Origin of the sequence: Oceanobacillus piezotolerans (assembly GCF_003665065.1) — a bacterium.
Classification (GTDB): Bacteria; Bacillota; Bacilli; order Bacillales; family Amphibacillaceae; genus Oceanobacillus; species Oceanobacillus piezotolerans.
In genome coordinates, this window is the sequence record NZ_RCHR01000001.1 from 230685 (window position 1) to 288355 (window position 57671).

Below are 57671 nucleotides of genomic sequence, written 5' to 3' on the forward strand. Positions count from 1 at the left end.
ATCACTGTATAAGCAGCCTTTGAACGCCCAGTATCCTCTTGGACTAAAGAGATGATAGTTTGACTCACAGGAGTATAGGCGAAAGACAGGTCCGATTTATAGCTTGTTATGATTTGATTTCTTGAACCTTTTTTTACATTTTCTTCATAGCCTTCCTCAATCACAAATGCACTGTCCAATTTATGACTAAGCACTTTTCTCCTTGCTTCTTCTTCTGTAACATCATACACACGAATTAATGGATTCTCTTTAATAGCCAGATATAAATTCATAGCCAGCTCTGTATCCTCTTCTAAAACGATTCCCACAGGGACCTTACTATCCTCTTGAATAGCACTAGTAAAATACTGAATAGCAAGCGTTGCGAGAATTGGCAGGATAAGCCAAAAAAGTAGGGAGAAGGGCTGCTTTTTCCAATGGATAAGTCGTGTTCTAATAATTGAAATCATGCTTTTACACGCTCCTTCCACCCTGAAATGCTTATAAGAATAAATAACTCTGCCACACTAATTGTGAGTATTGGAATAAAGTCAGTAAAGTATCGATTGTTTAATAGAATTTCAGTTAACCAGTAAAAACTTTCATAAGAAAAGCTTAATGGAGCTATCTCTTGAATCCAAAGTGGTAAATAGATAATTGGCAGTATTGCCCCGCTTAAAAACAATAGAATAACAGTAACCAGACATTGGGCGAAGAGCATGAGTCGTATTGACGGGAAAATAGCTTCAATTATGGCCAGGCAGAATAGCAAAGCAAGTATGTACAGCACCATTAAGATGGCTATCCGTATATTATTCTCTGTATTCAACTCGAATGCCAGACCTCTCTGTAAGATAAAAAATGCAGTCAATGAAAATACAAATGAAACGCATAGTGTTACGATCACCTTGGCAATTTGCTGCTTAAGTTCTGTTATTCCATATAATTTCAGTCTTTCTTGTAAACGTGTCGTGTTGTGTCTTGTTAAGAATAAGTAAATAACAAGGACCCATATCGTCATAATGACAAACCAGCCAGAAATTCCATAGTAATGAATAGGGGAGGAGGTAGCATGATTAATGAGCTCCTGATCATCTACTATCTGCGAAGAACCCAGTGTATAAAATACAAATTCCTTAAATTGCTCAAAGACTAAATCCATTCTCTCTTCATCATTCATGTTTAGTTCTTTTGCATATTCATTAATTGTTAGTATATTTGCTTGTGAAGAACGTATATGTCTTGCAACACTATTAATAATCTCATTGATTACCATACTCTCTGTACGATAATTAGCATTACCTATGATAGGCAATACTACTGAATTACCTCGGTATAGATCATTCGTAAAATTCTCCGGGAAAATCAAATAGGTATGTATTTGATTTGACTGCAATCCTTGTTTAGCCTCTTTCTCTGACATATGTTCAATTACAATATAATGGCCAAATTGAGTGGACTCCTCCATCAATTGGATAACTAATTCCGTTTCTGTTGATTGGTCTAAATCAACCAAACCAACGCGTATCGGGTCCGTTTCATCTGGTATTAAAAAAGAAATAATAAGATATGTAATGATTCCAACGATTAAAATCGGGAAAATGAAAAGAAGAGGAAGTGAAAGCCACTTCCTCTTTAAAAGCATTATATTATTCTTCATAAATAATACAATGTGTTTTATAAACTCCATGCGTGCACTTCCATTTCTTTAAGAGATTAAAAATTATAAAATTTGAACGGTTTCAATTTCTTTTCAGGAAAGGCCGCGTCCAGCTCCAGCGCCCAGCAACTAGCAAACTTCACACTCCTCCACTACGATAAGTCAACATCGACTCACTACGTTCGTCGTGTTTCCTTTATCTCATTGCGGTAGAAGAAGTTCGATTAAGAACGCCACATCACGTGGCAACATCGAACCACCCCACGTCCTGTGGGGTGCAGTTTCTACGTTGCTAAACGGGCGCTTGCGCTTTTGTTCGGAGGAATTAGAATCCAGCACCACTGCCGGCCATGATTCCGAATAACCATTGCTCGAAACCTGGTGTTAATTCAGTTTCCATGTATTCAGTAAGTTCTTCTGCGCTCATACTTCCTAGATCTGTTATATTCTCTTCAGAAGGCATTTCAATACTATCAATACGTTGACCTTCAAGTGCTAGATTAATTGCAAGCATGTCAGGGCCAAGTTCTGGGCTTTCAACAGAGAATTGATGCTCTGCATTCATACGGTCCTTTTCAAATGTGGAGGAGCCATCCCATAAAAGGCTGCCTTTTGTAACTGAATCATCAAAAGAGAAGACGCGGTCAAACGTTCTTTTGCCATCTTTTAAAGTTTCAGAACCATCATATGATAGAGCCATCCCGTCTACAGAGAGTTTAATAGAATCGGTTGCTTGATTGTCTTCCCAAGCTAAGTCCCCAGTCAGATTCATTGTACCCTCTGATGAGGAATCTTTCATGGAGAAATCATAGTTAAAATGTTGATTTGTATCATCAAGTAACTGAGTTCCTTGAACACTTAATAAAGCTAACTCTGATTCGTTTGGACCCAGTTCAAACTGTAAATCTCGTTTAACAATTTTATCTTCATAGACCCAAATGGTGGATGTAAATCCATTAGGAATTTGAAATTCTTGAATTCCTTCTTTTGCATCAGCCATAGCTGTTTCGAAATCACTAATCATTTGATCAGCTTCCACATCGATAGTTGATCCACCTAGCTGGGCAGTCATTTGTGAGCGTAGTAATTCTTTTACTTTCTCGTCATTTTCCAATTTATCAAAGACTTTTGTTAGAATGTCTTTTAGTTGCTCTTCTGTCAGGTGGAACTCAATTTTTTCCGCATTTAATGATTCTTCTTTTACATCAGCTGATTCATCAGATTGAGTAAAGGCTTCATCCGGAAGATCTTTATAAACCATTTCAAAATATTCTTTCTTGAAATACTCTAAATCTTCCTCTGTGATAACTCCATTACCCTCGAAGATAGTATCTAATTCTAGTGTTTCTTCACCCGTAAAGCTTTGAGGATCCAATTCGTACATTAATGGGCCAAAATCTTCATCTTTTACTTGCAGGTAATCTTCTGTAAAAGGTAAGCCTACGAGCAGTTTTTCATCTGTAATATAAGCTTCTAAACCTTCAACGGTTACTCCAGCCAGGCTAGCGCCAATGGTAGCTGCTATTTGTTTGTTTTCCATGTCGGTTTGTGCAGAAAGATTTACGCTTAAATTATTTATGATTTGCGAAATATCAAATCCACCATAATTCCCTCCGCTAGCAGGGTCATTATATTCTGCTGTAAGTTCAATAGTTTGTTCTGTTGGATTTTCTTTAGATGCCTCATTCCAGTCCAATTCTTCTTGATAGCGTTCTTGAAAACGTTCAGATATGTATTCAAGCGTTTCTTTTTCTGCTAAAAAATAGGTTTGCTTTGGTGATAGGTTGTTTAACATAAATGCAGCGGCACTACCACCTGCGATTAATAAAACGGTAATAACAATAGCAATAATTCCTTTTTTCTTTTTTCCATTTTTTTGAGAATTTTCCACAATACTTCCCCTTTCCATTTTGAGTTAGAAATAAAATATGAAACTATGACCCTTACTTTATATAGCACTAGGTCAAACATAAAGTCAAATACATCTTTATGCTCAATAATGCCATTTTATACTTTATCTGTGTAATTGATAAGCCCTTTTAATCAAAAATGTAACAAAAAATAAAAAAATTCTACATTTTTTTCAAGAATGAAACTAAGTAGTCGTTTTGGATTTCATTTAACTGGCTGTAAAATTCCAATTCAAGAGTTCGAGGCGAATAGAAAAATTGTAATTGTGATAATGTTTCTTATCAAACGGTCAATTTAGTTATTTCCACTATCATCTAGTGGAGGATGAAAGAAAATCCCAATGGGTGAAGTTTCATTTGTACAAAAAAATAGATGCCAAAAAGGCATCTATTTCGTAGCATGTTGTACTCCTTGTTCAAGGGCATTAACCATTTCCTGCTTGTCCTCTTCAGATGATTGGTTCCAGATTAATTCAAACAATACACCCAGCCCTGGTAACATCATTTCCTCACCTTTGTTAATAGCGTCTACAATTGTTGCTTCTAACTGTTCTTGGCTATTGTTAGAAATATTATGCAGGATTGCTTTTCTGATATTTAGATCCACTTGTTCAGCCTCCTATAATAATTTTAAACTAACGATAGTTTGACCAATTGTACTAAAAGTATGTATGATGGTAGAAGATTAGTGGTGAAGGATGAACAGAATGATTACGTCAATAAAAAATGACAAAGTTAAAGAATGGAAAAAACTACATAAACGTAAAGGACGTATCCAGACGGGGACATTTTTAATAGAAGGGTTTCATCTGATGGAAGAAGCTCGGAAAAGCAGCTGGAAAATAAGAGAAATTATCGTTGAAGAAGACATAGATCTGCCAATATCGTATGAAGCCTTTCCCGTAGAAAGAGTAACACGAGCTGTATTCAAGGAGATATCCCAAACGGAGTCGCCTCAAGGAATTGCGGCCGTTGTAGAAATGAACAGACAAAGCAAGGTTATTGGAGAACATATCCTGCTGATTGATTCTGTACAAGATCCTGGAAACCTAGGGACTATTATACGCACTGCAGACGCAGCAGGGATAGACAGTGTGATTCTTGGAAGGGGAACCGTAGATCTTTATAATGATAAAGTTATACGGGCATCTCAGGGTTCTATATTCCATATTCCAATCAACGTGGAAGACCTATTGGAAACGATCCCCCGTTTGAAGGAAGATAACTACGAAATCTGGGTGTCTGCCTTGAAGAACGCTCAAAAGTACAATGAAGTTCCTCTTTCTAATAAGATCGCACTTGTTCTTGGAAATGAAGGCAGTGGCGTTAATCCAGCGATAATTAACTCAGCAGATAAAATAGTAAAGATACCTATTTATGGAAAAGCTGAGTCTTTAAATGTAAGTATAGCGGCTGGTATCCTGATGTATTACCTAAAAGGATAGTTGCAACTCCGTTCTAAAATCACTATAATATAGTAATATATGAACAAATGAATGAATTATTCGTAAAGCGTCGAAAGAGCAGGGTAGCATTGCATGAGCGATAAAGGGAGGAGAAGTCCTGGATTGAAAGCTTCTCCATCGTATAGAATGTTATCATTTCACTCTGGAGCAGACACTTGGACCTTATACTATAAAAAGCGAAAGCGTTCGTATAAGTAAAGGTGGGCCGGAATATTTTCCGTTATCAAATTGGAGTTGGATGCGTACTGCTTGCGTATCAACAAGGGTGGTACCGCGAATCAAAAACCTCGTCCCTTTTTTGGGAGGAGGTTTTTTTACGTTTGTTTTTAAGGGTACTAAGCATAAGAAAAACTACCAATTCTCTAAACGCCAAGCGAATTTAGTTTTCTCTATAATCATTCAAACATTAAAGGAGGATGTAAGATGAAAGAGCAATTAGAAGCAATTCGAGTTGAAGCATTGGAAAGAATCGCTGAAGTAGAGGATATCAAAACGCTTCAAGATATCCGTATCACTTATTTAGGCAAAAAAGGTTCGCTTACAAGTGTTCTAAAAGGGATGGGTAAGTTATCCAAAGAGGAACGTCCGGTTGTAGGTGAAATTGCAAACAAGGTACGTGATGCTATTACGACATCATTGGAAGCAAAAATCGAAGTATTGGAAAATGCTGCTTTAGAGAAACAGCTGGAAGCGGAAAGCATTGATGTTACGTTACCTGGTCGTCCAGTTAAGGTCGGAGGGCCGCATCTTTTAACAAGTATTGTGGAAGAGATTGAGGATTTATTTATTGGAATGGGATATGAAATAAAAGAAGGACCTGAAGTAGAAACAGACTATTTCAATTTCGAAGCATTAAACCTTCCTAAAAATCATCCCGCAAGAGATATGCAGGACACATTCTATATTACGAATGAATTATTATTACGTACCCACACATCCCCTGTTCAAGCTCGTACGATGAGAGAATACAAAGGGATAAAGCCATTTAAAATGATATGTCCGGGTAAAGTCTACCGCCGTGATAACGATGATGCGACACATTCACATCAATTCACACAAATAGAAGGACTTTATGTAGATAAAAATGTCAGAATGAGTGATTTAAAAGGCACACTAGATACATTTGCTAAGAAAATGTTTGGGGAAGATCGAAGCATTCGTCTGCGACCTAGCTTTTTCCCATTCACTGAACCGTCTGTAGAAATGGATATTTCCTGTAAAGTTTGTAATGGAGAAGGATGCAGCGTATGTAAAGGAACGGGCTGGATAGAGATTCTTGGGGGCGGAATGGTGCACCCGAATGTTCTTGAAATGGCTGGATATGACCCGCAGGTTTACTCTGGTTTTGCGTTTGGTATGGGACCAGAACGGATTGCAATGTTGAAATATGGTGTAAATGATATTCGTACTTTCTACACCAATGATGTACGTTTCTTGAAACAATATCATCAGGCTTAAGGAGGAGTAAGGTAAATGTTAGTATCTTATAATTGGTTAAAAAACTATGTGGATTTAGGTGAAATCACACCAGAAGAATTAGCAGAGAAAATAACAAAATCTGGTATTGAAGTAGAAGGTGTCGAATATGTTGCTGAAGAAAGTGCTGATGTTGTTATCGGCTACGTAGCATCATGTGAGAAGCACCCTGACGCAGACAAGTTAAATCTTTGTCAGGTGAATGTTGGAGAAGAAACGTTACAAATTGTGTGTGGTGCACCGAACGTTGAACAAGGTCAAAAGGTGGCCGTTGCAAAACCTGGTGCGAAGCTGCCAGGTGGTATAAAGATTAAAAGAGTAAAGCTTCGTGGAGTTGAATCAAATGGAATGATTTGTTCATTACAAGAATTAGGAATGGATGAAAAATATATCCCATCCCAATTCGCCGATGGAATTTTCGTTTTTCCTGAAGATGCCCCTGTTGGAGAAAGTGTCAATACCTATTTAAACTTAGATGACGCAGTTTTAGAACTTGATGTATTAGCAAACCGTGCAGATGCAATGAGTATGCTTGGTGTTGCTTATGAGGTAGCAGCAATCTTAGGGGAAGATGTGAATTTGCCAGAGGAGTCGGTGACATTCTCTGAGGATGAATCGGCAGAAGATTATATATCCGTTAATGTAGATGCAAAGGATCTCAATCCTTATTATGGTGCTTTTTTAATTAAAGACGTAGAAATAAAGCCATCACCTTTATGGATGCGTAACTATCTAATGGCAGCAGGTATACGTCCGATAAATAATGTTGTTGATATTACCAATTATGTATTAATGGAATACGGTCAACCACTTCATGCCTTCGATTACGACCGTTTTAATTCCAAAGAAATTCTTGTCCGCCGTGCGGTTGAGGGCGAAAAAATCGTTACACTTGATGACCAAGAACGGACTCTAACAAGTGATATGCTCGTTATAACAAATGGAAGTGTTCCAACAGCGATTGCAGGTGTGATGGGTGGTGCCAATACAGAGGTGGTCGAAGGAACAAAGACAGTGCTCTTGGAGGCGGCATATTTTGAAGGGTCCTCTATTCGTAAAACGGTAAAAGAGACTGGATTGCGCAGTGAATCAAGTTCCCGATTCGAAAAAGGTGTTGACCCTAATCGGGTGAAAAAAGCTGGATTACGTGCATGTCAATTATTGCAACAGTATGCAAATGGTAAGGTACTTACTGGTGTTGCAGAACATGATGATTTAGATAAAGCAGAGAAAGTAGTGTCTGTAATAACAGATGCGATTAATGAACGTTTGGGGACAGAGATCACTGATAGTGAGTTAGGAGATATTTTCCAACGATTGCAATTCTCATTTGATCAGAACGAAAACTCATTCACTATTCATGTTCCAACGAGACGAAAGGATATAACGATCTTTGAAGATATGGTAGAAGAAGTTGCCCGTATATATGGCTATGATAAGCTTCCCTATACTTTACCACAAGGATCTAATCAAGCTGGGGCACTAACGGGACGTCAACTAGTAAAACGAAGAATAAAGAGGTTTATGCAAGGTGCTGGTTTAATGGAGACTTTAACTTATTCCTTAACAAATGAAAAATCAGTGAAGCAATTAATGAGTCCAGAAGTCAAGGCGCAAAATCCTGTTCCAGTTTCACTTTCTTTACCTATGAGTGAGGATCGTAAATATCTGCGCTTGAGCATCCTGCCAGAATTACTAAAAACATTATCTTATAATGAAGCGAGAAACCAATCTGACTTGGCTTATTATGAGCTTGGCAGTGTGTTTATTTCTGATGAGACATTATTAACAAAGCAACCTAAAGAGCAATTGCGCTTAGCAGCTGCTTTAACAGGTAAATGGACGGAGCAGCCATGGCAGCAAGAGAAGAAGGAAGTAGACTTCTTTGTTGCTAAAGGGATTATAGAGGGGTTATTTAACTTCTTAAATCTCGAGGTAACCTTTAAACCTGCCAAACTTGATAATATGCATCATGGAAGGACCGCGGTTATCGAATTAAACGAGAATACAGTTGGATTTGTAGGTCAAATTCATCCAACACTTGCAAAAGAGTTGGACTTAAGGGAAACCTATGTAATGGAAGTTAATATTGATTCATTATTATCTGCATTTAATAATGTGCCTTCTTATGAGGATATTCCAAGATATCCAGCCGTTACTAGAGATATTGCCTTTATCCTCGATAAAGAAACACTTGCTGGTGAAGTGAAGCAAAAGATTAAGGAAGCAGGTGCTCCATTAGTAAATAGTGTACAGATTTTTGATTTATATGAGGGAGCCAATTTACCAGAAGGAAAGAAATCCATCGCCTATCGCTTGTTATATCAAGACCCGAACAAGACGCTTAAAGATGAAGAAGTAGATGCCTCCTATGAGAGAATAATCGAAACAATTAATAGTGAATTTGGAGCATATGTACGTTCCTAATTAAAAATGGGTGTATTAAAGGGTAATAAAGTTACTCTTTGAGTACACCTTTTTTTAACACATATTTATTCAAAATGATGCCAGGCACTATTGCAGGATATAGTGTAGCAGTAAATTGGTCGAACTCTGGCTTTTGCGGTACAACTTTAGATAATTTACGACTATCACTAGTCGCAATAAGTAGAAACTGCTTTTTAAAACAACAACTTCATGTTAAGATAAAATGTAGAATTCTTATGCAGGGGGCAAGTTTTGTGACGGATGAGAAGAAGGACCGTGTAACCGTTGAAATAAATAATCGTACATATACCATTGTTGGGGACGAAGAATCAAGCAGTCATGTTCGGCTTGTGGCTAGTCTTGTTGACCAGAAGATGAAGGAAATTCAAGGGACAAATAGACATCTGGACACTGCTAATTTGGCAGTATTAACTGCATTAAATACGATGAATGATTATCTGAAATTAAAGGAAGATTATGCAACGCTATTAGGTTCAATGAAAAGGAAAGAGGACAAATAGATTATGTTTAATGCTTTATTGATTATTATCTTACTATTTGGTTTTTTTGTAGGATTGAAAAGGGGCTTTATCCTGCAATTACTACATTTAATTGGATTTATTGTTGCATTTATTGTTGCAGGGATGTATTACAGTGAATTGGGGAAACAACTTGAAATGTGGATTCCATACCCTGAACTGTCTGATGGAGGGGCATGGGCTGACTTCTTACAAAGTCTTCCATTGGAAAATGCTTTTTACAATGCTATTGCGTTTGCCGTCATTTTTTTCGCAACGAAAATTATTCTTCAGATTATCGCATCTATGTTAGATTTTGTTGCATCCATTCCAATTGTTAATTCAGTAAACAAATTATTGGGAGCTGTACTGGGTTTCCTTGAGGTTTATTTAATTTTGTTTATACTTATATATATATTAGCTCTTACACCGATCGTTCAAATTCAAGATTGGATTAATAGTTCTAGTGTTGCTCTTTATATTTTGGAACAGACACCATACTTCTCTGAAAAGCTATTTGAGTTATGGTTCAATTACTTAAGTGAAGGATAGAAAATGAATGGCTGATTCGTCTTATTCGAGATACGGTTGTATCACAGGTACAATAAGTATGAGATAAGATATCAGTCTTTTTATTTGGAAAGATAGGTGGAAATAATGGCGATTAATAAAAAAGATGTAATTAAACTACTAGAGAAAATAGCAATATACTTGGAATTAAAAGGAGAAAATCCTTTCAAAATATCCGCATACCGAAAAGCAGCGCAAGCTCTTGAACAAGATGAGCGCTCGCTTTCAAATATAGATGACTTTACAAAGATAAAAGGAATTGGTAAAGGGACAAGTACGGTTATTCAGGAGTATATTGAAACAGAAAAGTCAGAGGTACTTTCCAGCTTAGAGCAAGAAGTTCCAGAAGGGTTAGTACCTCTATTAAATCTACCAGGATTGGGTGGGAAAAAGTTATCTAAGTTATATCAAGAATTAAACGTTATTGATGCTGCATCTTTAAAAACGGCATGTGAAAGTGGAAAGGTAGAAAGTCTTGCAGGTTTTGGAAAGAAAACAGCCGAAAAAATTCTTCAAGCATTAGAAGATGCCAATAAACGACCTGAAAGGTTACCAATCGCAAATGTTTTACCAGTTGCTGAAAGGATTGAATTATTCTTAAGAGAAATAGAGGAAGTAAAACGTTTTTCTCTTGCTGGCAGTCTTAGAAGGATGCGAGAAACGGTAAAGGATATTGATTTTATTATTGCAACAGACAAACCTGCACTTGTTAGAGAACGGTTATTAAGTATGCCTGATATTAAAGAGGTAATTGCGAAAGGCGATACGAAAATATCGGTTACCGTAGAAGCAGGCTATGATATCAATGTCGATTTTAGATTAGTAACTGAGGATGAATTTATTACAACGTTACATCATTTCACAGGATCTAAGGACCATAATGTAGCGATGAGACAGTTAGCCAAAGAACGTGGTGAGAAGATCAGTGAATATGGAGTAGAGGTCGAAGAAACTAATGAAGTTCTTACATTTAAGTCAGAAGCAGATTTCTTTCAACATTTTGGCTTAACTTATATTCCACCTGAAGTGAGAGAAAATACAGGTGAGATCGATATATTTAAAGAGCCTAGACAACTAATACAATTAGAAGATATTCAGGGTGATTTGCATATGCATACGACCTGGAGTGATGGTGCACAGTCACTGGAAGAAATGGTGAATGAATGCAGGAACAAAGGATACTCCTATATGGCAGTAACGGATCACTCCAAGTATTTACGAGTGGCTAATGGATTAGATGAAACGCGTTTAAGAAAACAAAGAGAACAAATTGATTTATTAAATGAGCAATATGAAGATTTTCATATCTTTGCGGGGGTAGAGATGGATATTCTGCCAGATGGAAGCCTCGATTTCAGCAATGATTTCCTAAAAGAAATGGATTTTGTTATTGGGGCCATCCATTCAAGTTTCAGCCAAACCGAAGAGCAAATCATGCATCGATTATTCCAAGCATTAGAGAATCCTTATGTATCACTAATTGCACACCCAACTGGAAGATTAATCGGCAGACGTGAAGGCTATAAAGTAGATGTGGATAAACTAATTGAAAAGGCAAAAGAGACTAACACCGCCTTAGAGATTAATGCCAACCCGAATCGATTAGACTTATCTAGCGAATGGGTAAGAAAAGCACAAGATAAAGGAGTGCTATTAGCAATTAATACGGATGCACATAGCTATCCAATGTTAGATCATATGAAATATGGAGTGGGTACAGCTAGAAGAGGGTGGATTTATCAGGATACTGTGAAAAATACTTGGCCGCTTGAGGAGCTAAAAACCTACTTCAATCGAAATAAAACGTATTAAAGGAGCAATAGATATGAATGAACGGATTCTCCGTGTACTAGAATTTCATAAAATAATTGACCAACTGGTCGCACATGCTGCTACGTCAATCGGTAAAGACTATGCAGCCAATTTGAAACCGTCATCTAATATTCAGCAAGTAATACAATTACAAAAAGAGACAGATGAAGCAGCGCAGATCATCCGTTTAAATAAAACTATTCCTCTTGGTGGCATAACAGATATCCGTCCTAGTATAAAGCGCAGTGAGATAGGTGGAACATTATCTACAACGGAATGCTTGGATGTAGCAAATACCATCTATGGAGGAAGACAAGTTAAAACTTTTGTTGAAAATTTAGAGGAAGACCTTCCAATTTTTAAAGAGCTAGTTTCTGCAATTATTCCACTTAGGGATCTGGAAATACAAATCAAGAGTTGTATTGATGATCACGGCTATGTAATGGATAGTGCGTCACAGAAATTAAGAGGACTCCGTTCAACCATTCGTACCCTTGAAGCGAGGGTAAGAGAAAAGCTGGAAAATTATACAAGAACAAATAGTAAAATGCTCTCAGATTCGATTGTTACGATTCGTAATGATCGATATGTGCTGCCAGTTAAACAGGAATACCGAGGATCGATTGGTGGAATTGTACACGATCAATCCGCTTCAGGGCAGACATTATTTATGGAGCCGAAAGCAGTTGTAGACTTAAATAATCAGTTACAAGAGACAGTTCTAAACGAAAAACAAGAAATAGATCGGATATTAAAGGAACTCAGTGAACAGATTGCTTTGGAAGCTGATGCTTTGAATGATAATGTTCGTATCCTTGCTCAAATTGATTTTATGCATGCTCGGGCATTGCTTGGCAACCAAATGAAAGCTGTAAAACCGGAAATGAATGATGAAGGTATCATTCAAATGAAGCAAGCTCGTCATCCACTGATTTCAATGGATGAGGTGGTACCAAATGATATTGAAATAGGTAAAGAATATACTTCTATAGTTATAACGGGTCCTAATACAGGCGGGAAAACAGTGACACTAAAGATGGTGGGGCTTTGTACGCTAATGGCACAGGCTGGGCTTCGTGTGCCAGCATTAGATGGTTGCCGTCTTGCTGTTTTCGATGAAGTATTTGCTGATATTGGGGATGAGCAATCTATAGAGCAAAATCTAAGTACGTTTTCATCGCATATGACTAACATCGTGGAAATTATGAAGCAAGTAGATCATAAATCTCTTGTATTATTTGATGAACTTGGTTCTGGAACAGATCCTGGGGAAGGTGCTGCACTTGCTATGTCGATCTTGGATGAAGTGATAGCAAGAGAAGCAAGAGTCATAGCAACAACACACTATCCAGAATTAAAAGCTTATGGCTACAATCGGGAAAATGTGATTAATGCTTCTGTTGAATTTGATGTAGAATCACTTCAACCAACTTACCGGCTTTTGATTGGGGTACCGGGAAGAAGCAATGCATTTGAGATATCGAAGCGTCTAGGATTAGATTCCTCTATTATAGAAAGAGCAAAAGGATTAATTGGTCTAGACTCGAAAAATGTGGAAAATATGATCGCTTCTCTTGAGGAATCACAATTAAGCGCGGAAAGAGATTATCAAAGAGCGCACGAGGTATTAATGGAAAGTGAAAGCATCCGTGAAGAATTGGAAAAAGAGTGGAAACAGATTCAAAACAAGCGTGAAGAAATTTATAAACGTGCAGAAGATAAAGCAGAGAAAGCAATCAATAAGGCAAAAGAAGAAGCGGAAGCTATTGTGGAGCAAGTAAAACAAATGAAGACCAATGTGGATATAAAAGAGCACGAATGGATAGATGCTAAAAAGAGACTAGAGGGTGCAATGCCGAAGCTCGCATCCACACAAAAACCTAAGCAAGTTAAAACCAGCAGTGAAAAGAATGACTTAAAACCTGGTGATGAAATTAAATTACTTTCTGTTAATCAGAAAGGTGAAGTAATAAAGGAGATAAATGAGAAAGAATACTTAGTGCAAGTGGGGATTATGAAGCTAAAAGTTAAACGGGATGAGGTACAACTCCTTGGTAAGCCAAAGCAATCGTATGAAAAACCTATCACTACGATAAAAGGATCAAATTATCATGTAAGCACGGAATTAGATTTGCGTGGTGAGCGCTATGAGGATGCCTTGCTAAAATTAGAAAAATACATTGATGATAGCCTGCTTGCCGGTTATCCACAAGTATCTATTATTCATGGGAAAGGTACAGGAGCATTAAGAAAAGGTGTGCAGGATTTTGTGAAGAAACATCCAAATATTGCTTCGTCAAGAACTGGTGAAAATGGAGAAGGTGGGAGTGGCGTGACTGTTATTAAGTTCAAGTAAATAGCTGGCGTATCTGATTCTTTGATAACACTTTATAAAGGGATAGGGTGGTTCTTATGGAAGCATTTTGGGAGAATATCATAGTCATAACAGCTGCTAGATATAGTGTAGTTATTCTTTGTGCAATTGTGTTTTTAGCAATTTTTGAAGTCATTACTTCTTATAGCAATTGGGAAGAAATTAAGAAAGGTAATTTTGCAGTCGCAATGGCAACTGGTGGAAAGTTACTCGGAATCGCTATTATTTTCCGTTACTCTATTGAGCATAATGATACCATTTTCCAAAGTATTGGATGGGGTCTATTTGGGTTTGTATTATTATTAATTGGTTACGTCATTTTCGAATTTCTGACCCCAACGATAAAAGTGGATGATGAAATAGGGAAGGGAAATAAAGCTGTCGGTTTTATTTCTATGGTTATTTCAGTTGGATTAGCTTCTGTTATTGGTGCAAGCATTTATTAAAGGGGGATTCCAAATGGTTTTTGAAAGGCTGGCGAAGATATTGTTTGCAGTCTCCATCATATTTATTATTGCCGGAGTCATTTATTTTTTATAAATGGCTTTTTTTTACTTAAATAAATGGCTTCCCAAAATTTGACCAAATTTAAGGGGAAAAATAAAATAAAATTTCTAAAAATAGAAATTTGTCTATATAATGTTTATAATAAGATAAAAAGGGGGGATTCCAATGGAAAGTAAAAAGTGGCATGCACATTATCCTGATACTATTCCGAAAAGTATAACATATGCAGAAAAACCATTGCATGCTTTTTTGCAAGAAAGTGCAGAAAGAAACGAGCATAAAAAGGCACTTCATTTTTTGGGGAAAGAAATGACTTATGGGGAAGTTTATGGAGAGGCGAAGAAGTTTGCTAGTTATATTCAATCATTGGGAATGAGAAAAGGTGACAAAGTGGCCATCATGCTGCCTAATTGTCCACAGGCTGTTATCAGTTATTATGGGACTCTAATGGCTGGTGGAATCGTGGTTCAAACCAACCCGCTTTATACGGAAAGAGAATTAAAATATCAATTATTGGATTCTGAAGCAGCATTTATTGTATGTCTGGATATTTTATTACCCAAAGTTTCTAAAGTGAATAATACAGACCTGAAGCATACCATTGTAACAGGGATTAAAGACTACTTACCTTTCCCGAAAAACCTAATCTATCCATTTATTCAGAGAAAAGAATACAATATGGTTGTAAAGGTATCACAAACGGAAAATACACATGTATGGAAGAATATAATGGAGTACGGTATAGGTGATTACGCCGAAGTGGAGGTAGATCCGAAGAGAGATCTAGCTTTACTACAATACACCGGTGGAACAACAGGGAACCCTAAAGGCGTTATGCTAACTCATTATAATCTTGTAGCAAATGTACAAATGTGTGAAGCATGGTTATATAAAACGAAATATAAGAGCCAGACTGTTCTAGCTGTTTTACCTTTCTTTCATGTTTATGGGATGACTACTGTAATGAATTTTGCTGTGGTGCAAGCATCTAAGATGGTCTTGATGCCTAAATTTAACGCAACTGACATTTTGAAAACGATTGCAAAGCAAAAACCCACGTTATTTCCAGGTGCACCTACCATCTATATTGGACTATTAAACCATCCAGATTTAGATAAATATGACTTATCCTCTATAGAAGCTTGCCTTAGTGGATCAGCCCCATTACCTATTGAAGTTCAAGAACAGTTTGAAAAGAAAACGGGAGGAAGACTAATAGAGGGCTATGGCCTAACAGAGTCATCACCAGTAACACACGCAAACTTCGTATGGGAGAAAAGAGTAAATGGAAGTATAGGTGTACCTTGGCCAGATACAGATGCAAAAATATTTAGAATGGATTCTGATCAAGAGGAAGCGGAGATTGGAGAAGTAGGAGAGGTAGCCGTAAACGGCCCGCAGATAATGAAGGGATATTGGAAGAACAAAGAAGAGACAGAGAAAGTGTTAAGAAATGGCTGGCTTTATACTGGTGATTTGGGCTACATGGATGAACAAGGATATTTCTATATTGTTGATCGCAAAAAAGATATGATTATTGCAAGTGGCTATAATATATATCCGCGAGAAGTCGAAGAGATATTATATGAGCACGATGCAGTTCAGGAAGCTGTAGTCGCTGGAATCCCGGATGAATACCGGGGAGAAACAGTAAAAGCTTATATTGTACTAAAAGAAGGAAGAGATATTAGTGAAGAAGAGCTAGATGCCTTTTGCAGAAAACATTTAGCGGTCTATAAGGTTCCTAAAATATATGAATTTCGCAAGGAGTTACCAAAAACTGCCGTAGGGAAGATATTAAGAAGGAAATTAGTGGATGAAGATAAAGAAAAAATATCTCACGCCTAAATTGCTTCTCTTTTTTTATTAAAGAGGGGGACTAGCATTTATTGACAGTTCATAATTATCTGACTTACAATATAAATGAATGATTATTCATTCATTATTCAAAGTAGGTGAAGCGAATGAAGAGCAATAGGCCGAAATACCATCAAATTATAGATGCTGCGGTTCGGGTAATTGCAGAAAATGGCTATCATGGTTCTCAAGTTTCAAAAATAGCAAAAGCAGCAGGTGTTGCAGACGGTACAATTTATTTATATTTCAAAAATAAAGAAGATATCTTAGTAACTGTCTTTCAGGAGAAAATGGGGCAATTTATCGAGAGAACTATAGATGAAATTAATAATAGAAAAACGGCTATTGATAAACTAGCGACTTTAATTGAAATGCACATCAAACAACTATCTAGTAATCATCATTTGGCAATTGTTACTCAGTTAGAACTACGACAATCCAATTATGACCTTCGTATTCAAATCAATCAGGTACTCAAGCCTTATTTGACTGTCATCGATAATATTATAAAAGAGGGAATGGAAGAAGGGGGATTTCGAGAGGATCTAAAAGTACCATTAGTGAGACAAATGATATTTGGAACTGTGGATGAAATGGTAACCAATTGGGTTATGAAAGAGTGTAAATATGATTTAATTGGTGAAATTCCTCTTATAAGCGAACTTATATTAAACGGAATATGTCAAAAAGAATAATTAGTTTGAATTTTAATAGATTTTAGTTAAAATATAGTTAAAGGAGGGATTCGCATTGAGGACAATTGATTATGAATTGACGAATAACGTTGCCTATTTAACGATTCAAAGTCCGCCAGCAAATGCGCTATCAAGTCAGCTTCTTAATGACTTGTCAGAGCAATTAGATATATTGGAGGAAGAACAAAAAGCTAAGGCAATAGTGCTAAAAGGCGAAGGTAGATTTTTTTCGGCGGGAGCTGATATTAAGGAGTTTACGACATTAAAGGATTCCAGTGAACATCAAGGTTTGGCGGAAAGAGGACAAGGTATTTTAAATCGCATCGAGAACTTTTCAATTCCATTTATTGCTGCTATTCATGGAGCTGCATTGGGAGGTGGATTAGAGTTAGCGATGGCATGCCACATTCGTATTGTTACAGAACAAGCAAAGCTGGGCTTACCAGAAATTACACTCGGAATTGTACCAGGATTTGCCGGGTCGCAGCGATTACCTCATTATGTAGGGACAGCAAAAGCTTATGAAATGATGCTGACCGGGAAGCCTATTTCAGGAACAGAAGCGTATACTTTTGGGTTGGTGAATCGGGTAGTTAAAGAAGAGCATTTGATAGAAGAGGCAAGAACTTTGGCAGAATCTATAGCAGAAAAGAGTAAAGGTGCAATCCAGGAAATTATGAAACTCGTACTTATATCAAAAACCGAACCTTTATCTATCGGGATGAAGGAAGAAGCAGAATCTTTTAAAAAGGTATTTGCTACAGAAGATGCAAAAGAGGGAATTCAGGCATTTATTGAGAAACGGAAACCGGACTTTCAAGATAAATAATAATGGAGTGAACAAGGAGGATATAGGATGAATATTTATGTGTTATTGAAGAGAACGTTTGATACAGAAGAAAAAATCGTCGTTTCAAATGGTCAGATTTCAGATGATTCAGCCGAGTTTATTATTAATCCATATGATGAATACGCAGTCGAGGAAGCAATCGTACAAAGAGATAAGCATGGTGGCGAAGTGACTGTCATTACAATTGGGAAAGAAGAGTCAGAGAAACAACTTCGTACTGCTTTAGCTATGGGAGCAGATAAAGCGGTCTTAATTAATACGGAGGAAGATCTCGAGGATGGGGATCAATATTCTACAGCTAAAATTCTAGAGGCCTACTTTGAGGACAAAGATGTGGATTTAATTTTAGCTGGGAATGTAGCGATTGATGAAGCTAGTGGACAAGTTGGTCCAAGGTTAGCTGAATTATTAAATATCCCTTATGTAACGACGATTACTAGCTTAAACATAGATGATAAAGTGGTGTCCATTGAAAAAGATGTAGAAGGTGATGTAGAGGTTATTGAAACAAGTCTCCCTCTGCTAGTTACCTGCCAGCAAGGTCTAAATGAACCACGATATCCATCTTTGCCAGGTATTATGAAAGCGAAGAAGAAGCCTTTAGATGAACTGGAATTAGATGATTTAGACATAGATGAAGAAGATGTGGAAGCAAAAACAAGAACAATTGAAATTTTCCTTCCTCCGGAAAAACAGGCTGGACGAGTGTTAAATGGAGAGTTGAAGGATCAAGTTACAGAATTAGTGTCTCTTCTTAAGAATGAAGCGAAAGTACTATAATCTGGATAAGGTAGAAAGGGGAGTCTATAATGAGTAAAAAGATGATTGTTATTGCAGAGACGAAAGATGGGGAGTTACGCAACGTTTCTTTTGAGTCTATTGCTGCAGCAAAAAAAATCACTCCTGATGGTGAAGTGGTTGGGTTAATATGTGGAGCGGAGGATGCAAGCAATCTAGGTCAAGAACTAATTTATTATGGAGCAGACAGAGTAATTACGGTAACGAACGAAAAAATGAAATCGTATACATCAGAAGGATATGGACAGGCTATTCTTTCCGTTGTTGAGGAAGAATCGCCAGATGGAATTGTGATGGGACACACATCTATTGGGAAGGATTTATCACCAAAACTGGCAAGTAAGTTAGATACCGGTTTGATTTCTGATGCAGTTGATGTAGAAGTGATAGGAGACCAAATCGTTTTCACTAGACCAATATATTCGGGGAAAGCCTTCGAGAAGAAAATCATCACGGATGGAATTACATTTGTTACCATTCGTCCAAATAATATTACGGCCCTAGAAAAAGATGAGAGTCGAACTGGTAATGTTTCAAGCAAGGATGTAGATATAAAAGACTTACGTACTATTGTGAAGGAAGTAGTACGTAAAGCTTCTGAAGGAGTAGATTTATCGGAAGCGAAAGTAGTTGTAGCTGGTGGACGAGGTGTAAAGAGTGCAGATGGATTTAAACCGCTTTATGAATTAGCTGATGTATTAGGTGGAGCAGTCGGAGCTTCTCGTGGTGCCTGTGATGCGGATTATTGTGATTATTCATTACAGATTGGCCAGACGGGTAAAGTAGTTACACCAGATTTATATATTGCAGTAGGGATTTCAGGTGCGATTCAGCATTTAGCAGGAATGTCTAATTCGAAAGTAATCGTAGCGATTAATAAAGATCCTGAAGCAAATATTTTTAATATAGCAGACTACGGAATAGTTGGTGATTTATTTGAAGTCATCCCGATGCTGATAGAAGAACTTAAAAAAGTAGCAGTTAGCTAAGTTCTCACATTGCCTAATCATTTGATTAGGCATTTTTCTAAATTTAATGTATGATGAAAGCCATTCGAAAATAATTTCCGAAGTGTGGCCACGTATAAGCAAACTATTAGGAAGTGTATACTAACGATGTTATACTAACTTAAGGTGGTTAATGTAATACAAAGGAGGAAAAAGTATGGCAATTGAACACGTAACAGATCAGAATTTTGCAGAACAAACCTCAAAAGGGTTAGTTTTAGCTGACTTTTGGGCACCTTGGTGTGGACCATGTAAAATGATTGCTCCAGTATTAGAAGAAATCGATGGAGAATTAGGCGAAAAAGTTCAAATCGTTAAATTAGATGTTGATGAAAATCAAGAAACTGCAAGTAAATTTGGCGTAATGAGCATTCCAACATTGCTATTATTTAAGGATGGTAATGTTGTAGACCAAGCAATTGGTTATCAGCCAAAAGAAGCGCTAGTTAATCTAATTAACAAGCACGCTTAAACCTAACCACATAAAAAACCCTTGTTGCTAAAGTGACAAGGGTTTTCTAAATTTAACCGTGTTCGCCATCATTTTTATTGTAGAATAAAGATTAGTATTAGTGACAGATATAGATAGACTTTTGATTAGTTTAATTCAGTATAGTGCATAAAAACCGCTCCGGAAATACACTGCGCTTTCCACGGGCGGCTGCTGAGCCTCCTCGAGACTGTCGTCTCTGCGGGGTCTCACCTAGGCCTGTCCTCCCGTAGGAGTCTCCGTGTATTTCCTCCGCTAGATAGTGCTTTTAAACCTCATAGATGGAGAAAGCTCCCCTTTACAGGAAGTGATTGTAGCGGAGGGCAGTCGACTCCTGCGGGAAAAGCAACAGCCGAAGACCCCGCAGGAAGCGGTTTTCTTCCGAGGAGGCTGAGGCGTTGCCCGCGGAAAGCGTACTGCCCGCAGCGGAAATCACGAGCGCATATTTTCAGGTCATTCCCAGAGCGCCTTTATGCATTACTTTGAATTCAATTAATCAACATTTTCTATCAACTGCGAAACAGCAACAAAATTATAATGTTTGTTTATTAAAGAATGGACTGAAAAAAATGAACCAAACGATAAAGGAAAAATTAGCTATTCTGCCTGCGCAGCCTGGTTGTTATCTAATGAAAGATAAGCATGGTACAATCATTTATGTCGGTAAATCGAAAATGTTACGTAATCGGGTGCGTTCTTACTTTACTGGAGCGCATGACTTAAAGACACAACGGTTAGTAGCAGAAATAGTTGATTTTGAGTATATGGTTACTTCATCTGAAATAGAAGCACTTATTCTCGAGATGAATTTGATTAAAAAATATGACCCGAAATACAATGTCATGTTAAAAGATGATAAATCATATCCGTATTTAAAAATAACAGCTGAGCGACATCCAAGGTTAATGATAACCCGGAAATTAAAGAAGGATAAAGCCAAGTACTTTGGCCCGTATCCGAATGTTATTGCCGCAAGAGAAACGAAGAAATTATTAGATCGGCTATATCCTTTAAGAAAATGTAATAATCCACCGGGTCGGCCATGTCTTTATTATCACATGCATCAATGTATGGCATGCAGTGAGGTGCCGCCAAGTAAAGCTGAATATCAGAAGATCGTTCATGAAATTTCTTCTTTTTTAAACGGTGGATACAAAGAGATTAAGGAAACTCTAAAAAGGAAAATGTATGAAGCAAGTGAGTCATTGAATTTCGAAAGAGCAATGGAATTGCGGGACCAAATACAGCATATTGAAGTGGTTATGGAGCAACAAAAAATGACTTTAAACGATCAAGTGAATCGTGACGTATTTGGTTATAGTTATGATAAAGGTTGGATGTGCATCCAAGTCTTCTTTATCCGACAAGGTAAATTAATTGAAAGAGATGTTTCTGTCTTTCCTTTTTTTGATTCACCAGATGATACGTTCATCAGTTTCGTCGGAAGGTTTTACCTTCATAAGCAACACATTAAACCGAAGCAGATACTTGTGCCAATTGGCACAGATACAGACCTATTACAGGAATTACTGGAAACAGATGTTCACACGCCATTCCGAGGACGCAAGAAAGAATTGGTAGAATTAGCAAGAAAAAATGCAAAAATAGCACTATCAGAGAAATTTTCGCTTATCGAACGGAATGAAGAAAGAACAATACTAGCAGTTGAAAAACTTGGTGAGGTCCTTAATATTGAAATACCGCACCGTATCGAAGCGTTTGATAACTCAAATATTCAAGGAACCAATCCGGTTTCTGCCATGGTTGTGTTTATAGATGGAAAGCCGAGTAAAAAGGATTATCGTAAATATAAAATTCGAGATGTAGAAGGTCCTGACGATTATGAAACAATGCGCGAGGTAGTAAGAAGAAGATATTCTAGAGTATTAAAGGAAGGCTTGCCACTTCCGGAATTAATCATTATTGATGGCGGAAAGGGTCAAATGAGTGCTGCACTGGACGTATTAGAAAATGAATTAGGGCTGGATATTCCACTTTGTGGATTGGTCAAGGATGATAAACATAGAACAAGTGAATTACTATATGGTGATCCACCCCAGGTAGTCCAGCTTTCTAGGAAGTCACAAGAATTCTATCTTGTGCAGCGGATTCAAGACGAGGTCCATCGATTTGCCATTACATTTCATCGGCAGCTTCGAGGAAAAAGTCTATTTCAATCTGAATTAGATAAAATTCCAGGTGTCGGGGAGAAAAGGCGAAAATTATTATTAACTCATTTTAAATCGGTTGAGGAAATAAAAACTGCAGAAATAAAGGAATTCACCAAATTAGGGATACCTAGTAACATCGCAAGTGATATTTTAGAGCATTTGAATAGAGAACAAGAAGATTAAAGCTGCAGTTCGTTCAAAGAACTGCAGCTTATTATATCCTAGCAAATCTACTTCGGTTTTCTTCAGATAACAGAGTATGTAGTGACTTTTAGAAGGGCTGAGCTAATAAACAAGCTTTTGCTAGGTTATCTGATTATTGATCTGTATAGAATACAGTGAACTTGACTAATTTAATACGCCGATTTACTTCCTCCAAGCACTCACAATCAAATCCTCTAATTTTTTGTATTGCTTCTGCTAAGAACCCTGCTTCTAATCTAAAATCTGCTTCAAAAGGAGCATCTAATCGCAGAACTACAGCATCAGACATTAATTGAAATGTAAATTCATTTTTCTTTTCTTTTATTAATTCTAAACGACCCCAGCCAAGCGCTTCCATAATCGAAGATAAATCATCCATTGACGATATTTCAAACTTCCTGGCCAGACTCTTTCCTAAAAAGTAAAGTAATGTATGTGAATCTTTACCAAGTAACTCGGGTAAGCCTATGTACCTTAAGACATCATAGCCAGCACCAGATGTATGTAAATTACTTAATTGTGATAAAGATATTCTTTCTAGCTTTTTTGACATGGATGTCATTCCTTTCGAATTAAAGAAATATATAAATAAAGCATACTCAGTATTATCTATGTAAATTCTACATTAATCAAGTATGCTCTTCCATTATAAACAGTTTTTTATACTTAGATATGTTAGGAAGTAACATTGATGAATGATTGATTTGAGAGCTCTAAATAATATACTTTTCTCTATATTCGGAATAAATCATGCTTGCTAAAAAATTCTGTTCGTTTTCTTGACGCTTTTTGCAGTTAGAAGTACAATAAATATGTTTACAAATTGTACAATTCTAAAAAGTATGCGTTATCTTTATAAAAGCGCTTTACTTTTAAATGTACACAACTAGACTACGAATCTACTAAGGGGGGAGAAACATGGCAGATCAGCGTGAGTTTTTCTACAGAAGATTACATTCATTTTTAGGTGTGGTTCCAATTGGAATATTTCTTACACAACATCTAATTGTGAATCATTTTGCTGTGTATGGTGAAGAGAGTTTTAATAAAGCGGCAGGGTTTATGGCAGGCCTTCCATTCGTATTATTATTGGAGATATTCATTATTTATCTACCAATCTTGTACCATGCGATACTAGGGGTTTATATTGCATTTACAGCCAACTATAATACGAAACGTTATGGTTTTTTTAGAAACTGGATGTTTGCCCTGCAACGTATTACCGGACTTATTACGTTAGTCTTTATTGCGTGGCATGTGTGGGAAACACGAGTACAGATTGGTTTAGGAAATGCTGATTTAGATTATAGCCTAATGGAAGGCATTTTAACTAATCCATTTATGTTCTGGTTTTATATCGTTGGTGTGATTGCTGCTGTTTTCCACTTCGCTAATGGTTTATGGAGCGTTTTGGTTTCATTTGGTATCACGCAAACACCAAAATCTCAAAAGATTGCAACTTACGCTTGTATTCTAGTGTTCTTTGTAATTAGCTACTTAGGAGTCAGGACATTAATTCAATTTGCTTATGGGATTTAATAGATAGATAGAAAAGGAGAGTGTGTATCAATGAGTAATCGCAAGATAGCAGTTGTCGGCGGTGGTCTAGCCGGACTTATGGCAACAATAAAAGCTGCTGAAGCAGGCGTGAACGTAGACATTTTTTCAATCGTTCCAGTAAAACGCTCTCACTCTGTATGTGCGCAAGGTGGTATTAATGGGGCTGTTAATACAAAAGGGGAAGGTGACTCTCCTTGGCTTCACTTTGACGATACAGTATATGGTGGGGACTTTTTAGCAAATCAACCAGTGGTAAAGGCAATGTGCGAAGCGGCGCCTGGTATTATACATATGTTTGACCGTATGGGTGTTATGTTTAACCGCACACCTGAGGGGTTACTGGATTTTCGCCGTTTCGGTGGAACACAAATGCACCGTACTGCATTTGCAGGGGCTACTACAGGTCAACAATTGCTTTATGCGCTGGATGAGCAAGTTCGCCGCTATGAAGTGGAAGGTTTGGTTACGAAATATGAAGGCTGGGAATTTGTTAGCGCAATAATCGACGAGGAGGGTGTTGGTCGAGGTATCGTTGCTCAAGACATGAAAACGCATGAAATTAAGGCGTTTCCTTCTGATGCTACTATTTTTGCGACTGGAGGCCCAGGAATCATTTTTGGGAAATCAACGAACTCGATGATTAATACAGGTTCAGCTGCAAGCCAATTGTATCAACAGGGCGTTAAATATGCTAATGGAGAATTTATTCAAATTCACCCAACTGCCATCCCTGGAGATGACAAGCTCCGCTTAATGAGTGAATCAGCACGCGGAGAAGGCGGCCGTATATGGACTTATAAAGATGGTGAGCCATGGTATTTCTTAGAAGAGAAATATCCAGCATATGGGAATCTCGTTCCGCGTGATATCGCGACCCGTGAGATTTTTGATGTATGCGTGAACCAGAAGCTTGGAATCAATGGAGAAAACATGGTTTATCTCGACCTTTCCCATAAAGATGCGAAAGAGCTTGATATTAAGCTTGGTGGAATTATTGAGATTTACGAGAAATTTGTAGGGGAAGACCCTCGTAAGGTTCCGATGAAAATCTTCCCGGCTGTTCATTATTCAATGGGCGGCATGTGGGTTGATTATGATCAAATGACTAACATTCCTGGTATCTTTGCTGCAGGTGAGTGTGATTATTCACAACACGGTGCGAATCGTCTGGGAGCTAACTCTTTATTATCTGCTATTTATGGTGGAGCGGTTGCTGGTCCGAAAGCTATTGAGTATATTGAAGGACTAGACAAGCATGTGGAAGACTTATCAACTGCTATGTTTGATACAGCTGTGAAAGAAGAGGAAGGGAAATTTGAGAGCTTAATTCACATGGATGGAACGGAAAATGCGTATCAAATTCATCAGGAGCTTGGTGAGTGGATGACTGATAATGTTACAGTTGTGCGAGAAAATGCGAGATTATTAAAAACAGACGAGAAAATCCAAGAATTACAAGAGCGTTTTGAAAACATAAATATTGGCGATACATCACGCTGGAGTAACCAAGGAGTCATGTTTACACGTCAATTGAAGAATATGCTCCAATTAGCCCGTGTTATTACAATTGGTGCTTATAACCGTAATGAAAGCCGTGGTGCTCACTATAAACCTGAATTCCCAGATCGTAACGACGAAGAATGGTTAAAGACAACCATTGCAGAATATGACGCGAAAAACAATGCTCCGAAATTTAGCTATGAAGAGGTGGATGTTTCATTAATTAAACCACGTGTGCGTGATTATACACAAAAACATTAAATAGGGGGAGTAAAAGTAAAATGGCTGAACAAAAGACGGTTACGTTTATCATCACAAGACAGGATAGTCCCGATTCTACTCCTTACGAGGAAATATTTGAAGTTCCTTATAGAAAGAACATGAATGTCATCTCCGGGTTAATGGAGATTCGTAAAAATCCTGTTAATGCAAAAGGGGAAAACACAACTCCAGTTCAATGGGATATGAACTGTTTAGAAGAAGTTTGTGGAGCGTGTTCTATGGTTATTAATGGAACACCTAGACAATCTTGCGCAGCCTTAGTTGATCATCTGGAAACACCAATTCGATTAGAACCAATGTCTACATTCCCTGTTGTACGCGACCTAATTGTAGATCGCGAACGTATGTTTGACGCGTTGAAGCAAGTAAAAGCATGGATTCCGCTTGATGGAACACATGATCTTGGTCCGGGACCTCGTATGCCTGAGAAGAAACGTCAGTGGGCATATGAATTATCTAAATGTATGACTTGCGGTGTTTGTCTGGAAGCCTGCCCGAACGTGAATGACAAATCAAACTTTATTGGCCCTGCTGCAATTTCTCAAGCACGTCTTTTCAATTCTCATCCAACAGGAGAGATGTTTGCAAGTGACCGACTAGAAGGTCTAATGGAAGATGGCGGTATTGGTGGCTGCGGTAATTCGCAAAACTGTGTTCAAGTATGTCCGAAAGGTATTCCATTAACTACTTCTATAGCGGCAATGAACCGTGCAACAAATATCCAAGCGTTTAAGAACTTCTTTGGAAGTGATAACGCACATTAATCATGAAAAAAGCGGGGGCTCAAATGGTGAAAAATACTTTTGAGCCACCTCTTTTTTTGTAATAATGTTATTTTAATTAACTGAAAGAACCGCGGGAAAATTGTTTTCGAGAATTCGACTGTCTTCGGATATAATTAATACTTTAAACATGCTGTGTTTTCTCTATCAACTGTTAAGGGTTTTTGCACAATGCAGCGTAGCAAATTCACGAAATCCAATGCCGTTTTTATCCTCGTTAATACAATATAAAAATCCTCATGATATATAAAAAATATTGAATAATAATGCACTATAGCCCTCAAAGCAATAAAAAACGATATTAACAAATGGATTAGATCTAACAAATTTTGTCATAAATTGGCAACTTTCTTCAATTAGATATAATAATCGTTCAAATAGGAGGTCAGACAGCGCCCTCGGAGAGCGTGGTGTATTTCCTTCCAGTGAGGTTTTTCCTGTTATATAATGAATAAAATTAGTCAGAAGTCTAACTAGATTGCGGAATAATAAGATGTCACCTACAGTTTGACTTTGGGTGTCTTTTTTTATTATTTCACTCGGAATAAATACGGTGATTGGAAATTAACAGGAAGAGGCTAAATATATATGTATCGTTTGTCCTTATACCCATGACGAATCCCAGTAATAATAAAAGAAAATTAAATTTGAATAGAAGGAATTAAAAAACCGACTTCCATAACGAAAGTCGGCTTTTCAGCCATTTACATTAGTAAATGATCATTCGACTAATACAAGGGTAGTAAATGCTTACGCTTAGTTGAGAAAATAGGTATTAAAGTTTTAATTCCCCCATGCGTAATAACTCAACTACTGCCTGTGATCGCCCCTTGACACCTAGCTTTTGCATAGCATTTGAAATGTGGTTCCGGACTGTTTTTTCAGATATATACAACTCCTGGGCAATTTCCTTTGTTGTTTTGTCTTGTACTAGTAGTTCGAATACTTCTTTTTCTCGTTTGGTTAATAATTGCTTTGGTTTGTAGTCATTGTCCTTCAAATGTTTACCCCTCCTTGCTCTTATAGAGCCGCATGTTGAAGGGAGATTATTTAGTCACTATAGCTTATGTAATAAGGATGAATTAGTGCGCACAATTCCTTGAAAATACATACATTCCATTGCATCATTTAAATGATGGGCAATAAAGAAAATACTCTACACAAAAATATATTATGTGATAAACTATTTCCTAGGACAACTGTAGGAGGGTACATTTTGGGTAAAGACCTGGCAACAATTGATACAATTGTAGCAGTAGAGAAACAATTACGATATATTTCTGGAATGATTAAACAAAATGGAAGGAAAATCCTAACCAACTATCCTATTACTTCACCGCAATTTGTCGCATTGCAATGGCTTTTAGAAGAAGGCGATTTAACGATCGGTGAGCTTTCCAATAAAATTAATTTAGCTTTTAGTACGACAACTGATTTAGTCGACCGAATGGAAAAGAATGAGCTTGTACAACGAGTTAGGGACACAACTGATAGACGCGTAGTTAGAATTCATTTATTAGAAAAAGGAAGAACCATTATTCACGAAGTAATAGAAAAAAGGCAATACTTCTTAGGAGAGGTCTTAGAAAATGTTGCGGCGAAAGACATGAAAGATCTAACTAGATTATTAGATTTATTATATACAAAAATAAAGATGCAAACAGAAAAATAACATCATAGAAGAGGCGATTATCTTGAATAGAGCAATCGGAGTCATTGATTCTGGTGTAGGAGGCCTTACGGTTGCACATGAATTGATGAGACAGCTCCCTAAAGAAAAATTAATTTACCTAGGGGATACTGCTAGATGTCCATATGGACCAAGAACAGAGCAGGAAGTAAAACAATTTACTTGGGAAATGGTCAGTTACTTATTAGAAAAAAATATTAAAATGTTAGTTATTGCTTGCAATACAGCGACAGCATTTACATTAAAAGATTTACAAGAGAGATTAGATATTCCTGTTATTGGAGTTATTAAACCTGGTGCCCGAGCAGCTATTAAGTTCACAAGAAATGATCAAGTTGGAGTTATAGGGACAGAAGGGACAATAAGAAGTAAAGCATACAGTAATGCTTTGCGCAAAATTAAAGCAAAGCTTCAGGTTTACCCGCTTGCTTGCCCGTTATTTGTTCCGATGGTTGAGAAAGGGATTCTTTCAGGGAGTCATGCAAAGGAAGTTGTAGAAGAGACACTCCAGCCTTTAATCGGAAATGGGATGGACACACTAATCTTAGGTTGTACGCATTATCCGCTTCTAAAAGACACTATTCAAGAAGTGGTTGGAGACGGTGTAACAGTTATTTCTTCCAGTGAAGAGACTGCTAGAGAGACAAGTACTATATTAGAAGTTCATGATCTATTATATAATGGTGATAGAAACCCGACCCATCAATTTTATGCAACTGGTGAACTTAAAACATTTAAAAAAATAGCGAATTCCATTTTCAAAGAAGGAAATGATTCGTTTTACGAAATAGAAAAAGTCAGTATAACGGAAAATCAGGATGCTTCCTAACAAGCACCTGATTTTTTTATTTGGACTGGTCTATTTTTACAGAAGGCTCGTATACATAATAGTACAAACCATCGTAGGAGGTATAGTCATGAAAAGAAAAGTCTATCTATTAACTGGATCGATCGTTTTTTCTTTAATGTTAACTGGTTGCTTTCAAGGGGAACAATCAAGTCAGAATCAAGAAACAGAACAGCCTCAAGATGCAGAGGCAGTAGATAATTTAGAAGGTGCAACTTCAGAGGAAGCGGAGGAAGTAAATAAGGAAGGTGCAGAAGAAGCTGCTGAGATGGTACCTAGAGAATTGTATTTATTAGATAAAAATGGAATGGTAGCTTCACAAACAATTGATTTGCCTCAGTTAGATTCAAAAGAAGTAGCTGCACAAGTGTTAGAATACCTAGTTATTGATGGACCTGTGACCTCTGTTTTACCAAATGGGTTCCAAGCGGTTTTACCTGCAGGAACTGAAATTCTCGGAGTAAATTTAAAAGAGGATGGAACAGTTATTGTTGATGTCTCTGAAGAATTTAAAGGTTATGAAGCTTCTCAGGAAGTAAAAATATTGGAAGCTATCACACATACGTTGACGCAGTTTGACAATGTGAAAAGGGTTCAATTATGGATAAATGGCCATCCGCAAGAAGAAATGCCAGTTAATGGTACACCGATAGGGCAAGGGTACACTAGAACAAATGGAATAAATGTTGTTGAAACCGGAGCAGTAGATCTTATCGATAGCCAACCTGTTACCATGTATTACCCTGCGGAGCATAATGAGAGCAGATACTATATACCTGTTACACAGTATGTTGAAACGAGTGAAGATAATGTATATCAATCTATCGTTCAAGCTTTAATGGACGGACCTGGGTATCAAACAAACGTTGTGCATGTATTTAACGAAAACGCCTTATTGACTGAAGAGCCAACCATTAATGATGGCGTACTGGAAATGGTTTTCAATCAAGGGATCTTAATGGATGAAGAAAAAGCAGTAATTGCAGATGAAGTGATGGAAACGCTTGTCCGAACACTAACAGAGCAAGAAGGGGTCAAAGCGGTTGATATCAAAGTGGAAAATGTCGAGCAATTGGTTAGTGAAAACGGGGAGGCTTATACTGAGCCCGTAACAAAACAAACTTATTTACCAAGTGAAAAATTATAACCTTTCTCATGTAGTGTAAGCATATCAAAGCAATGAGATAGTTGACCAGAATGTCATTTTTAATACTGGGAAAGATAAATTATTATTAAATTAGGATAAACTGTAAAAAACTTGGCGTTTAGCCAAGTTTTTACAGTTTAATCCGTAATACTTCATTTGAATATGAACTGGTTTGTCGTGTTTCTTTAGGGTAAAATATGGTATGCTATTGGTTAAGATAGAGGAGGATTTTTACATATGAGAAACGACCAGCGATATAATAATCAATTAAGACCTATTAAAATAATTCCTAACTATATAAGTCATCCAGAAGGATCTGTTTTAATTACCGTTGGAGAAACAAAGGTGATTTGCAATGCCAGCATTGAAGATCGTGTTCCTCCATTCATGCGTGGACAAGGAAAAGGTTGGATTACTGCTGAGTATTCGATGTTACCAAGAGCAACAGAGCAACGAAATATTAGAGAATCATCAAAAGGGAAAGTAAGCGGAAGAACGATGGAAATTCAGCGTTTAATTGGCAGAGCTTTGCGTTCTGTAGTAGATCTTGAGAAATTTGGAGAAAGAACAATCTGGATTGATTGTGATGTTATTCAAGCGGATGGGGGAACAAGGACAGCATCCATTACAGGGGCTTTTGTTGCAATGGTATTAGCATTTGGAAAGTTGTTAGAAACAAAAGCCATTAAGAGAATGCCTGTTAAAGAATTTTTAGCTGCAACCTCGGTTGGGATTTTGTCTGATGATACGGAAATATTAGATTTGAACTATAAAGAGGATTCAGAAGCAAATGTCGATATGAATATTGTCATGACGGGTGCTGGCGAGTTCGTGGAAATTCAAGGGACAGGAGAAGAAGCAACATTTCGAATAGACCAGTTGAAGACCATGCTCATGCTAGCAACAGAAGGCATTGAGGACATATTTGGTATACAGCGTGAAGTTCTTGGTGATTTAGCGAATCGTATTGGTGAAACGAAATAGAAATAATATAAGAGGTATAATTATATGAAAAAAATAATTATCGCAACGAAGAATCAAGGGAAAGCGAAGGAATTTAAAGAACTATACCTTAAAAAGGGTATGGAGGCTTTATCGTTATTAGACATAGTGCAGGAGTTACCTGATGTAGAAGAAACAGGGGTTACTTTTGAAGAAAACGCAGCACTAAAGGCCGAAACGATTGCAGAACTCTTGCAGATTCCTGTTTTAGCAGACGATTCTGGTTTGGTGATAGATGCACTGGACGGACGCCCAGGAGTATATTCTGCAAGATATGCTGGGGAAGACAAGGATGATAAAGCGAATATTAAGAAGGTTTTAGAAGAACTAATCGATGTTCCTGAGGGAAAGCGAACAGCTAGATTTGTTTGTGTGTTAGCAATTGCAAGACCAGGAGAGAAGACGGACTTCTATAAGGGAACTTGCGAAGGTTCCATCGCTTTTGAAGAAAGAGGAAGCAATGGGTTTGGATATGATCCTATTTTTATTCCTGAAAATGAGACAAGAACAATGGCGGAGTTATCTTCTGAAGAGAAGAACAGCATAAGTCACCGAAGTAATGCTATCAGTAAATTACAGGGCAGGGTGTAATGAATGAAATATAAAGTTCTGATTATGAGTGATAGTCATGGTTTAAAAAAAGAATTATTAGAAATTAAACAAAGACATACTTTTGATGCAATCATACATTGTGGAGATTCAGAGTTGGATTTTAATGCTCCGGAATTAGACGGTATCTATAAAGTTGGAGGGAATTGTGATTTTGATCCGGATTATCCTGAAGATCAAGTACTGGAGATTGGGGATATCCGTTTCTATATAACACATGGGCACCTCCATCAAGTGAAAACAAACTTATTAAGATTATCGTACAGAGCAGAAGAAGTTGGTGCTTCCATCATTTGTTTTGGGCATACACATATTGCAGGAGCTGAGAAAATTGGTAATAGGCTATTTTTAAATCCCGGTAGTGTCCGTTTGCCTAGAAATAGACCAGAGGCTACTTATGCAATTTTAGAATGGGAAATGAAGGAAGACATTCATATTACATTTTATTCGACGCAAGGAGAAATAGTAGAGCCACTTTCTAAACAAGTTAAATGGAATAGCTGAAGCTAGGCAAATAAAAATTTGCCTAGCTTTTACAAATATTTTATAGGTTATTGACAAAAGTATAATTTGTATCATATAATATTATTTGTCCGTTAAAACAGCGAATACAACCAGAACATTAAACGACTAGAATTAGAAAAAAATATACGGTTTGTTTTGATATTTCCTAAAACTAACTCTGTTGGTTAATTGTTCTAAATTACGTATACCGAGAACATATATTATACGCGGGTGTAGTTAAATGGTATAACCTCAGCCTTCCAAGCTGATGTCGTGGGTTCGATTCCCATCACCCGCTCCAATATGTCCCAGTAGCTCAGCTGGATAGAGCAACAGCCTTCTAAGCTGTGGGTCGGGAGTTCGAATCTCTCCTGGGACGTAATCAAAAGAAACCTAGATAACGATGGGTTTCTTTTTTTGTTTATTTTCTCGTTTTTAGGGTATGTATATTTAGTACATATAAATTTATAATGGTAGAGAGGGTGAATATATGTACACGGAACACGATAATCTTATTTTATTTCCTAAATGGAAAAAGAAATTAGAGGAAGAAAGCTTACAGGCACTAAAAGATAAACAATATGATAAAGCTTTAGTTAAACTAGATAAACTAATAGCTTACCAAGTAGATGATCACGAGATTGTAACTGGTAAATTAATTTGTTTAATGGAACTAGGGCGGTTTAATGAAGCACAGTCACTGTGTGAAGAACTAATGCAACAAAAGGGTAATCACTATTATCATTACGTACATATCTATTTGACTATTCTTTTTCAAACAAACCAATACGAGCTGTTGATGGAACAAATTGAATACGAATTTGAAAATGATGAGATTCCGAAACTGCAGCGAGAGCAATTTAAACAATTATACGATATTAGTGAAAAAATGCGTATAGATATCGATTACGACAAACAAGATAAATTCTATCGTGAATTATTTGAATTAATTGAAGCCCATCGTTACCAGGAACAGTGGAGGGCAGTTGAAGACCTTAGAAAAGTAAAAGCAAAGCCAACAGCCGAGATATCCTTGTTGCTTTGTAATGATGAAGTCCACCCAGTGACTAAAACAGCAATCTTCCAGTGGCTTAGAGAAGAGAATTGGAACAGTGAGGTTCAGATAAGTAAGCAAGGAAAAGAAGTAACGGTATTTCCTGATGAAGTGGAAGATATTAATGATAACCAAATGATGTCTGAAACATTAAATATAATAAAACGTTTTGAAGAAAAAAATCCCACTTTTTATCAATTATTGAAAGAACTCTTATATCGTTATACATATGTTATTTATCCGATACTGCCGGAGAAAGAAGAATATATACATATCGCAAACGCATTAGTTTCAATTGGAAATGATTACCTGAATCTTAAGATTGATAGTGATTCCACGGAAGAGGCTTTATCAGATAAGTATAAACAAGAGATTATGTTGTGCGAATCGCTGTACTTGAGTATAATCGAAGCATAAAGAGCATACTTGGCCGGTAATGAATCTGTTGGCCGACAAGCAGAGTATCGCTTTATTAGAAATGCTTGAAAGCTATATAAATTATGATATAATAAGATGGTTGCAAATTTGAACAAGTAAAAACTCATTATTTAAAGTACATAATGGATAGAATAGATTTTGGAGGGAATTAATATGTCAGCTAAATGGGAAAAACAAGAAGGAAATAAAGGGGTACTTACCTTTGAAGTACCAGCTGAAGATTTCGATAAAGCATTAGATAAAGCTTTTAAAAAAGTGGTAAAAGATATTGAAGTACCTGGATTCCGTAAAGGTAAAATGCCTCGCGGACTATTCGAAAAACGCTTTGGAGTTGAAGCGCTATACCAAGATGCAGTAGACATCTTACTTCCTGATGCATATCGTAATGCAATTGATGAAACAGATATCTTTCCAATTGCACAGCCAAATGTAGATATTGAACAAATCGAAAAAGGGAAGAACGTTATCTTTACTGCTGAAGTGGAAGTGAAGCCTGAAGTTACATTAGGTGACTATAAAGGCCTAGAAGTCGAAGAACAATCTACTGAAGTAACGGATGAAGATGTAGAAAAAGAAATCGATCGTTTACGTGAGCGTCATGCTGAATTAGTGGTGAAAGAAGATGGCGAAGTTGAAAACGGAGATACAGTTGTTATTGATTTCGAAGGCTTCTTAGATGGAGAAGCATTTGACGGCGGTAAAGGTGATAACCATTCATTAGAGATTGGATCAGGTTCTTTCATTCCTGGATTTGAAGAACAATTAGTAGGTAAGAAATCTGGAGAAGAAACAGAAATTGAAGTGACTTTCCCAGAAGATTACCATGCAGAAGAGCTCGCAGGAAAAGTTGCTACATTCAAAGTGAAGATTCATGAAATTAAGTTCAAAGAATTACCAGAGCTTGATGATGAATTTGCTAAAGATGTTGACGACGAAGCAGAAACACTTGCAGACCTAAAGAACAAGAAAAAAGAAGAGCTTGAAGCGGAAAGAAAACAGAATGCTGAAAATCAAAAACGTCAGGAATTAGTAGAAAAAGCATCTGAAAATGCAGAAGTAAATATTCCTGAAGCTATGGTAGAAACTGAATTAGACCAAATGCTAAGAGAATTCGAACAACAACTTCAAATGCAAGGTATGACATTGGAAATGTATACTCAATTTGCAGGTCAAGATAAAGATGCGCTAAAAGAGCAAATGAAAGAAGATGCTGAAAAACGTGTTAAAACGAATTTAACTCTTGAAGCAATTGCTAAAGCGGAGAATCTAGAAGTATCTGAGGAAGATATTAATGCTGAACTTGAACAAATGGCAGCTATGTATGGTGTGGATGCAAAACAATTGCTACCTATGTTAGGCGGAAACACAGAAATGCTTGAGAATGATTTATTAATGAGAAAAGCTATTGACTTCTTAGCTGAGCAAAGCAAAGCAGTCTAATTGCCAGAGCACATATTTTACAACACTAGAGTAAAGTCATATAAAACAAGGTGCGGATTTATTCGCACCTTGTTTTAGCATTATTTGACATAGCAGTCTATTCAAAAAATGTGATTGGCTGAAATACTCACAATTCAGGATTCTGTTTGATTCAATATTACACTACTGATTGAAGTTGTACTATAGAATTTACGACTTAAATTAGATCTCCATCATATAGTATAAGTAATATGATTTGACTTTTTCATAAATAAAAAGATAATGAAGGAAAGCAATAATTATAAAAAGTAAAATTTTCATTTTTTACAATGGGGATGGGCTCTTTTTTGAAGTACAGGAACATATAATAGTTTTTGTTTTGTTTTTTGATTTGGTTCTGATATGATGACTATAAGTTTAGCCTAGAGTTTAGGAAATGTAGGGGTGAAAATAATGTTTAAATTTAATGAAGAAAAAGGGCAATTAAAATGCTCCTTTTGTGGAAAAAGCCAGGACCAAGTAAGGAAGTTAGTGGCTGGTCCAGGCGTTTATATATGTGATGAATGTATTGAACTCTGTACAGAGATAGTGGAAGAAGAGCTTGGTAATGAAGATGAGATGGAATTAAAAGAAATACCTAAACCAAAAGAAATCTGTGATATCCTTGATGATTATGTTATCGGACAAGATAAAGCAAAGAAAAATCTTTCTGTAGCAGTATATAATCATTACAAGCGAATTAATACACCTAAGAATAATGACGACGTAGAAATCTCAAAAAGTAATATAGCGATGATAGGTCCAACAGGTAGCGGAAAAACATTACTTGCACAGACTTTAGCTCGAATTATCAATGTTCCTTTTGCTATGGCAGATGCTACATCCCTGACAGAAGCAGGTTATGTAGGCGAAGACGTAGAAAATATTTTACTAAAGCTTATTCAGGCTGCAGATTATGATGTGGAAAAAGCTGAAAAAGGGATTATCTATATTGATGAAATCGACAAAGTCGCACGTAAATCCGAAAATCCTTCCATTACTCGCGATGTATCAGGTGAAGGGGTACAGCAAGCGTTACTTAAAATATTAGAAGGAACGGTTGCAAGTGTACCACCTCAAGGTGGACGCAAACACCCACACCAAGAATTTATTCAAATTGATACAACGAATATCTTATTTATCGTTGGAGGAGCTTTCGATGGAATTGATCAAGTGATCAAGCGCCGTCTTGGCAAAAAAGTAATTGGATTTGGAGCAAATTCTAAACAGGAAGACTTAGGAATGGGTGAGTTATTAGCACAAATTCTACCAGAAGATTTGTTACGCTATGGGCTTATCCCTGAATTCATCGGTCGTATTCCAGTTATTGGCAGCTTGACGCCACTGGATGAAGATGCATTAGTCCAAATCTTAACGAAGCCGAAAAACGCGTTAGTGAAGCAATATCAGAAATTATTTGAGATGGATAATGTAGAACTAGAGTTTAAAGAGGATGCACTTAATGAAATTGCGAAAAAAGCAATTGAACGTAAAACGGGTGCACGTGGACTGAGATCGATTATTGAAGGTATCATTCTAGATGTGATGTTTGAATTACCATCAAGAGAAGATATTGTGAAATGTGTGATTACTAAAGAAACGGTTTTAAATGATAATGGCAGCCCAACCTTGGTATTCAATGACGGAACTGTCCAAGAAGGGATACAAAAGCATCCTAAGGAAAGTGCATAATTACCCATTGATGTTTTGTATGCCAACTGAGTAATATTTATCGGAATCTAAAAGTTAGACTAGCTTAGCGGGGTGGTTTTTGTAAAGCTTAAGAGCTTTCCCTTTTAAGCTAGTCTTTTTTATGGTTAGTTTTTAATATAGCGTTTATACTAAGCATGGAAGTTGCCATTGGTTTACAAATGTAAAATTTTTCTATAAAATTTAAGAACATGACAATATTATAAGCCATATATGGAGGTTACATATTAATGACAAAAGATATCATTCAGGTCCCCCTCCTACCATTACGTGGATTACTTGTTTTTCCTTCTATGGTGCTACATTTAGATGTGGGTAGAGACAAATCTATTCAAGCATTGGAAAAAGCGATGATGGGAGATCAAACCATATTTCTGTCAGCACAGAAAAAGGTTAGTTTAGATGATCCAGAACCAAATGATATATATCATATTGGTACTTTAGCAGAAGTGAAGCAAATGATGAAATTACCAAACGGTACGATTCGTGTATTAGTAGAAGGTTTGTATCGTGCAGAAATACAACGTTTTGTTGAGACAGATGAAGAATTTATAGTAGAAATTACTGAGTTAGATGAAATTCATGGAGAAGTTCATGAGGAAGAAGCGTTAATGCGCTCTTTATTAACACAGTTTGAACAATACATAAAGTTATCGAGCAAAGTGACGAAGGAAACATTGGCAACGGTAGTTGATATAGAGGAACCAGGAAGATTGGCTGATATAATCGCATCTCATTTAGCTTTAAAAGTAAAAGAAAAACAGGATATTCTTGAGATTAAACAGGTCCCAAAAAGAATGCAAATGTTAATTCGGCTTATATCCAATGAGAAAAAAGTGCTGGATTTAGAGAAGAAAATAGGACAGCGCGTAAAAACCTCTATGGAGAAGACACAAAAAGAATACTATCTCAGAGAACAATTAAAGGCTATCCAGAAAGAACTTGGAGACAAGGATGGCAAAACAGGAGAGGTTGAAGATCTAAGAGAGAAAATCGAACAATCAGATATGCCTGAGCATATTATGGAGATTGCACTAAAGGAAGTTGCAAGATATGAAAAGGTTCCTCAAAGCTCAGGGGAAAGTTCGATTATTCGCAATTATATTGATTGGTTATTGGCATTGCCTTGGACTAAGAAATCACAAGATACTATTAACATCAACAACGCTGAGAAGGTTTTAAACAAGGATCACTATGGTTTAGAAAAAGTAAAAGAACGTATATTAGAGTACTTAGCCGTTCAGAAACTAACGAATTCACTAAAAGGACCAATACTTTGTCTAGTAGGTCCTCCCGGTGTCGGAAAAACCTCTTTAGCCAAATCTATTGCGGCATCTGTTAATCGTAACTTTGTTCGAATATCATTGGGTGGAGTTCGGGATGAGGCCGAAATTAGAGGACATCGAAGAACATATATCGGTGCAATGCCAGGTAGAATTATTCAAGGGATGAAGAAAGCAGGAACCATCAATCCTGTGTTTCTACTTGATGAAATTGATAAAATGTCTAATGACTTCCGAGGAGATCCATCAGCTGCGATGCTGGAAGTTTTAGATCCAGAGCAGAATCATAATTTTAGTGATCATTTTATTGAAGAACCCTATGATTTATCTAACGTTCTGTTCATAGCAACAGCGAATAGTGTGAATACAATACCAGGTCCACTGTTGGATCGTATGGAAATTATTTCAATAGCAGGATATACAGAACTGGAAAAACTGCATATTGCCAAAGAACATTTACTACCAAAGCAAAGACGGGAAAATGGTTTAAAGAAGGGTGATATGCAAATTCGTGATGAGGCTTTATTTAAGCTTATTCGCAGGTATACTAGAGAAGCTGGTGTCAGAGGTTTAGAAAGACAAATTGCAAAGTTATGCAGGAAAACAGCTAAGATTATCATTTCTGAAGAGAAGAAGCGCGTTGTTATTACGGAAAAAAGCATAGAAGAGCTATTAGGAAAGCCTGTTTATCGTTACGGTTTAATAGAACAGGAGGATCAAGTAGGTGCTGCAACTGGCCTAGCTTATACTGCTGTTGGTGGAGACATCCTGACGATTGAAGTTAGCCATTTTCCTGGCAAAGGAAAGTTAACCCTTACCGGTAAGCTGGGTGATGTAATGCAAGAATCTGCTCAAGCAGCATTTAGCTATATTCGCTCTAGAGCAAAGGAATTAGGAATTGCTCCTGATTTCTATGAGAAGTATGATATCCATATTCACGTGCCAGAAGGGGCAACACCAAAGGATGGACCATCTGCAGGAATCACCATGGCGACGGCTCTCGTTTCAGCCTTGTCAGGAAAAGCAGTGAGAAAAGAAGTGGGTATGACAGGAGAGATTACACTTCGGGGAAGAGTGTTACCAATTGGTGGTTTAAAGGAGAAGTCACTAGGTGCTCATCGTGCTGGCTTAAAGACGATTATCATTCCTGAAGAGAATAAGAAGGATTTAGAAAATATACCTGAAAGTGTTCGTGAGGAACTAACCTTTATTCCTGTAGGTCATTTGGATCAGGTACTAAAACATGCCTTAGTGGGGGAATGAAATAATGAAAGTAACAGATGCAGAGATAGTGATCAGTGCAGTTAGCCAGAAACAATATCCAAGTGAAGGCCTGCCGGAAATCGCTTTAGCTGGACGTTCCAATGTGGGAAAGTCCTCCTTTATTAATAAATTGATTAACCGAAAGAATTTAGCACGTACCTCCTCTAAACCAGGTAAGACACAAACATTGAATTTCTATAAGATTAATAATATGTTTTATTTCGTGGATGTTCCTGGATACGGTTATGCTAAAGTGTCTAAAAAAGAAAGAGAAAAATGGGGTACCATGATGGAAGAGTATTTTCAAACAAGAGATACTCTCAGAACAGTATTATTGATTACAGACATCCGTCATGAACCAACCAGGGATGATATCCAAATGTACGAATTTCTTAAACATTATGAGTTGCCTGTGATGGTAGTGGCTACAAAGCTCGATAAAGTGCCGAAGAGTAAAAGAGCAAAGCATATCAAACGAACCAAAGACACATTGCAAATGTCTAAAGATGATGTTATCTTACCTTTTTCCTCTGAAACAGCTGAAGGAAAAGATGAAGCATGGGGTTATATAAAGCAATATATTTAGAATAAATGAATCTTCGCTCAAGATAGGGTTATGTATATCCCTTTCTTGAGCGTTCTTATTATAAGTACAGATTTATCAATTCAAAAAACGACTAGTTTTTCTAATTAAAAGTTGGACATAATATTGTTATCTTTTATTTTCGTTTAAAAAGAAAGAAGATGCCTACAACGATTAACAGAATTGGCCACGCCATCTCCAATATACCAACAACATCATCTAGCCAGTAAAAATAAATGGACAGCCTAGATGAGAAAATAAAGATGATACTAAGAATAGTAAATAAGAAACCCATTAGAAAGCCTTGCTTTGTTTTCCAAGCCCTGACTAAAAAAGCAATACCAATAATTAGGGTATAAGAAGCCCAATGGTCAATCCAGAAACCATAATGAGCCAATCCGTGAAAATGTATGCCTAACCCCAACAATAATGTTCCGGTAAACAGATTCTGATAATGTTTAGAAGAAAAGCTATGAATGAGGAAAGCTAAACCAATGATAATCAGCAAACTCTGCCATGAGTAAAAATTAGTCAAGATTGGAAATTGGAGTTGTTTCAGAAGAAAATACAGTCCAATTCCTATTAGTAAATAGGCGAATAAAGTATTTTGTTTTTTCAAGCTATCATCCCTTTATATCTATTTCGATTCCTTGCTTCCTACTATATTATATGATAAAGTACATTCGAGTTAATATGATTACGCCTTTATACCATAAATTGTTTTATTCTGTTCACATTTGTTAAGATGGTGTTAAGTTTATCATGTTATAATGGAACTATATATTTTTATATTTAATCCTTTTTAATAATTATTATAGTAATATCAACTGCATCGTTTTGTTGGGGGTAGGATAAATTGCATATTTTAACAGTTGGTTTAAATTATAAGACAGCCCCTGTAGATATTAGGGAGAAAGTAACCTTTTCAGAAGATCATTTACGGGATGCAATTGTAGAGTTGAAAAAGCAAAAAAGCATCTTGGAAAATGTGATTATCTCTACATGTAACCGTACAGAGATTTTCGCAGTCGTAGATCAGGTGCATACAGGGCGATATTATATTAAAAAATTTTTAGCAGATTGGTTTAACATTGAAAAAGAAGAGTTAACTCCCTATTTAAAAATCACGGAAGACGACGGTGCTTTAGAGCATCTATTTCGAGTTTCAACAGGGCTGGATTCGATGGTATTAGGGGAAACACAAATACTTGGACAAGTTAAACAAGCATTTCTATTATCACAAAAGGCGAACACCACAGGGACTATTTTTAATGAATTATTTAAACAAGCTATCACATTCGGGAAACGTGCACATAAAGAAACAGGAATCGGTGAACACGCTGTATCGATAAGCTACGCTGCAGTAGAGCTGGCAAAAAATGTCTTCGGCAACCTTAATAATAAGCATGTAGCAATACTGGGAGCAGGAAAAATGGGAGAGCTTGCAGCCAAGAATCTTCATGGCTCCGGAGCATCAAGGGTAACCGTTATAAATCGAACTCTGGAAAAGGCGGAAATGCTTGCAGCGCAATTTCATGCAAAGGCAGAACCTTTTGAGAATTTATCAGATGTATTATTGGATGCAGATATATTAATCAGCTCTACGGCATCATCCTCTATTGTTATCTCTAAAGAATTGATTGAAGAAATACAAGAACGAAGAAAGCAACGTCCATTAGTTCTCGTTGATATTGCTGTTCCACGAGATATCGATCCAGAAATACGTTATTTGAATGGAGTATATCTATATGACATAGATGATTTACAAGGTATTGTGGACGACAACCTCGCATCCCGAAAAGCGGCTGCAGAGGAAATTGAGTTACTGCTAGAAAGTGAAATTGTAACCTTTAAAGAATGGTTAAAAACACTTGGAGTTGTACCTGTAATTTCGGCACTAAGGCATAAAGCTGCACTAATTCAAGAAGAAACAATGAAAAGTATTGAAAGAAAAATGCCAGATTTAACTGCACGGGAGAAAAAGGTACTGAACAAGCATACGAAGAGTATTATTAATCAGTTACTGAAAGAGCCAATTACTCAGGCTAAAGAACTAGCTGGCAGTGATCATGCAGAACACGCTTTACAGCTTTTTGTTGATATATTTGGTATCGAGACTGAAGTGAGAGCCGAGTTTGAAAAACAAGCTAAAAAAGACGCTACATTAATGAAATTAAGTCAAAATGAATTTGTAACACTACCACGTCTAGAGAAAATATCAAGTGTCTAAAGCGGAAGTGAAAAACCAGAAGGCAGTCGCTTTCTGGTTTTTTACTTTTCATTCATTAACCGTTTCCTTTTTCAATTACTCTTATTAAGGTTAATATAGAGTTGGGAAACATTATATGATTAGTCTTATTTATAGGAGGTTTACTCATGCGTAAAATTATAGTTGGATCAAGGCGGAGTAATTTGGCCATAACACAAACCAATTGGGTTATAGAACAATTAAAAAAAGCTGGTGCACAAAACGAGTTTGAAGTTAAAGAAATAGTTACAAAGGGAGATAAAATTCTTGATGTAACATTATCTAAAGTGGGTGGAAAAGGGCTATTTGTTAAAGAGATTGAACAAGCCATGTATAATAAGGAAATTGACTTTGCAGTACACAGTATGAAGGATATGCCTTCTGTTATGCCGGAAGGATTAGTTATTTCAAGCATTCCTGTAAGGGAAGACCCTAGAGATGCTTTTATCTCCAAGGACCATACTTTATTAAATGATTTAAAAGAGGGAGCCATTGTCGGGACTAGTAGTTTACGCCGAGCAGCACAGATTGTAGCTGTCCGTCCTGATATAGAAATTAAATGGATTCGTGGTAATATTGAAACCCGTATTCGAAAATTAAAGGAAGAAGACTATGATGCGATCATTCTAGCAGCTTCTGGTCTAAAGCGGGCTGGTTTAAGTGAAGAAGTCGTAACAGAGTTTTTAGAAGCAGAAGTAATGCTTCCAGCAGTTGGTCAAGGTGCATTAGCAATTGAGTGTCGAGAAGATGATGAAGAAATACGGTCTCTGTTAGCGACAATAAACGACGATTTTACAACTAAGACTGTAACAGCAGAAAGAACGTTCTTAAATCTCTTAGATGGCGGTTGTCAAATTCCTATTGGTGGTTACGCTTATTTAGAGAACGATGAAATTATTCTAACCGCTCTTGTAGGTACTCCAGATGGAAAGACCATTTTAAAAGAAACCGTTCGCGGAACAGAACCAAAGGAAGTTGGCCAAAAGGCTGCAGATATATTAATTGCTCAAGGTGCCAAGAAAATCGTTGATGAGGTAAAGCAGGAGCTTGAGAAAAAATGAAAGATGCTCTGGAAGGAAAACGCATCCTGATTACGAGAGATGAAAAGGGTGCAAAGCTTTTTTCTAAGCAATTAAAGCAACTGGGTGCTGTTCCATTGGAAGTCCCTCTAATCAAGATTCAATGTAAGTGCGAGGAGAACAACTGGCAAGGAATAAAAGAACTGCACTCCTATGAATGGATTATTTTTACAAGTGCAAATGGTGTCCGTTGTTTTTTTCAGTTATTAAACAAGAAAGGGCGTACTTTAACTAATCAAAGAATAGCCGTTGTAGGCCATAAAACGGAAGATGCTCTAAAAGAATTTGGCCTGACTGCAGACTTGGTACCTCCCTTATATAATGCTGAAACGTTAGCGAGTGAATTTATGAACAAATATTATCAGACAGGGACAATCCTGCTTGTCCGGGGGAATCTCTCTAGAGATGTATTGCCGAAAAGATTCTTTGAAGCTCGAGTACCATTTGATATGCTAGAAGTGTATGAAACTGTTGCGAATCATAATAATAAGGAAAACTTAAATGAAATACTATCAAGTCAACTAGATTTCATTACCTTTACCAGTCCTTCTGCGGTAGAAGCATTTTGTAACATGACCTCATTGACTGGAAAATGGACTACTGTTTGTATAGGCAGTACAACAGAGGAGATGGCAAGAAATTTAGGAATGGATCATATCATCAGCCCAGAGTCAGATTATACAATGGAGGGTATGATTCAGAGAATGACAGAATACAGCTATGGAGGAGATGTTTGATATGGAGAAGAATCTAGATTTCAAACGTCATAGAAGATTGAGAACTTCAAATTCTATGCGTTCTCTAGTCAGAGAGAATCATTTAAGAGTAGATGATTTCATTTACCCTATGTTTGTCATAGAAGGAAACAAGATCAAAAACGAAGTAGCATCTATGCCTGGTGTTTACCAATTTTCTTTGGATTTATTACTAGACGAAGTCAAAACTGTATATAATCTTGGAATCAGAGCAATTATGTTCTTTGGAGTAATTACAGCCAAGGATGAGATTGGGACAGGGGCATTTGTTGACGACGGAATCGTGCAAACCGCCACAAGAATGGTAAAAGAAGCATTCCCTGATTTATTAGTGGTAGCCGATACATGTCTTTGTGAATATACCTCTCACGGACATTGTGGAGTGATACATAATCATGATGTTGATAATGATGAATCATTAAAGCTTTTAGCAAAAACAGCGGTTTCTCAAGCTGAAGCTGGAGCAGATATTATTGCTCCATCTAATATGATGGATGGATTTGTTGCTGCTATTCGACTTGCTTTGGATGAGGCTGGATTCCAACATATTCCAATTATGTCTTATGCAGTTAAGTATGCCTCTTCTTTTTACGGTCCTTTTAGAGATGCTGCAGACAGTGCGCCTCAATTTGGTGATCGAAAAACATATCAAATGGATCCAGCGAATCGTTTAGAAGCCTTAAGAGAAGCGCAATCAGATATTGAAGAGGGAGCGGATTTCATTATGGTAAAACCGGCATTATCCTTCCTTGATATCGTTAGAGACGTTCGTAATAATGTAGATGTTCCTGTTGTTGCTTACAATGTAAGCGGAGAGTATGCGATGGTGAAGGCTGCAGCCCAGAATGGTTGGATTGATGAAAAAGCACTGGTGATGGAAATGCTAACTTCAATGAAGCGAGCCGGTGCGGATATCATTCTAACGTATTTTGCAAAAGATGTTGCAGTATGGCTAAAAGAAGAGAATAGATAATGAGGTGATCATGGATGAAAAGCTTTGAACAATCTGCGGCAATTTACAATGAAGCAGTAAACCTTATGCCTGGAGGGGTAAACTCACCAGTACGAGCATTTAAATCAGTTGGTATGACTCCAATCGTGATGGAATCAGGAAAAGGCTCTAAGATTTACGATGTCGATGGAAATGAATATATAGACTATGTACTTAGCTGGGGTCCTCTAATTCTAGGGCATGCTCATGACAATGTAGTGAACCAATTACAAGAAACGATTGTAAAAGGAACAAGTTTTGGTGCATCTACATTAATGGAAAATAAGCTGGCACAACTAGTTATTGAGAGGGTTCCTTCAATAGAAATGGTTCGTATGGTTAACTCTGGAACAGAAGCAACCATGAGTGCAATCCGTTTGGCGCGTGGATACACTGGAAGAGATATTATTTTAAAATTTGAGGGAAGTTATCACGGACATGGAGATTCACTATTAATTAAAGCCGGTTCGGGTGTTGCTACATTAGGGCTTCCTGATAGTCCGGGTGTACCTAGCTCGATTGCTAAGAATACAATTACTGTCCCATATAATGACATAGAAAGTGTTCAATTAGCCTTTGACAATTATGGTGACCAGATTGCTGCAGTTATAACCGAACCAGTCTGTGGCAATATGGGAGTTATTCCTCCTGAAAACAATTTTCTGCAAAAGCTGAGAAAGATAACGGAGGAAAATGGAACTCTGCTCATATTTGATGAGGTTATGACCGGATTCCGAGTTGGTTTCCATTCTGCACAAGGATACTTCGATGTAGATCCTGATATTACTTGCCTTGGTAAGGTAATAGGTGGCGGTCTTCCTGTTGGAGCCTTCGGAGGCAAGAGAGAGATAATGGAACAAATTGCACCGGCAGGTCCTATTTACCAAGCTGGTACATTATCTGGTAACCCACTAGCAATGACTGCAGGCTTTGCGACATTAAGTTCATTGACGAAGGAGTCTTATGAACAAATTAACCAAAAAATTGATAAGTTAGCAGAAGGATACTTAGAAGCAGCTAAATCATATGATATCCCCTTGACGGTAAATCGAGCGGGTTCCATGTTTGGTGTATTCTTTACAAATGAAAAGGTTACTAACTTCGAAACAGCGAAGACATCCAATCTGGATTACTTTTCACAATATTACCGCAATATGATTGAAGAAGGAATTTTCCTTCCACCTTCTCAATTTGAGGGAGTCTTCTTGTCAACGGAACACTCTGATGAAGATATTGATAAAACAATACAAGCAGTGAATGTAGCGTTTTCTAAGATTAATAAATAAAGCAATAAAGAGGGGGACCTCAAGAAGTAATCATTTACTTTTTGAAGTCTCCTTCTTTTTTATTCATTGTCATGAGGATTATAAATCTCCGTAGCTGATAGAAAATGCTGAATAATTTAATTCAAAATAGTGGGTAGCACCGCTACGGAAATACACTACGCTTTCCGCGGGCGCTGTTGAGCCTCCTCGAGACTAACGTCTCTGCGGGGTCTCAACTAGGCTTTTCATCCCGCAGGAGTCTTCGTGTATTTCCTCCGCTGAATTATGCTTTTTATTATTTTAACATTGGATAGCACCTCCAAATTACATGAAGTGATTGTAGCGGAGGGCAGTCGACTCCTGCGGGAAAAGCAACAGCCGAAGACCCCGTAGGAAGCGTAAAGGAACAAAGGCTAAGAACGCCACGTCCTGTGGCAACGCCTTTATGACCAACATCCTGTTGGCCCGAGGCTGAGGCGTTGCCCGCGGAAAGCGTACTGCCCGCAGCGGAAATCCCCAGCGCATATTTCCAGTGTGCTTCCGATAAATTAAACTAGTTAGTAGTTTATCTGAAATGTATTAAAAAAAGGATATCTCGGTAGCAACTAGACTTCATCATTCTATTTACCATTAGTATCCTCCAAATGCTCTTTTATGCATAAGGATTATCCTGGGCTCATATAGATAATTAAGGAATAGTAAGTAAGGGCTATGTTTAGAAGGGAGGCAGACAATTGTCTGAAGAAAAATCAGTATTTAGCTTCGAGTTAAATGAATCTCTTTATTTTGACAAAGGTCAAGAGGTAGCTGAAATGCGAGGAATATCCCTAGAACCAGAAATTACAATTCAACCCTATAATGATTATATATCTATAAGAGGTGTAATTGAATTACAAGGTCAATATGAAGCTTTAGAAGGAATGGAAGAAGAGACAATTACAGATTTCGAAGCATTTGAAGCGAAAAGATATATGGAAAAAGTGGAAGTAAATGAAGAAGGATTTGTTACTTTCTCACATCGTTTTCCTGTGGAAATTTCTGTTCCTACGTATCGTGTATCAGATTTAAACGCAGTTACAGTAAGCGTAGAATCTTTTGATTACGAATTACCTGAAGAAGGGCAATTAAAATTATATTCAACGATTAGTATCTATGGAATTGACCAGGATGTAAAAGAGCCACGGTTGCAAGACGTGGAGGAGAACACCGTAGAAGAAATAGTGGACACTGAAGAAGAAATAGAAGAGAGGGAAGAGGAAATTGCGGAAGAAACACATGCAGAAGAGTTTAGAAAAGAAGATTCTTTTGAGTTTGAATTAAAGTTTCCGCAAGAGGGTAGTTCACATGAAGAAGATATACACTCTTTATCTACTACTCCAAGTCTTTCTCCTGAGGCAGAAACAACGCAAGAAGATGACAATGAGGAAGAAGATGAAACAGGACGTTGGCTATTTAAAACGAAATCCCAATCTTTACAGGAATTCTTTGGTCACACACAAGAAGTGGAAGAAAATGAGACAGAAGATAATAATGATTACGAAATGGATGATGAATTAGAAGAAGATGATGAGGTAGATGAGGAAGAGAGAAGCCCGCAGGATGTTTCCTATTTAGCTGATATTTTTAGAAACAGTGAACAGGAAGGATTCACAAAAATGAGGCTATGTATCGTACAAAAAGAGGATACATTAGAGTCCATTGCAGAACGCTTCCAGGTTAGTGCTTTATCTTTAATTAAACAAAATAAACTAGAAGATGATTTCGACGTAACGGAAGGACAACTGCTTTATATCCCTCAAAAGACTTCTTAATATAATTTTGTGATAAGGCTGGGACATAACTAAACTGCTTAACAATAAAAGTGGAACAATGCGCCAATTTAGCGAGGTATATTTCCTCTGCGATTATCTTCTGCTGTTAAGTTCAATCTTTCTTTTAAGCAAACACTTTTGTCCCAGCCTCATCCATAATTCGATAGGTGGTGGAATGTATGGAAAAGAGGCTGAATAGAGTATTGCAGGCATATCCTATAGAACCAACAAGCATTCATCAAATTACTGATAACCTTTTCCAAATTATCGTTCACCAGCATTCTTTCGCACTGAAAAAGAGTAAGCTTGATCAGAGTACAGTATCATACTGGGAGTATACCTACCGTACGGCATATAATAATCAACTTCAGTCTATTATCCCTGTCTATCAGACGAAACAGAATCAACTTTATTATCAGGAAGGGGAAGACATTTATTATTTATGTCCTTGGGTCGAAGAAGAAAGGACATCTATAGATGAAGGCTCCATCCGTGCTTTATACCAAGCCATAGCAACCATCCATGAAAAGACCAAACGTTCTCAAAATATGGCAGGGAAAGAGTGGAGTAATGATTTCAAGGTCTACTTAAGTTATTGTGAGGATTTAGAGCAGCAATTACGTTCTACAATTATTCTTTATGAAAAGCGACATTATATGTCTCCTTTTGAATTATTGGTATGTACACAATTTAGAGATGTAGAATATGCCTTAAGAGAAATAAGAAAGCGTTTGGACCAATTCACGAAAGAAGATGAAAAAAGAGAAACATGGAATGTTTCTCTCTGTCATCGAAACCTGTCAACTGAGCATTTGAGGGGATCTTATATTATCAATTGGGAAAATGCAGGTTATGAAAATGCAATTATTGATTTGGTTTCCTTTTTCCGTCATGAGGTTCGTTTATTCGATGCGCCGAAAAATTCCTTTTTAGAGAATTTCTCCTATTATAATAATCTACATCCCTTGACTCTTGCGGAAGTTCAATTGCTTGCTGTTTATCTATTGAATCCCATTCCATATTTCGAACTCATTAATGAGTACAGAAGCAAAGAACCAAGAACAGAAATCTCCTTTATCAAAGAACTTCAAAAGGCGTATAGGGTAATCCTGTTTGGAATAGAATGGTCTCAATATGTTGAAAGGGAATATGAGATCGTTAAGTTTGATGAGCCAGAAGAAGGATTAGATTAAATCCATTCGATATAAAAAGCAATGAGTAGTCCAACCAGAAGACCTAATAATATTAAATCGAACGCAGTTGGAAATAAAATAGTACGTATGAGCTGGAATAGTAAAATGGGTAGTGTAACCTTCTCCAATACAAAAATACATTTTCTTGCCCATGGCGGCAGCTTATATCTGTAATACTTTGACATTGATTTCACCTCATTTGGTTTACACATTTTAAATTTACTATGATATAATATGTATACATAGACTGAACTTGTGCAAAATGGTTTAATAGTAGTTGACGATGCTTCTTGTTAGCATTAAAATATGATTTATAAACAATGAATTGGTAAATGCGAAGAAAGGGAAGAGTACAAAATAAAGCCTTTAGAGAGGGAAGTCTTGAGCTGAAAACTTCCTAGGTAAATTTATTTTGGAAGGTCGCCCTCGATGCAGCTTCTTTGAAAAGCTAGTAGGAGAAGCCGGTGACAAGCCGTTATTTGAAGAAGTGTGCAAATCACAAAATTTGATTTGTAAACAAAGGTGGTACCACGGAAATCAACCCTTTTCGTCCTTTTTAAGGATGAAAAGGGTTTTTTATATTTTTTCTCAATAAAATGAAAGCTAAATCTTCTTTTTAGCTGTAATTGTTTTAAAATTAGGAGGTAATAAATAATGAATGAGCAGGAGTACACATCGCTTCCACCGAAGTATAATCCACAGGAAGTAGAAAAAGGACGATATCAATTTTGGTTAGAGGGAAAATTTTTCGAAGCAACAGGAGATCCCAATAAAGAACCGTATTCTATTGTTATTCCACCCCCAAATGTTACTGGGAAGCTGCACCTCGGTCATGCGTGGGACACAACGATGCAGGATACCATTTCAAGAATGAAGCGGATGCAGGGCTATGATGTGTTATGGCTTCCAGGTATGGACCATGCAGGGATTGCCACACAAGCAAAGGTAGAAGCAAAACTGAAAGAACAAGGAACCAATCGGTACGAATTAGGCCGTGAGAAGTTTCTCGAAAAATCATGGGAATGGAAGGAAGAATATGCATCCTTTATCCGTTCACAGTGGGAAAAGCTCGGATTAGGACTTGATTATTCCCGTGAACGATTTACGTTAGATCAAGGATTAGCAGATGCTGTAAAAGAAGTATTTATCCGTTTATATGAGAATGGGCTCATCTATCGGGGAGAATACATTATTAACTGGGATCCACAGACTAAAACCGCTTTATCTGATATTGAAGTAATTTATAAGGAAGTACAAGGTAAGTTTTATCACTTGAGGTACCCTATTAAAAATAGTGATGAAACCATTGAAATTGCGACAACGCGTCCAGAAACGATGCTTGGAGATACAGCGGTTGCCGTTCATCCAAAAGACGAACGTTATCAACATTTAATAGGCAAAACACTTGTATTGCCGATTGTAGGTCGCGAAATTCCAATTGTAGCAGATGATTATGTGGATAGGGAATTCGGTTCTGGTGCGGTGAAAATAACACCAGCACATGACCCAAACGACTTTGAAGTTGGCAATCGTCATGATTTACCAAGAGTTCTCGTAATGCATGAAGATGGAACGATGAACGAGAATGCTGGTAAATATGAAGGAATGGACCGTTTTGAATGTAGGAAGCAAATCGTAAAAGACTTAGAAGAAATCGGAGTTCTTTTTGAGATAGAAGAGCACACGCATCAGGTAGGTCACTCTGAGCGAAGTGGTGCAGTTGTAGAGCCATATCTTTCTACACAATGGTTTGTAAAAATGCAGCCATTAGCTGATGCAGCATTAGAATTACAAAATGGTGACAAGAAAGTTAACTTTGTCCCAGAGCGTTTTGAAAACACCTATAACAATTGGATGGAGAACATTCGTGACTGGTGTATTTCCCGTCAATTATGGTGGGGACATCGTATTCCAGCGTGGTACCATAAGGAAACTGGTGAAATATATGTTGGCAAAGAAGCGCCAAGTGATATTGAAAACTGGGAGCAAGATGAAGACGTATTAGATACATGGTTCTCTTCCGCGTTATGGCCATTTTCAACGATGGGCTGGCCTGATACTGAGTCAGAAGATTTTAAACGCTACTTCCCTACCAATGTATTGGTAACAGGATATGATATTATCTTCTTCTGGGTTGCAAGAATGATTTTCCAATCAAAAGAGTTTACTGGAGAGCGGCCATTTAAAGATGTACTCATCCACGGGTTGATTCGTGACGAACAAGGCAGAAAGATGAGTAAATCGCTTGGGAATGGAGTAGACCCGATGGATGTAATCGACAAATATGGTGCTGATTCTTTGCGTTACTTCCTACTAACTGGTTCTACTCCAGGACAGGATCTTCGTTTCTATTGGGAAAAAGTAGAGTCAACGTGGAACTTTGCTAATAAAATCTGGAATGCTTCCCGTTTCTGTCTAATGAATATGAAAGATTTTACGTACGATGATATTGATTTAACAGGGGAGCTCTCCTTAGCAGATAAATGGATTCTTACTCGTCTAAATGAGACCATCCAACAGGTAACGAAGAATAATGAGAAATATGAATTCGGTGAAGCCGGTCGTCATCTTTACAATTTTATTTGGGATGAATTATGTGATTGGTATATCGAAATGGCGAAGCTTCCATTATATGGTGATGATGAAGCGAAGAAGAAGACGACCCAATCTGTTTTAGCTTATGTATTGGATCAAACGATGCGATTATTGCATCCATTTATGCCATTCATAACAGAGGAAATTTGGCAAAAGCTTCCACATCAAGGTAAATCAATTACGGTTGCGAACTGGCCTGAGGTGAAGAGAGAATTTCATGATGAAGCGGCGTCAGAGCAGATGAAACGACTCGTTTCGATTATTAAAGCGGTACGTAATATCCGTGCCGAGGTAGATACACCAATGTCAAAACAAATTAAGATGATACTAAAAGCAGAAAATGCGACAATAGTATCGGAACTGGAAAAAGATCGCAGCTACCTTGAACGCTTCTGTAATCCAAGTGAATTAATGATTTCTACAGAGGCAAATGCTCCAGAAAAAGCGATGTCTGCGGTGGTAACTGGTGTAGAGATTTATTTGCCACTTGAGGGATTAATCGATTTTGATAAAGAGATTGGCCGTCTGGAAAAAGAGCTTGAAAAATGGACAAAAGAGGTAGAACGTGTTCAGAAGAAGCTTAGCAATCAAGGTTTTGTAGCGAAGGCACCGGAAGCGGTGGTAGAGGCAGAGAAACAAAAGCAAGCCGATTATTTAGATAAACAAGCCAAAGTAAAGGCAAGATTAGATGAATTAAGAGGGTAAGAAATAGGAACGGAATCCTAAAGAAGAGGATTCCGTTCCTTTCTGTTTATATCAAGGCTACTAATCAAATCATGCATTAACCCTCCCAATAGAATAATGAATTTATATTAATAATCGATAGTAGCAAAACGAAACACGGCATTAATAATTTGTAGAAAGACCACGATGTCCTAAAGTGTTTTCCAATTACAGAAGGTGTACTTTGACGCAGGTTAATTGGCAGTTAGCTCCTTAAAGAGAAGAATTCTAGAAAAATACAAGTATAGTAAGTGAGGGATGCATAGGACTTCCACTGAGTGAATTTTCACCTTATCTATGTCGATGGCATCGAAAAAGAGAATGTTATGTTGAACGATTTTGAAAAAGAGTGACAGTATTCGTCTTACTTTTTAATTCCTCTATGCTAGAGTTACTTTAATGACTCTAGCGTTCGGAGGGGTATGAAATGGACAAGGGAAAGAAAATCATAATAAAACAAAATGGAAAAGTTACAAATTTCATAGAAAAAAAAGGAAAAAATACACCACCGTCAAATCAGGAGTATGCAGCAACCCTTCATGAGTCAATCGATGAATCCCATAGTACCTATGAAAGAAAAACGGATTTAGCAAGCGTTAAGTCATCTAAAGATCGACCAGAAGGTAAAAAAGTGAAGCCAGTTTTTATTACGATTTCCTCTGCAGTTCTCATTGGCGTTTTTCTAAGCATTCTAATGTTTCAAATCTTTGTTAAAGTAGAAAACGGCTTTATTAGCCAGCCTGGAGTTTTACAAGGAAATGAGGCACATGTAAACAAGCAGGAAGAAACCCCAAAAGGACCATCTTCCACTTATTCGGCTGAACCACTTAAAGTCCATATTTTACAAGCGGGTGTTTTCTCTGAATCAGATAATGCTGAAACTTGGGCAGCTGGTTTAAAAGAAGCACATTTACCCAACGTTATATGGCGAAGAGATAATCAATTCTATCTCATGCTAGGATTAGCTCCTACCAAAGAAGCTGCAAATGCAGTGATGAATCAAATAAATACCGGGGAATATGATATATTTGTAAAAGAATGGACAACAAATACATTACAACTTGGTTTAACGGAAAGTGAACAAGAATGGCTTCAGCTGTTTCGGACTTCGTGGGAAAGTTCAGTACAGTCCATTGCAGAAAGTAACAATGCAGATTTGGCAAGCTTTGATTCATTAAAAGAAAAACAAATTGAGAGTGAAACATTGTCTCCTTTAATAGAAATTGTGAATTCTCTAGAAGTGACTAACGAGACTCAAGCACAGCAAGTCTTATTAGATTTAATGTATGAATACGAACAACTGGAAAAAAGGGGAAATGAATGATCTCCCTTTTTCTAATTTTTTAACATATTACCTAGTTGGAAAGCTAGATTATCCCTAATAATAAAGCGTGTTTTCAATAGAGAAATCTATCTGAAAACACGCTTTTACAGATTTGTCTGAATAGAATGGCTAGGCTAAGATAACGGTAACTTACAGAAAGGGTGATATAGTATGGCATCAGTCACGATGAAAGATGTTCCCAAGGAGGATAGGCCCCGAGAAAGACTATTAAATGCGGGGTCAAGTCATCTGTCCAATCAAGAAATATTAGCTATTCTTTTAGGAAGTGGAACGAAAGAAGAATCAGTAATGGAACTCTCAAATCGCATATTGATGCATTTCGAAGGGCTTCATTTGTTAAGAGACGCAACAATTGAAGAATTAGTTGCAATAAAAGGAATTGGGATTGCAAAAGGGGTCTTAATATTATCGGCCATAGAATTTGGGAAGCGTATGAACCAGTATCGGCCCAATGAAAGATATATTATTCGATCGCCGGATGATGGTGCAGATTATATTATGGAAGAGATGCGAACATTAAAGCAGGAGCATTTTATAGTATTGTTCTTAAATACAAAAAATCAAGTCATTCATCGCCAGACTATTTTTATTGGGAGTTTAAATGCCTCCATTGTCCATCCTCGAGAAGTTTTTCGTGAAGCAGTCAAACGATCTGCTGCCTCTATAATTGTAGCTCATAATCATCCGTCTGGTGATCCATCCCCTTCACAAGAAGATATTCACGTTACAAGGCGTTTATTAGAATCAGGTAAGCTGATTGGTATTGAATTATTAGACCACCTCATTATTGGCGATAGAAAATTTGTCTCATTAAAGGAAAAAGGTTATTTATAACTATCTATTTTAGAATTTTTTTCGTATAATTATATAGGATACTATAAGCGCCATCTTTCATTTTGAATATGGCGCTTATTTAAGATTTTTACATAATGTATTTTGACGGTTAACAAACTTCCAGCTGGAATGGCAAGTATAAGTTTAAAAATCAAATTCTCAGGCCTGCATTAATGGCATAATTATAAATAGGAAAATAGGTAAGAAATAATGTGCAATGTGCATTGTTTCAACTTTTATTATCTAATGTTTGGACTGTCATATGAATCGATAAAGATTGCAACAGTCTAAAAGAATCGATATAGTAAAGTAATGAATTGTAAGTTGGAGAGGGAGATTCATTTGGGAATATTTAATTTATCTCAAGACTTGGGAATAGATTTAGGAACGGCCAATACCTTAGTCTTTGTAAAAGGAAAGGATATTGTTGTGAGAGAACCTTCGGTGGTTGCTAGAAATGCACAAACTGGGGAAGTGGAAGCGGTAGGCAGTGCTGCCAAGAATATGATTGGAAGAACGCCTGGGAATATTTCTGTGATAAGACCAATGAAGGATGGAGTAATCGCTGACTATGATACGACTTCTGTGATGATGAAGTACTATATAGAAAAGGCAATGAAAAAACGATCATTGTTCGCAAAAAAACCAAATGTAATGGTATGTGTTCCATCAGGTATAACCATGGTCGAAGAAAGAGCCGTTATAGATGCGACAAAACAAGCAGGGGCAAAAGAAGCCTATCCAATTGCAGAGCCTTTTGCAGCAGCTATTGGTGCAGGTCTTCCGGTTTGGGAGCCGACAGGCAGCATGATTGTTGATATAGGTGGCGGTACAACAGAAGTGGCAGTCATTTCTTTAGGTGGGGTAGTAACAAGTCAATCTATCCGTACTGCGGGAGATAATATGGATGAAGCAATTATCAACCATATTCGTAAACAATACAGTTTAATGATCGGTGAGAGAACAGCTGAGTCAATAAAAATGGATATTGGTTCAGCTGGTAAATTAGATGAAGATATTGAAATGGATATCCGTGGTCGTGACTTACTGACTGGTTTACCTAAAACGATTACTATTAAAAATACTGAAATTGCTGAATCTCTGAGGGACAACGTTGAAGCAATTGTAGATGCAGTGAAATTTACTTTAGAAAAAACTCCACCGGAGCTTGCTGCTGATATCATGGATAGAGGTATTGTATTGTCTGGGGGCGGTGCATTACTAAAAAATTTAGATAAAGTGATTAGTGATGAAACAAAGATGCCAGTATTTGTGACGGAAGAACCTTTAGACAGTGTCGCTAAAGGAACTGGTAAATCATTAGAATATATGAAACATTTCCGTTCCCATCCCAATGTTTCTTCACGTCCTTCCATTTATTAAGAGGGTGTAAGTATGTCTTTTTTTCGAAATAAACGATTATTAGTATTTTTAATTGGATTTATTGTTGTTGTCGTATTAATAGGCTATTCCCTAGGGGAGAGAGATAAATTATCTACGGCAGAACAGTTAGTTAATGATACAGTTGGATGGGTGCAGTCTGTTATCAATATGCCAGTAGGCTTTGTAACTAATATTTATACAAACATGAATGAGTTTTTGAACATTTATGAAGAAAATCAAATATTAAAAGAGCAACTTGCTGGATACAAAGGGCTTATTTACGAAGTACAAGAATTAAGAGATGAGAATCAAACATTAAGGGATAACTTAGAATTGACGAATTCTATGCGTGATTATGAACCAATTCAAGCAAATGTTATTTCTCGTTCTCCTGAATTATGGTTAGAGGAAGTTACGATTGATACTGGAACACAGGATGGTGTTCAGAAAAATATGGTAGTTGTAACTGGTGAAGGAATGATTGGGAAAATAAAAACAGCTAATCAATTTACCTCGAAAGTACAATTACTTACCGGCTTTGATCAGTTTAACCGGATTTCAGCTATGATTTCCAAAGAAGAGGGACATGATATCTTTGGAATGATAGAAGGATTCGATAAAGAGTCTAATTCGCTTATGTTCCGTATCATAGAAGAATCAGAAGAAGATATAGGAGAAGGTGAATTAGTTGTTTCCTCGGGTATGGGGGGCGTATTTCCTGCTGGGCTAATTATTGGAACGGTAAAAGAAGTGGTTCCAGACCAATATGGTTTGACAAGAACTGCCTTAGTGGAACCAGCGGCAGATGTGTATGATATTAATCAGGTTATGGTTTTAGATCGTTCACTCGATGTGGTGGATGAAGATGCTGAAGAGGAAGAGGTGAAAGAGGAATGAACAGGCTATATATCCCTTTATTCCTCTTTCTTATCCTAGTATTAGAAGGAGTAGCAACATTCTTTTTGC

At 37.2% G+C, this 57671-nt stretch carries 50 protein-coding genes, 2 tRNA genes and 1 other annotated feature (2 of these 53 cut by a window edge); of the genes, 44 read left to right on the forward strand and 8 right to left on the reverse strand.

Annotated features, from left to right (window positions below):
• From D8M04_RS01145 to sspI, 4 genes are all read right to left on the reverse strand, one after another.
• Window positions 1-449, reverse strand: the beginning of a protein-coding gene (locus D8M04_RS01145) for an ABC transporter permease (RefSeq protein WP_121520570.1). Its footprint begins 652 nt before the window's first position; the window shows 449 of its 1101 coding nt (coding positions 1-449); its start codon is at window positions 447-449; the stop codon falls past the left edge of the window.
• Entirely contained in the window at window positions 446-1669 is a 1224-nt protein-coding gene (locus tag D8M04_RS01150; RefSeq protein ID WP_121520572.1) for an ABC transporter permease, read from the reverse strand. Before D8M04_RS01150 ends, D8M04_RS01145 begins: the two co-directional genes overlap by 4 nt.
• A gap of 295 nt (window positions 1670-1964) precedes the next feature.
• A complete protein-coding gene (locus D8M04_RS01155; protein ID WP_246001085.1) occupies window positions 1965-3530 on the reverse strand; it encodes a DUF6583 family protein in 1566 nt (521 codons plus the stop codon).
• Between the two features lie 407 nt (window positions 3531-3937).
• A complete protein-coding gene (gene sspI / locus D8M04_RS01160; RefSeq protein ID WP_121520576.1) occupies window positions 3938-4156 on the reverse strand; it encodes a small acid-soluble spore protein SspI in 219 nt (72 codons plus the stop codon).
• Window positions 4157-4256: 100 nt separating this feature from the next.
• On the opposite strand from sspI, the gene D8M04_RS01165 reads away from it, so the two are divergent.
• The 15 genes from D8M04_RS01165 (at window position 4257) to uvrC (ending at window position 22750) form a co-directional block, all read left to right on the forward strand.
• Window positions 4257-4994, forward strand: coding sequence for a TrmH family RNA methyltransferase (locus D8M04_RS01165; protein ID WP_121520578.1), 738 nt, complete (start codon window positions 4257-4259; stop codon window positions 4992-4994).
• A 444-nt stretch (window positions 4995-5438) separates the two neighbouring features.
• Window positions 5439-6473, forward strand: a complete 1035-nt coding sequence (gene pheS / locus D8M04_RS01175; RefSeq protein ID WP_121520582.1) for a phenylalanine--tRNA ligase subunit alpha — start codon at window positions 5439-5441, stop codon at window positions 6471-6473.
• 15 nt (window positions 6474-6488) lie between these two features.
• A complete protein-coding gene (pheT, locus tag D8M04_RS01180; protein ID WP_121520584.1) occupies window positions 6489-8918 on the forward strand; it encodes a phenylalanine--tRNA ligase subunit beta in 2430 nt (809 codons plus the stop codon).
• 236 nt (window positions 8919-9154) lie between these two features.
• On the forward strand, window positions 9155-9439 hold the full coding sequence (gene zapA / locus D8M04_RS01185) for a cell division protein ZapA (RefSeq protein WP_425463993.1): 285 nt from the start codon (window positions 9155-9157) through the stop codon (window positions 9437-9439).
• A gap of 3 nt (window positions 9440-9442) precedes the next feature.
• Window positions 9443-9988, forward strand: coding sequence for a CvpA family protein (locus D8M04_RS01190; protein WP_121520589.1), 546 nt, complete (start codon window positions 9443-9445; stop codon window positions 9986-9988).
• 105 nt (window positions 9989-10093) lie between these two features.
• Window positions 10094-11818 (forward strand): DNA polymerase/3'-5' exonuclease PolX, encoded by a 1725-nt coding sequence (polX, locus tag D8M04_RS01195; protein ID WP_121520591.1) that lies wholly within the window; start codon window positions 10094-10096, stop codon window positions 11816-11818.
• A gap of 13 nt (window positions 11819-11831) precedes the next feature.
• Window positions 11832-14174 (forward strand): endonuclease MutS2, encoded by a 2343-nt coding sequence (locus tag D8M04_RS01200; protein WP_121520593.1) that lies wholly within the window; start codon window positions 11832-11834, stop codon window positions 14172-14174.
• Between the two features lie 56 nt (window positions 14175-14230).
• Window positions 14231-14638 carry a DUF350 domain-containing protein gene (locus D8M04_RS01205; protein ID WP_121520595.1) on the forward strand — a complete coding sequence of 136 codons (408 nt, stop codon included), beginning with the start codon at window positions 14231-14233 and terminating at the stop codon, window positions 14636-14638.
• A gap of 226 nt (window positions 14639-14864) precedes the next feature.
• Window positions 14865-16547 (forward strand): AMP-binding protein, encoded by a 1683-nt coding sequence (locus tag D8M04_RS01210; protein WP_121520597.1) that lies wholly within the window; start codon window positions 14865-14867, stop codon window positions 16545-16547.
• 116 nt (window positions 16548-16663) lie between these two features.
• On the forward strand, window positions 16664-17251 hold the full coding sequence (locus D8M04_RS01215; protein WP_121520599.1) for a fatty acid metabolism transcriptional regulator FadR: 588 nt from the start codon (window positions 16664-16666) through the stop codon (window positions 17249-17251).
• A gap of 55 nt (window positions 17252-17306) precedes the next feature.
• On the forward strand, window positions 17307-18080 hold the full coding sequence (locus tag D8M04_RS01220; protein ID WP_121520602.1) for an enoyl-CoA hydratase: 774 nt from the start codon (window positions 17307-17309) through the stop codon (window positions 18078-18080).
• Between the two features lie 27 nt (window positions 18081-18107).
• A complete protein-coding gene (locus tag D8M04_RS01225; RefSeq protein WP_121520604.1) occupies window positions 18108-18881 on the forward strand; it encodes an electron transfer flavoprotein subunit beta/FixA family protein in 774 nt (257 codons plus the stop codon).
• 29 nt (window positions 18882-18910) lie between these two features.
• On the forward strand, window positions 18911-19888 hold the full coding sequence (locus tag D8M04_RS01230; RefSeq protein ID WP_121520606.1) for an electron transfer flavoprotein subunit alpha/FixB family protein: 978 nt from the start codon (window positions 18911-18913) through the stop codon (window positions 19886-19888).
• A gap of 175 nt (window positions 19889-20063) precedes the next feature.
• A complete protein-coding gene (trxA, locus tag D8M04_RS01235) occupies window positions 20064-20378 on the forward strand; it encodes a thioredoxin (protein ID WP_121520608.1) in 315 nt (104 codons plus the stop codon).
• A gap of 587 nt (window positions 20379-20965) precedes the next feature.
• Window positions 20966-22750, forward strand: coding sequence for an excinuclease ABC subunit UvrC (gene uvrC, locus D8M04_RS01240; protein WP_121521678.1), 1785 nt, complete (start codon window positions 20966-20968; stop codon window positions 22748-22750).
• A 133-nt stretch (window positions 22751-22883) separates the two neighbouring features.
• On the opposite strand, the gene D8M04_RS01245 is transcribed toward uvrC, so the two are convergent.
• Window positions 22884-23324 carry a YslB family protein gene (locus D8M04_RS01245; protein ID WP_121520610.1) on the reverse strand — a complete coding sequence of 147 codons (441 nt, stop codon included), beginning with the start codon at window positions 23322-23324 and terminating at the stop codon, window positions 22884-22886.
• Between the two features lie 365 nt (window positions 23325-23689).
• Here D8M04_RS01245 and D8M04_RS01250 point away from each other — a divergent pair, with 365 nt between their 5' ends.
• The 3 genes from D8M04_RS01250 to sdhB are packed head-to-tail and all read left to right on the forward strand — an operon-like array spanning window position 23690 to window position 26877.
• Window positions 23690-24310 carry a succinate dehydrogenase cytochrome b558 subunit gene (locus D8M04_RS01250; RefSeq protein ID WP_121520612.1) on the forward strand — a complete coding sequence of 207 codons (621 nt, stop codon included), beginning with the start codon at window positions 23690-23692 and terminating at the stop codon, window positions 24308-24310.
• Between the two features lie 30 nt (window positions 24311-24340).
• Window positions 24341-26092, forward strand: coding sequence for a succinate dehydrogenase flavoprotein subunit (gene sdhA / locus D8M04_RS01255; protein ID WP_121520614.1), 1752 nt, complete (start codon window positions 24341-24343; stop codon window positions 26090-26092).
• A gap of 20 nt (window positions 26093-26112) precedes the next feature.
• A complete protein-coding gene (sdhB, locus tag D8M04_RS01260; RefSeq protein ID WP_121520616.1) occupies window positions 26113-26877 on the forward strand; it encodes a succinate dehydrogenase iron-sulfur subunit in 765 nt (254 codons plus the stop codon).
• Window positions 26878-27670: 793 nt separating this feature from the next.
• Here sdhB and D8M04_RS01265 read toward each other — a convergent pair.
• Window positions 27671-27895, reverse strand: coding sequence for a helix-turn-helix domain-containing protein (locus D8M04_RS01265; protein ID WP_121520618.1), 225 nt, complete (start codon window positions 27893-27895; stop codon window positions 27671-27673).
• Window positions 27896-28111: 216 nt separating this feature from the next.
• Between D8M04_RS01265 and D8M04_RS01270 the strand changes: the two genes are divergently transcribed.
• The 13 genes from D8M04_RS01270 to yihA all read left to right on the forward strand — a co-directional run bounded on the left by D8M04_RS01270 (window position 28112) and on the right by yihA (window position 40486).
• Window positions 28112-28567 carry a MarR family winged helix-turn-helix transcriptional regulator gene (locus D8M04_RS01270; RefSeq protein ID WP_246001086.1) on the forward strand — a complete coding sequence of 152 codons (456 nt, stop codon included), beginning with the start codon at window positions 28112-28114 and terminating at the stop codon, window positions 28565-28567.
• Between the two features lie 22 nt (window positions 28568-28589).
• The gene (racE, locus tag D8M04_RS01275) at window positions 28590-29414 is read left to right on the forward strand and encodes a glutamate racemase (RefSeq protein WP_121520622.1); all 825 of its coding nucleotides are present in this window, start codon (window positions 28590-28592) and stop codon (window positions 29412-29414) included.
• An 88-nt stretch (window positions 29415-29502) separates the two neighbouring features.
• Window positions 29503-30579, forward strand: a complete 1077-nt coding sequence (locus tag D8M04_RS01280) for a GerMN domain-containing protein (RefSeq protein WP_121520625.1) — start codon at window positions 29503-29505, stop codon at window positions 30577-30579.
• Between the two features lie 237 nt (window positions 30580-30816).
• Window positions 30817-31563 carry a ribonuclease PH gene (gene rph / locus D8M04_RS01285; protein ID WP_121520627.1) on the forward strand — a complete coding sequence of 249 codons (747 nt, stop codon included), beginning with the start codon at window positions 30817-30819 and terminating at the stop codon, window positions 31561-31563.
• A gap of 24 nt (window positions 31564-31587) precedes the next feature.
• Window positions 31588-32172 (forward strand): XTP/dITP diphosphatase, encoded by a 585-nt coding sequence (locus D8M04_RS01290; RefSeq protein ID WP_121520629.1) that lies wholly within the window; start codon window positions 31588-31590, stop codon window positions 32170-32172.
• 3 nt (window positions 32173-32175) lie between these two features.
• Window positions 32176-32694, forward strand: coding sequence for a metallophosphoesterase family protein (locus D8M04_RS01295; protein ID WP_121520631.1), 519 nt, complete (start codon window positions 32176-32178; stop codon window positions 32692-32694).
• 227 nt (window positions 32695-32921) lie between these two features.
• Window positions 32922-32995 (forward strand) — tRNA-Gly (locus D8M04_RS01300).
• A gap of 4 nt (window positions 32996-32999) precedes the next feature.
• Window positions 33000-33073: transfer RNA gene (locus D8M04_RS01305), tRNA-Arg, on the forward strand.
• A gap of 111 nt (window positions 33074-33184) precedes the next feature.
• Window positions 33185-34165 carry a tetratricopeptide repeat protein gene (locus D8M04_RS01310; RefSeq protein WP_121520633.1) on the forward strand — a complete coding sequence of 327 codons (981 nt, stop codon included), beginning with the start codon at window positions 33185-33187 and terminating at the stop codon, window positions 34163-34165.
• A gap of 174 nt (window positions 34166-34339) precedes the next feature.
• Entirely contained in the window at window positions 34340-35626 is a 1287-nt protein-coding gene (tig, locus tag D8M04_RS01315; protein ID WP_121520635.1) for a trigger factor, read from the forward strand.
• Window positions 35627-36058: 432 nt separating this feature from the next.
• Complete coding sequence (gene clpX, locus D8M04_RS01320; protein WP_121520637.1) at window positions 36059-37336, forward strand: ATP-dependent protease ATP-binding subunit ClpX; 1278 nt, start codon at window positions 36059-36061, stop codon at window positions 37334-37336.
• Window positions 37337-37584: 248 nt separating this feature from the next.
• A complete protein-coding gene (gene lon, locus D8M04_RS01325; RefSeq protein WP_121520639.1) occupies window positions 37585-39900 on the forward strand; it encodes an endopeptidase La in 2316 nt (771 codons plus the stop codon).
• 4 nt (window positions 39901-39904) lie between these two features.
• Window positions 39905-40486, forward strand: coding sequence for a ribosome biogenesis GTP-binding protein YihA/YsxC (gene yihA, locus D8M04_RS01330; RefSeq protein WP_121520641.1), 582 nt, complete (start codon window positions 39905-39907; stop codon window positions 40484-40486).
• 133 nt (window positions 40487-40619) lie between these two features.
• Here the strand turns inward: yihA and D8M04_RS01335 are convergent, their stop codons facing one another.
• The gene (locus D8M04_RS01335; RefSeq protein ID WP_121520643.1) at window positions 40620-41102 is read right to left on the reverse strand and encodes a LiaI-LiaF-like domain-containing protein; all 483 of its coding nucleotides are present in this window, start codon (window positions 41100-41102) and stop codon (window positions 40620-40622) included.
• 237 nt (window positions 41103-41339) lie between these two features.
• Between D8M04_RS01335 and hemA the strand changes: the two genes are divergently transcribed.
• The 7 genes from hemA to D8M04_RS01370 all read left to right on the forward strand — a co-directional run bounded on the left by hemA (window position 41340) and on the right by D8M04_RS01370 (window position 49825).
• On the forward strand, window positions 41340-42713 hold the full coding sequence (gene hemA, locus D8M04_RS01340) for a glutamyl-tRNA reductase (RefSeq protein WP_121520645.1): 1374 nt from the start codon (window positions 41340-41342) through the stop codon (window positions 42711-42713).
• A gap of 146 nt (window positions 42714-42859) precedes the next feature.
• The gene (gene hemC / locus D8M04_RS01345; protein ID WP_121520647.1) at window positions 42860-43792 is read left to right on the forward strand and encodes a hydroxymethylbilane synthase; all 933 of its coding nucleotides are present in this window, start codon (window positions 42860-42862) and stop codon (window positions 43790-43792) included.
• Window positions 43789-44547, forward strand: coding sequence for a uroporphyrinogen-III synthase (locus D8M04_RS01350; RefSeq protein WP_121520649.1), 759 nt, complete (start codon window positions 43789-43791; stop codon window positions 44545-44547). The genes hemC and D8M04_RS01350 overlap by 4 nt, the downstream gene beginning before the upstream one ends.
• 1 nt (window position 44548) lies before the next feature.
• The gene (gene hemB / locus D8M04_RS01355; RefSeq protein ID WP_121520651.1) at window positions 44549-45538 is read left to right on the forward strand and encodes a porphobilinogen synthase; all 990 of its coding nucleotides are present in this window, start codon (window positions 44549-44551) and stop codon (window positions 45536-45538) included.
• Window positions 45539-45552: 14 nt separating this feature from the next.
• Window positions 45553-46842, forward strand: coding sequence for a glutamate-1-semialdehyde 2,1-aminomutase (gene hemL, locus D8M04_RS01360; RefSeq protein ID WP_121520653.1), 1290 nt, complete (start codon window positions 45553-45555; stop codon window positions 46840-46842).
• Window positions 46843-47555: 713 nt separating this feature from the next.
• Entirely contained in the window at window positions 47556-48632 is a 1077-nt protein-coding gene (gene spoVID / locus D8M04_RS01365; protein WP_121520655.1) for a stage VI sporulation protein D, read from the forward strand.
• 179 nt (window positions 48633-48811) lie between these two features.
• On the forward strand, window positions 48812-49825 hold the full coding sequence (locus tag D8M04_RS01370; RefSeq protein WP_121520657.1) for a protein kinase family protein: 1014 nt from the start codon (window positions 48812-48814) through the stop codon (window positions 49823-49825).
• On the opposite strand, the gene D8M04_RS01375 is transcribed toward D8M04_RS01370, so the two are convergent.
• Complete coding sequence (locus D8M04_RS01375) at window positions 49822-50010, reverse strand: hypothetical protein (protein ID WP_121520659.1); 189 nt, start codon at window positions 50008-50010, stop codon at window positions 49822-49824. The two genes, D8M04_RS01370 and D8M04_RS01375, sit on opposite strands and share 4 nt — an antisense overlap.
• A 143-nt stretch (window positions 50011-50153) precedes the next feature.
• Window positions 50154-50383, forward strand: a binding site (T-box leader).
• 96 nt (window positions 50384-50479) lie between these two features.
• Between D8M04_RS01375 and D8M04_RS01380 the strand changes: the two genes are divergently transcribed.
• The 6 genes from D8M04_RS01380 to mreD form a co-directional block, all read left to right on the forward strand.
• Window positions 50480-53125: a valine--tRNA ligase gene (locus D8M04_RS01380; protein ID WP_121520662.1), complete on the forward strand. Its 2646-nt coding sequence runs from the start codon at window positions 50480-50482 to the stop codon at window positions 53123-53125.
• 445 nt (window positions 53126-53570) lie between these two features.
• Entirely contained in the window at window positions 53571-54467 is an 897-nt protein-coding gene (locus D8M04_RS01385) for an SPOR domain-containing protein (protein WP_121520664.1), read from the forward strand.
• Window positions 54468-54638: 171 nt separating this feature from the next.
• Window positions 54639-55322: a RadC family protein gene (gene radC / locus D8M04_RS01390; RefSeq protein ID WP_121520667.1), complete on the forward strand. Its 684-nt coding sequence runs from the start codon at window positions 54639-54641 to the stop codon at window positions 55320-55322.
• Window positions 55323-55664: 342 nt separating this feature from the next.
• Window positions 55665-56705 (forward strand): rod shape-determining protein, encoded by a 1041-nt coding sequence (locus tag D8M04_RS01395; RefSeq protein ID WP_121520669.1) that lies wholly within the window; start codon window positions 55665-55667, stop codon window positions 56703-56705.
• Between the two features lie 12 nt (window positions 56706-56717).
• Window positions 56718-57602, forward strand: coding sequence for a rod shape-determining protein MreC (gene mreC, locus D8M04_RS01400; protein WP_121520671.1), 885 nt, complete (start codon window positions 56718-56720; stop codon window positions 57600-57602).
• Window positions 57599-57671 carry the 5' end (the start) of a rod shape-determining protein MreD gene (mreD, locus tag D8M04_RS01405; RefSeq protein WP_121520673.1) on the forward strand. 455 nt of this gene lie beyond the right edge of the window, so 73 of the gene's 528 nt are visible here — the first part of the coding sequence; its start codon is at window positions 57599-57601; the stop codon falls past the right edge of the window. Before mreC ends, mreD begins: the two co-directional genes overlap by 4 nt.

Coding starts and splice junctions, on each gene's coding strand:
- D8M04_RS01150 (WP_121520572.1), bottom strand. CDS start 1,669: ATGGAGTTTATAAAACACATTGTATTATTTATGAAGAATAATATAATG.
- D8M04_RS01165 (WP_121520578.1), top strand. CDS start 4,257: ATGATTACGTCAATAAAAAATGACAAAGTTAAAGAATGGAAAAAACTA.
- pheS (WP_121520582.1), top strand. CDS start 5,439: ATGAAAGAGCAATTAGAAGCAATTCGAGTTGAAGCATTGGAAAGAATC.
- pheT (WP_121520584.1), top strand. CDS start 6,489: ATGTTAGTATCTTATAATTGGTTAAAAAACTATGTGGATTTAGGTGAA.
- zapA (WP_425463993.1), top strand. CDS start 9,155: ATGCAGGGGGCAAGTTTTGTGACGGATGAGAAGAAGGACCGTGTAACC.
- D8M04_RS01190 (WP_121520589.1), top strand. CDS start 9,443: ATGTTTAATGCTTTATTGATTATTATCTTACTATTTGGTTTTTTTGTA.
- polX (WP_121520591.1), top strand. CDS start 10,094: ATGGCGATTAATAAAAAAGATGTAATTAAACTACTAGAGAAAATAGCA.
- D8M04_RS01200 (WP_121520593.1), top strand. CDS start 11,832: ATGAATGAACGGATTCTCCGTGTACTAGAATTTCATAAAATAATTGAC.
- D8M04_RS01205 (WP_121520595.1), top strand. CDS start 14,231: ATGGAAGCATTTTGGGAGAATATCATAGTCATAACAGCTGCTAGATAT.
- D8M04_RS01210 (WP_121520597.1), top strand. CDS start 14,865: ATGGAAAGTAAAAAGTGGCATGCACATTATCCTGATACTATTCCGAAA.
- D8M04_RS01215 (WP_121520599.1), top strand. CDS start 16,664: ATGAAGAGCAATAGGCCGAAATACCATCAAATTATAGATGCTGCGGTT.
- D8M04_RS01225 (WP_121520604.1), top strand. CDS start 18,108: ATGAATATTTATGTGTTATTGAAGAGAACGTTTGATACAGAAGAAAAA.
- D8M04_RS01230 (WP_121520606.1), top strand. CDS start 18,911: ATGAGTAAAAAGATGATTGTTATTGCAGAGACGAAAGATGGGGAGTTA.
- trxA (WP_121520608.1), top strand. CDS start 20,064: ATGGCAATTGAACACGTAACAGATCAGAATTTTGCAGAACAAACCTCA.
- uvrC (WP_121521678.1), top strand. CDS start 20,966: ATGAACCAAACGATAAAGGAAAAATTAGCTATTCTGCCTGCGCAGCCT.
- D8M04_RS01245 (WP_121520610.1), bottom strand. CDS start 23,324: ATGTCAAAAAAGCTAGAAAGAATATCTTTATCACAATTAAGTAATTTA.
- D8M04_RS01250 (WP_121520612.1), top strand. CDS start 23,690: ATGGCAGATCAGCGTGAGTTTTTCTACAGAAGATTACATTCATTTTTA.
- sdhA (WP_121520614.1), top strand. CDS start 24,341: ATGAGTAATCGCAAGATAGCAGTTGTCGGCGGTGGTCTAGCCGGACTT.
- sdhB (WP_121520616.1), top strand. CDS start 26,113: ATGGCTGAACAAAAGACGGTTACGTTTATCATCACAAGACAGGATAGT.
- D8M04_RS01280 (WP_121520625.1), top strand. CDS start 29,503: ATGAAAAGAAAAGTCTATCTATTAACTGGATCGATCGTTTTTTCTTTA.
- rph (WP_121520627.1), top strand. CDS start 30,817: ATGAGAAACGACCAGCGATATAATAATCAATTAAGACCTATTAAAATA.
- D8M04_RS01290 (WP_121520629.1), top strand. CDS start 31,588: ATGAAAAAAATAATTATCGCAACGAAGAATCAAGGGAAAGCGAAGGAA.
- D8M04_RS01295 (WP_121520631.1), top strand. CDS start 32,176: ATGAAATATAAAGTTCTGATTATGAGTGATAGTCATGGTTTAAAAAAA.
- D8M04_RS01310 (WP_121520633.1), top strand. CDS start 33,185: ATGTACACGGAACACGATAATCTTATTTTATTTCCTAAATGGAAAAAG.
- tig (WP_121520635.1), top strand. CDS start 34,340: ATGTCAGCTAAATGGGAAAAACAAGAAGGAAATAAAGGGGTACTTACC.
- clpX (WP_121520637.1), top strand. CDS start 36,059: ATGTTTAAATTTAATGAAGAAAAAGGGCAATTAAAATGCTCCTTTTGT.
- lon (WP_121520639.1), top strand. CDS start 37,585: ATGACAAAAGATATCATTCAGGTCCCCCTCCTACCATTACGTGGATTA.
- yihA (WP_121520641.1), top strand. CDS start 39,905: ATGAAAGTAACAGATGCAGAGATAGTGATCAGTGCAGTTAGCCAGAAA.
- hemC (WP_121520647.1), top strand. CDS start 42,860: ATGCGTAAAATTATAGTTGGATCAAGGCGGAGTAATTTGGCCATAACA.
- D8M04_RS01350 (WP_121520649.1), top strand. CDS start 43,789: ATGAAAGATGCTCTGGAAGGAAAACGCATCCTGATTACGAGAGATGAA.
- hemB (WP_121520651.1), top strand. CDS start 44,549: ATGGAGAAGAATCTAGATTTCAAACGTCATAGAAGATTGAGAACTTCA.
- hemL (WP_121520653.1), top strand. CDS start 45,553: ATGAAAAGCTTTGAACAATCTGCGGCAATTTACAATGAAGCAGTAAAC.
- D8M04_RS01370 (WP_121520657.1), top strand. CDS start 48,812: ATGGAAAAGAGGCTGAATAGAGTATTGCAGGCATATCCTATAGAACCA.
- D8M04_RS01375 (WP_121520659.1), bottom strand. CDS start 50,010: ATGTCAAAGTATTACAGATATAAGCTGCCGCCATGGGCAAGAAAATGT.
- D8M04_RS01380 (WP_121520662.1), top strand. CDS start 50,480: ATGAATGAGCAGGAGTACACATCGCTTCCACCGAAGTATAATCCACAG.
- D8M04_RS01385 (WP_121520664.1), top strand. CDS start 53,571: ATGGACAAGGGAAAGAAAATCATAATAAAACAAAATGGAAAAGTTACA.
- radC (WP_121520667.1), top strand. CDS start 54,639: ATGGCATCAGTCACGATGAAAGATGTTCCCAAGGAGGATAGGCCCCGA.
- mreC (WP_121520671.1), top strand. CDS start 56,718: ATGTCTTTTTTTCGAAATAAACGATTATTAGTATTTTTAATTGGATTT.